Annotated in this window: 51 protein-coding genes, 1 tRNA gene and 1 pseudogene (1 of these 53 only partly in view); 20 read left to right on the forward strand and 33 right to left on the reverse strand. The window is 69.4% G+C overall.

Translation table 11 applies throughout. The annotated features are described in order from the left end of the window. The first annotated feature begins 110 nt into the window (after positions 1–110). Positions 111–764 carry an HNH endonuclease signature motif containing protein gene (locus Q9R02_RS09020; protein WP_305996345.1) on the forward strand — a complete coding sequence of 218 codons (654 nt, stop codon included), beginning with the start codon at positions 111–113 and terminating at the stop codon, positions 762–764. A gap of 35 nt (positions 765–799) precedes the next feature. On the opposite strand, the gene Q9R02_RS09025 is transcribed toward Q9R02_RS09020, so the two are convergent. Next, on the reverse strand, positions 800–1,426 hold the full coding sequence (locus Q9R02_RS09025; RefSeq protein ID WP_305996346.1) for a tetratricopeptide repeat protein: 627 nt from the start codon (positions 1,424–1,426) through the stop codon (positions 800–802). Positions 1,427–1,498: 72 nt separating this feature from the next. Between Q9R02_RS09025 and Q9R02_RS09030 the strand changes: the two genes are divergently transcribed. From Q9R02_RS09030 to Q9R02_RS09040, 3 genes are all read left to right on the forward strand, one after another. Beyond that, the gene (locus Q9R02_RS09030) at positions 1,499–1,909 is read left to right on the forward strand and encodes a YbjQ family protein (protein ID WP_305996347.1); all 411 of its coding nucleotides are present in this window, start codon (positions 1,499–1,501) and stop codon (positions 1,907–1,909) included. Further along, entirely contained in the window at positions 1,906–2,592 is a 687-nt protein-coding gene (locus Q9R02_RS09035) for a Maf family protein (RefSeq protein WP_305996348.1), read from the forward strand. The genes Q9R02_RS09030 and Q9R02_RS09035 overlap by 4 nt, the downstream gene beginning before the upstream one ends. 139 nt (positions 2,593–2,731) lie before the next feature. Then, positions 2,732–4,507, forward strand: coding sequence for an acetyl/propionyl/methylcrotonyl-CoA carboxylase subunit alpha (locus Q9R02_RS09040; RefSeq protein WP_305996349.1), 1,776 nt, complete (start codon positions 2,732–2,734; stop codon positions 4,505–4,507). 76 nt (positions 4,508–4,583) lie between these two features. Here Q9R02_RS09040 and Q9R02_RS09045 read toward each other — a convergent pair whose 3' ends face one another. The 4 genes from Q9R02_RS09045 to Q9R02_RS09060 form a co-directional block, all read right to left on the reverse strand. Continuing rightward, positions 4,584–5,462, reverse strand: a complete 879-nt coding sequence (locus Q9R02_RS09045) for a cytochrome c oxidase assembly protein (RefSeq protein WP_305996350.1) — start codon at positions 5,460–5,462, stop codon at positions 4,584–4,586. Positions 5,463–5,568: 106 nt separating this feature from the next. Beyond that, on the reverse strand, positions 5,569–6,978 hold the full coding sequence (locus Q9R02_RS09050) for an MFS transporter (protein WP_305996351.1): 1,410 nt from the start codon (positions 6,976–6,978) through the stop codon (positions 5,569–5,571). 83 nt (positions 6,979–7,061) lie between these two features. After that, positions 7,062–7,820, reverse strand: coding sequence for an alpha/beta fold hydrolase (locus tag Q9R02_RS09055; protein WP_305996352.1), 759 nt, complete (start codon positions 7,818–7,820; stop codon positions 7,062–7,064). A gap of 54 nt (positions 7,821–7,874) precedes the next feature. Further along, a complete protein-coding gene (locus Q9R02_RS09060) occupies positions 7,875–9,287 on the reverse strand; it encodes an NAD(P)H-quinone dehydrogenase (RefSeq protein ID WP_305996353.1) in 1,413 nt (470 codons plus the stop codon). 174 nt (positions 9,288–9,461) lie between these two features. On the opposite strand from Q9R02_RS09060, the gene Q9R02_RS09065 reads away from it, so the two are divergent. From Q9R02_RS09065 to Q9R02_RS09080, 4 genes are all read left to right on the forward strand, one after another. Continuing rightward, entirely contained in the window at positions 9,462–10,256 is a 795-nt protein-coding gene (locus Q9R02_RS09065; protein WP_305996523.1) for a purine-nucleoside phosphorylase, read from the forward strand. A gap of 2 nt (positions 10,257–10,258) precedes the next feature. Continuing rightward, positions 10,259–12,031 carry a phospho-sugar mutase gene (locus Q9R02_RS09070; RefSeq protein WP_305996354.1) on the forward strand — a complete coding sequence of 591 codons (1,773 nt, stop codon included), beginning with the start codon at positions 10,259–10,261 and terminating at the stop codon, positions 12,029–12,031. 17 nt (positions 12,032–12,048) lie between these two features. Further along, positions 12,049–12,723, forward strand: coding sequence for a deoxyribose-phosphate aldolase (deoC, locus tag Q9R02_RS09075; RefSeq protein ID WP_305996355.1), 675 nt, complete (start codon positions 12,049–12,051; stop codon positions 12,721–12,723). 64 nt (positions 12,724–12,787) lie between these two features. Then, positions 12,788–13,030, forward strand: a complete 243-nt coding sequence (locus Q9R02_RS09080; protein WP_305996356.1) for a hypothetical protein — start codon at positions 12,788–12,790, stop codon at positions 13,028–13,030. A gap of 92 nt (positions 13,031–13,122) precedes the next feature. Here the strand turns inward: Q9R02_RS09080 and mfd are convergent, their stop codons facing one another. Together mfd and Q9R02_RS09090 are read right to left on the reverse strand one after the other, a co-directional pair. Next, positions 13,123–16,770 carry a transcription-repair coupling factor gene (gene mfd, locus Q9R02_RS09085; protein ID WP_305996357.1) on the reverse strand — a complete coding sequence of 1,216 codons (3,648 nt, stop codon included), beginning with the start codon at positions 16,768–16,770 and terminating at the stop codon, positions 13,123–13,125. A gap of 140 nt (positions 16,771–16,910) precedes the next feature. Next, on the reverse strand, positions 16,911–17,570 hold the full coding sequence (locus tag Q9R02_RS09090) for a transglycosylase family protein (RefSeq protein WP_305996524.1): 660 nt from the start codon (positions 17,568–17,570) through the stop codon (positions 16,911–16,913). A 366-nt stretch (positions 17,571–17,936) separates the two neighbouring features. On the opposite strand from Q9R02_RS09090, the gene Q9R02_RS09095 reads away from it, so the two are divergent. Beyond that, complete coding sequence (locus Q9R02_RS09095; protein WP_305996358.1) at positions 17,937–18,434, forward strand: DUF2505 domain-containing protein; 498 nt, start codon at positions 17,937–17,939, stop codon at positions 18,432–18,434. Between the two features lie 43 nt (positions 18,435–18,477). Here the strand turns inward: Q9R02_RS09095 and Q9R02_RS09100 are convergent, their stop codons facing one another. Both Q9R02_RS09100 and Q9R02_RS09105 read right to left on the reverse strand, forming a co-directional pair. Further along, complete coding sequence (locus tag Q9R02_RS09100) at positions 18,478–19,437, reverse strand: NADP-dependent oxidoreductase (RefSeq protein ID WP_305996359.1); 960 nt, start codon at positions 19,435–19,437, stop codon at positions 18,478–18,480. A gap of 38 nt (positions 19,438–19,475) precedes the next feature. After that, positions 19,476–21,164: an ABC-F family ATP-binding cassette domain-containing protein gene (locus Q9R02_RS09105; protein ID WP_305996360.1), complete on the reverse strand. Its 1,689-nt coding sequence runs from the start codon at positions 21,162–21,164 to the stop codon at positions 19,476–19,478. Between the two features lie 282 nt (positions 21,165–21,446). Here Q9R02_RS09105 and nhaA point away from each other — a divergent pair, with 282 nt between their 5' ends. Beyond that, positions 21,447–22,676 (forward strand): Na+/H+ antiporter NhaA, encoded by a 1,230-nt coding sequence (nhaA, locus tag Q9R02_RS09110; RefSeq protein ID WP_305996361.1) that lies wholly within the window; start codon positions 21,447–21,449, stop codon positions 22,674–22,676. A 14-nt stretch (positions 22,677–22,690) separates the two neighbouring features. Here nhaA and sufU read toward each other — a convergent pair whose 3' ends face one another. From sufU to Q9R02_RS09145, 7 genes and pseudogenes are all read right to left on the reverse strand, one after another. Beyond that, positions 22,691–23,176, reverse strand: coding sequence for a Fe-S cluster assembly sulfur transfer protein SufU (gene sufU / locus Q9R02_RS09115; RefSeq protein WP_305996362.1), 486 nt, complete (start codon positions 23,174–23,176; stop codon positions 22,691–22,693). Further along, entirely contained in the window at positions 23,176–24,471 is a 1,296-nt protein-coding gene (locus Q9R02_RS09120) for a SufS family cysteine desulfurase (protein ID WP_305996363.1), read from the reverse strand. The genes sufU and Q9R02_RS09120 overlap by 1 nt, the downstream gene beginning before the upstream one ends. Positions 24,472–24,541: 70 nt before the next feature. Further along, positions 24,542–27,133 (reverse strand): helix-turn-helix transcriptional regulator, encoded by a 2,592-nt coding sequence (locus tag Q9R02_RS09125; RefSeq protein WP_305996364.1) that lies wholly within the window; start codon positions 27,131–27,133, stop codon positions 24,542–24,544. A 2-nt stretch (positions 27,134–27,135) separates the two neighbouring features. After that, positions 27,136–29,817, reverse strand: a complete 2,682-nt coding sequence (locus Q9R02_RS09130) for a helix-turn-helix transcriptional regulator (protein WP_305996365.1) — start codon at positions 29,815–29,817, stop codon at positions 27,136–27,138. Between the two features lie 123 nt (positions 29,818–29,940). Further along, on the reverse strand, positions 29,941–30,525 hold the full coding sequence (pth, locus tag Q9R02_RS09135; protein WP_305996366.1) for an aminoacyl-tRNA hydrolase: 585 nt from the start codon (positions 30,523–30,525) through the stop codon (positions 29,941–29,943). 98 nt (positions 30,526–30,623) lie between these two features. Beyond that, a pseudogene (locus Q9R02_RS09140) lies at positions 30,624–30,899 on the reverse strand (50S ribosomal protein L25); the annotation flags it as partial. A gap of 91 nt (positions 30,900–30,990) precedes the next feature. Beyond that, positions 30,991–32,112: a substrate-binding domain-containing protein gene (locus Q9R02_RS09145; RefSeq protein ID WP_305996368.1), complete on the reverse strand. Its 1,122-nt coding sequence runs from the start codon at positions 32,110–32,112 to the stop codon at positions 30,991–30,993. 164 nt (positions 32,113–32,276) lie between these two features. Between Q9R02_RS09145 and Q9R02_RS09150 the strand changes: the two genes are divergently transcribed. The 3 genes from Q9R02_RS09150 (at position 32,277) to Q9R02_RS09160 (ending at position 35,500) form a co-directional block, all read left to right on the forward strand. Further along, a complete protein-coding gene (locus Q9R02_RS09150) occupies positions 32,277–33,581 on the forward strand; it encodes an ABC transporter substrate-binding protein (protein WP_305996369.1) in 1,305 nt (434 codons plus the stop codon). An 81-nt stretch (positions 33,582–33,662) separates the two neighbouring features. Then, positions 33,663–34,589 (forward strand): carbohydrate ABC transporter permease, encoded by a 927-nt coding sequence (locus Q9R02_RS09155; RefSeq protein WP_305996370.1) that lies wholly within the window; start codon positions 33,663–33,665, stop codon positions 34,587–34,589. Next, on the forward strand, positions 34,586–35,500 hold the full coding sequence (locus Q9R02_RS09160; RefSeq protein WP_305996371.1) for a carbohydrate ABC transporter permease: 915 nt from the start codon (positions 34,586–34,588) through the stop codon (positions 35,498–35,500). Before Q9R02_RS09155 ends, Q9R02_RS09160 begins: the two co-directional genes overlap by 4 nt. A gap of 96 nt (positions 35,501–35,596) precedes the next feature. Here the strand turns inward: Q9R02_RS09160 and Q9R02_RS09165 are convergent, their stop codons facing one another. The 3 genes from Q9R02_RS09165 to Q9R02_RS09175 all read right to left on the reverse strand — a co-directional run bounded on the left by Q9R02_RS09165 (position 35,597) and on the right by Q9R02_RS09175 (position 38,188). Beyond that, positions 35,597–36,577 carry a ribose-phosphate diphosphokinase gene (locus Q9R02_RS09165; RefSeq protein WP_305996372.1) on the reverse strand — a complete coding sequence of 327 codons (981 nt, stop codon included), beginning with the start codon at positions 36,575–36,577 and terminating at the stop codon, positions 35,597–35,599. 2 nt (positions 36,578–36,579) lie between these two features. Continuing rightward, positions 36,580–38,061: a bifunctional UDP-N-acetylglucosamine diphosphorylase/glucosamine-1-phosphate N-acetyltransferase GlmU gene (gene glmU / locus Q9R02_RS09170; RefSeq protein ID WP_305996373.1), complete on the reverse strand. Its 1,482-nt coding sequence runs from the start codon at positions 38,059–38,061 to the stop codon at positions 36,580–36,582. Positions 38,062–38,116: 55 nt separating this feature from the next. Continuing rightward, a tRNA-Gln gene (locus Q9R02_RS09175) sits at positions 38,117–38,188 on the reverse strand. Positions 38,189–38,368: 180 nt separating this feature from the next. Between Q9R02_RS09175 and Q9R02_RS09180 the strand changes: the two genes are divergently transcribed. After that, complete coding sequence (locus Q9R02_RS09180; RefSeq protein WP_305996525.1) at positions 38,369–38,998, forward strand: TetR/AcrR family transcriptional regulator; 630 nt, start codon at positions 38,369–38,371, stop codon at positions 38,996–38,998. Between the two features lie 7 nt (positions 38,999–39,005). On the opposite strand, the gene Q9R02_RS09185 is transcribed toward Q9R02_RS09180, so the two are convergent. Then, positions 39,006–39,422, reverse strand: a complete 417-nt coding sequence (locus Q9R02_RS09185; protein ID WP_305996374.1) for a PaaI family thioesterase — start codon at positions 39,420–39,422, stop codon at positions 39,006–39,008. 102 nt (positions 39,423–39,524) lie between these two features. Between Q9R02_RS09185 and Q9R02_RS09190 the strand changes: the two genes are divergently transcribed. Beyond that, entirely contained in the window at positions 39,525–40,124 is a 600-nt protein-coding gene (locus tag Q9R02_RS09190) for a TetR/AcrR family transcriptional regulator (protein WP_305996375.1), read from the forward strand. Between the two features lie 32 nt (positions 40,125–40,156). Here the strand turns inward: Q9R02_RS09190 and Q9R02_RS09195 are convergent, their stop codons facing one another. Genes Q9R02_RS09195 through paaA form a run of 10 tightly spaced genes read right to left on the reverse strand, consistent with a single transcriptional unit; the run spans position 40,157 to position 48,020 of the window. Further along, a complete protein-coding gene (locus Q9R02_RS09195; protein WP_305996376.1) occupies positions 40,157–40,987 on the reverse strand; it encodes an enoyl-CoA hydratase/isomerase family protein in 831 nt (276 codons plus the stop codon). Continuing rightward, the gene (paaI, locus tag Q9R02_RS09200) at positions 40,984–41,439 is read right to left on the reverse strand and encodes a hydroxyphenylacetyl-CoA thioesterase PaaI (RefSeq protein WP_305996377.1); all 456 of its coding nucleotides are present in this window, start codon (positions 41,437–41,439) and stop codon (positions 40,984–40,986) included. The genes Q9R02_RS09195 and paaI overlap by 4 nt, the downstream gene beginning before the upstream one ends. Beyond that, the gene (locus Q9R02_RS09205) at positions 41,433–42,260 is read right to left on the reverse strand and encodes a 3-hydroxyacyl-CoA dehydrogenase family protein (protein WP_305996378.1); all 828 of its coding nucleotides are present in this window, start codon (positions 42,258–42,260) and stop codon (positions 41,433–41,435) included. The genes paaI and Q9R02_RS09205 overlap by 7 nt, the downstream gene beginning before the upstream one ends. Next, positions 42,257–43,015 (reverse strand): enoyl-CoA hydratase/isomerase family protein, encoded by a 759-nt coding sequence (locus tag Q9R02_RS09210; protein WP_305996379.1) that lies wholly within the window; start codon positions 43,013–43,015, stop codon positions 42,257–42,259. The genes Q9R02_RS09205 and Q9R02_RS09210 overlap by 4 nt, the downstream gene beginning before the upstream one ends. Continuing rightward, a complete protein-coding gene (locus Q9R02_RS09215; RefSeq protein ID WP_305996380.1) occupies positions 43,012–44,178 on the reverse strand; it encodes a thiolase family protein in 1,167 nt (388 codons plus the stop codon). Before Q9R02_RS09215 ends, Q9R02_RS09210 begins: the two co-directional genes overlap by 4 nt. Positions 44,179–44,218: 40 nt before the next feature. After that, entirely contained in the window at positions 44,219–45,304 is a 1,086-nt protein-coding gene (gene paaE, locus Q9R02_RS09220; RefSeq protein ID WP_305996381.1) for a 1,2-phenylacetyl-CoA epoxidase subunit PaaE, read from the reverse strand. Between the two features lies 1 nt (position 45,305). After that, a complete protein-coding gene (gene paaD, locus Q9R02_RS09225; RefSeq protein WP_305996382.1) occupies positions 45,306–45,818 on the reverse strand; it encodes a 1,2-phenylacetyl-CoA epoxidase subunit PaaD in 513 nt (170 codons plus the stop codon). Between the two features lie 5 nt (positions 45,819–45,823). Continuing rightward, on the reverse strand, positions 45,824–46,759 hold the full coding sequence (paaC, locus tag Q9R02_RS09230) for a 1,2-phenylacetyl-CoA epoxidase subunit PaaC (RefSeq protein WP_305996383.1): 936 nt from the start codon (positions 46,757–46,759) through the stop codon (positions 45,824–45,826). Positions 46,760–46,776: 17 nt separating this feature from the next. Next, entirely contained in the window at positions 46,777–47,073 is a 297-nt protein-coding gene (gene paaB, locus Q9R02_RS09235; protein ID WP_305996384.1) for a 1,2-phenylacetyl-CoA epoxidase subunit PaaB, read from the reverse strand. Then, positions 47,070–48,020 carry a 1,2-phenylacetyl-CoA epoxidase subunit PaaA gene (gene paaA, locus Q9R02_RS09240; RefSeq protein WP_305996385.1) on the reverse strand — a complete coding sequence of 317 codons (951 nt, stop codon included), beginning with the start codon at positions 48,018–48,020 and terminating at the stop codon, positions 47,070–47,072. The genes paaB and paaA overlap by 4 nt, the downstream gene beginning before the upstream one ends. A 115-nt stretch (positions 48,021–48,135) precedes the next feature. On the opposite strand from paaA, the gene paaZ reads away from it, so the two are divergent. From paaZ to Q9R02_RS09255, 3 genes are all read left to right on the forward strand, one after another. After that, a complete protein-coding gene (gene paaZ / locus Q9R02_RS09245) occupies positions 48,136–50,187 on the forward strand; it encodes a phenylacetic acid degradation bifunctional protein PaaZ (protein ID WP_305996386.1) in 2,052 nt (683 codons plus the stop codon). Positions 50,188–50,189: 2 nt separating this feature from the next. After that, positions 50,190–50,780, forward strand: a complete 591-nt coding sequence (locus Q9R02_RS09250; RefSeq protein ID WP_305996387.1) for a TetR/AcrR family transcriptional regulator — start codon at positions 50,190–50,192, stop codon at positions 50,778–50,780. Positions 50,781–50,841: 61 nt separating this feature from the next. After that, positions 50,842–51,252 (forward strand): DUF6228 family protein, encoded by a 411-nt coding sequence (locus Q9R02_RS09255; RefSeq protein ID WP_305996388.1) that lies wholly within the window; start codon positions 50,842–50,844, stop codon positions 51,250–51,252. Between the two features lie 495 nt (positions 51,253–51,747). Here Q9R02_RS09255 and Q9R02_RS09260 read toward each other — a convergent pair whose 3' ends face one another. Both Q9R02_RS09260 and paaK read right to left on the reverse strand, forming a co-directional pair. After that, a complete protein-coding gene (locus Q9R02_RS09260) occupies positions 51,748–52,383 on the reverse strand; it encodes a hypothetical protein (RefSeq protein WP_305996389.1) in 636 nt (211 codons plus the stop codon). A gap of 111 nt (positions 52,384–52,494) precedes the next feature. Further along, a complete protein-coding gene (gene paaK / locus Q9R02_RS09265; protein ID WP_305996390.1) occupies positions 52,495–53,802 on the reverse strand; it encodes a phenylacetate--CoA ligase PaaK in 1,308 nt (435 codons plus the stop codon). A 161-nt stretch (positions 53,803–53,963) separates the two neighbouring features. Between paaK and Q9R02_RS09270 the strand changes: the two genes are divergently transcribed. Next, positions 53,964–54,227 carry a hypothetical protein gene (locus Q9R02_RS09270; protein ID WP_305996391.1) on the forward strand — a complete coding sequence of 88 codons (264 nt, stop codon included), beginning with the start codon at positions 53,964–53,966 and terminating at the stop codon, positions 54,225–54,227. After that, a complete protein-coding gene (locus Q9R02_RS09275; RefSeq protein ID WP_305996392.1) occupies positions 54,224–54,604 on the forward strand; it encodes a type II toxin-antitoxin system VapC family toxin in 381 nt (126 codons plus the stop codon). The genes Q9R02_RS09270 and Q9R02_RS09275 overlap by 4 nt, the downstream gene beginning before the upstream one ends. A gap of 10 nt (positions 54,605–54,614) precedes the next feature. On the opposite strand, the gene Q9R02_RS09280 is transcribed toward Q9R02_RS09275, so the two are convergent. Next, positions 54,615–55,554 carry the final stretch of a heavy metal translocating P-type ATPase gene (locus Q9R02_RS09280; RefSeq protein ID WP_305996393.1) on the reverse strand. Its footprint extends 1,289 nt past the window's final position, so 940 of the gene's 2,229 nt are visible here — the last part of the coding sequence; the start codon falls outside the window, past its right edge — the gene reads right to left on this strand; it ends in the stop codon at positions 54,615–54,617.

Raw genomic sequence — 55,554 nt, forward strand, 5'->3', positions numbered from 1 at the left:
CAGATCACCACGAACTGGAAACAAGCCCTCGCCCAACTCGCCCTGGCCTACCCCGACCGAATCCAGCCCTACCTCTAGAAACCCGGCAACGCCCCGCTTACACAAACAACTTGACAGGCTCGCACCCGATCGACCCGGACACCGCGAGGATTCTGGCCGGTGGTGTGTCTGCGTGGAACCGGGTCCTGACCGACCCCATCACGGGGGCGGTGTTGGCCGTGGACCGGTACCGTCCCAGCGAAGACCTCAAACGGCTCCTGCACGCCCGGGACTCCCGCTGCCGCTTCCCCGGCTGCAACCTCCCCGCCAACGAGCTCGACCTGGACCACACCCGGGACGCCGCCCACGGCGGCCCCACCACCCTGGGCAACCTCGCCGGACTCTGCCGCCGCCACCACGTCCTGAAACACCAGAGCCGCTGGACCGTCCGGCAAGTAGGACTGCCCAACAGGGACGCGGAGAACGACGGCCCCCGTGCCACGATCGCCCAGAGAATGGGCCTCAAAATCGGCGCAGGCGCAGGCGCAGGCCCAGGCAATGGCACGGGCACAGGCAATGGCTTCAGACCGCCGCACGGCCCCGGGATCCTCGAGTGGACCAGCCTCACCGGCCGCAAACACCACGACCACCCACCGACCCCGGCCACGCACACCAGACAGCCCCGGATGCCCGCAGGCCCGGAGCGGAACCACCCAGACCCAAGTCACGGTGGAGCGGCTCCCCGTGGATCAGCTCCTGGAAATTCAGACCCGCCGCCCTTCTGAGTCGCCCCTCAGGGCGCGAGCCGTCGCCTGCGTCCTCACTCCCTGCTCCGTGCCAGGCCGTGCCGAGTGTCGGCTTTGCCGACATCACCCCTGCCCGGCATCACCCTTGGCCGGGCTGCCGAAGAGACACGCAGGCTTCGATGATCCCTCGGCTCTACTGTTCGGCCCCGTCTGTCAGCGCTGCCGCGTGATTCCGACCGATAATTTCGCATCGAGCGGTTGCATCTCGGCCGCGTCGGCTCGATCGCCTCAATGGAGACCCTGAGCGCCTCGTCCTTCCGTCCCGCGCTGTGCAGCGTGAGTGCCAGGAACACCGCGTGGGCCGCGCCGACGGATTCATGAGCGGGCGCATCCCGCAGCATCCGCAGCGCCTCATCCACCCGTCCAAGATTCCTCAGGGTGGAGGCGTGCTGGATCGCCAGCTGTGCCGCTCGGGCCCGGTCGATCCCGGCCAGCCCAAGATCAGCAGCGGCGGCGTACTGCACGTCAGCGTCGGCCTCCCGTCCACCCGAGTCGAAAACACCGCCCAGCTCGAACGCTCCCAGCGCCGGATGCGGCGCCTGATCCGCGAGCGCACGCATCCGTTCGATCCGGTCCTCCGGTTCCAGCACAGCATCGGACCACAGTTCGGAAACAGCCGCTTCCCACTCGCCAGGGCTCATGCGAGCATCCTAGAACCCCTCTCCTCCGCCGTGAGACTGCCCACCGGGTCCCCTGGGGATTAGGCTTCAACCATGCTGATCGTCACTACGAATGATGTCCCCGGTCACCGCATCGACGCCGTCTTCGGCGAGGTCATGGGCCTGACCGTCCGCTCCCGCGACATCGGGTCCCAATTGGTCGCCGGCTTCCGCTCCCTCGGCGGCGGCGAACTTCCCGAGATGACCAAGGCCCTCTACGAGAGCCGCCAGGAGGTCATGAGCCGCATGGTCAACGAGGCCCAGCAGCGCGGCGCCAACGCGATCGTCGCGATGCGCTTCGACACCTCGGAGATGGGCGGCAACTGGACCGAGGTCTGCGCCTACGGCACGGCCGTCTACATCATCCCCCTCAAGGAGGGCGAATCCGGCGCCACAGGCCAGTCCGTCTACCTGACACAGCAGGGCCAGCAGCCGAACAACGAACCCGGCAACACCCAGCTGTGAGCCCCACGAACGCCGCGCCGCGCCTCATCCTCGCCTCCAAGTCCCCCGCCCGCGCCAAGCTCCTCACGGAGGCGGGCATACGATTCGAGGTCCTGGTCTCCGACGTCGACGAGGACGCCGTCACCGCCGCGGCCGGCTCGCCGACGCCCGCGGAGACCGCGTTCCTCCTCGCCAAGGCCAAGTCCGAGGCCGTCGCCGCCCTCCCGGCCGCCCGCGGCGCCTTCATCCTGGGCTGCGACTCCGTCTTCGAGTTCGACGGCGAGGCACACGGCAAGCCCTACGAGCCCGACGCCGCGGTGGAGCGTATCGCCCGCATGAGCGGGCGCGAAGGCGTCCTCCACACGGGCCACTGGCTGATCGGCCCGGCACCGATCCGTCCCGGCACCGCTCCCGACGGCGGCTCAGGCATACTCGGCTCAGGCATCCTCAACTGCGCCGGCCTCGGCGAAGTGAACAGCGCCACCGTCCGTTTCGGCACCATGGAGCGCCAGGAGATCGAAGCCTACGTCGCCACGGGTGAGCCCCTGCACTGTGCCGGATCGTTCACCATCGACGGGATCGGCGGCGCGTTCATCGAGTCGGTCACCGGTGACCCACACACCGTGGTGGGCCTGTCCATCTCCACGCTGCGCACCATGCTCGCAGACTTCGGTCTCAGCATCACCGAATTCTGGGACCACTGAGCCCCGATCGCGCCATCCTTTGTAGGACTCCTACAAAGGATGGCGCATTCACGCGCGGAATTCGCCAGCAATCTCGGCGGAACCCGCCAAGGCGTACTAAGGTCAGTCTGAGTTGCCAATTCCTTAGGAGTTCCCTGCCATGACCCAGCTGAGCAAGGTGCTGATCGCCAACCGCGGCGAGATCGCTGTCCGCGTCATCCGCGCCGCCCGCGACGAGGGCATCCAGTCCGTCGCCGTGTACGCCGACCCCGACCGCGACGCCCTGCACGTCAAGCTCGCCGACGAGGCCTACGCCCTGGGCGGCAACACCGCCGCGGAGTCGTACCTGGTCATCGACAAGCTCCTCGACGTCGCCCGCCAGTCCGGCGCCGACGCCGTCCACCCCGGCTACGGCTTCCTGGCCGAGAACGCCGAATTCGCCCAGCGCGTCATCGATGCCGGCCTGACCTGGATCGGCCCCTCCCCCGAGGCCATCGACGCCCTCGGTGACAAGGCCAAGGCCAAGCACATCGCCCTCGCCGCCGGCGCCCCCCTGGCCCCGGGCCTCAAGGACCCGGTCAAGGACGCGGACGAGATCATCGCCTTCGCCCAGGAGGCCGGCCTTCCCGTGGCCATCAAGGCCGTCTTCGGCGGTGGCGGCCGCGGCCTGAAGGTCGCCCGCACGCTCGAGGAGATCCCGGAGCTCTACGAGTCCGCCGTCCGTGAGGCCGTCACCGCCTTCGGCCGCGGCGAGTGCCTCGTGGAGAAGTTCCTGGACTCCCCCCGCCACGTCGAGACCCAGTGCCTGGCCGACGCCCACGGCAACGTCGTCGTCGTCTCCACCCGTGACTGCTCCCTGCAGCGCCGCAACCAGAAGCTCGTGGAGGAGGCCCCGGCCCCGTTCCTCACGGAGGAGCAGAACCGCCGCCTCTACGAGTCCTCCAAGGCGATCCTGAAGGAGGCCCGCTACCAGGGCGCCGGCACCTGCGAGTTCCTGGTGGGCCAGGACGGCACCATCAGCTTCCTCGAGGTCAACACCCGCCTCCAGGTGGAGCACTGCGTCTCCGAAGAGGTCACCGGCCTGGACCTGGTCCGCGAGCAGTTCCGCCTGGCCCGCGGTGAGGAACTCGGCTACGACGACCCCGAGGTCCGCGGCCACTCCTTCGAGTTCCGCATCAACGGCGAGGACGCCGGCCGCAACTTCATGCCGGCCCCCGGCACCGTGGAGACCGTCACCTTCCCCACCGGCCCGGGCGTCCGCGTCGACTCCGGCATCCAGGCCGGCGAGGTCATCAGCGGCAACTTCGACTCCATGCTGGCCAAGCTGATCGTCACCGGCTCCAGCCGCGAGCAGGCCCTGCAGCGCTCCCGCCGCGCCCTCGCCGAGCTGGACATCACCGGCATGCCGACCGTGACCCCGTTCCACCGCGCCGTGGTCTCCGACCCGGCCTTCGCCCCGGCGGAGGGCCCCTTCCAGGTCCACACCCGCTGGATCGAGACGGCGTTCGTCAACGACATCGCACCGTTCGACGGCGTCCCCGGCGCCGCGGACGACGCCGAGCCGCGCCAGAGCGTGGTGGTGGAAGTCGGCGGCAAGCGCCTCGAGGTCTCCCTGCCGGCGTCGTTCGCCTCCGTCGCCGCGGCACCGGCGAAGAACGGCAAGGCCCGCAAGCCGAAGAAGAGCACCACCCGCGGCGGCGCCGCCGGTGGCGCCGCGAGCGGCGACGACCTGACCTCGCCCATGCAGGGCACCATCGTCAAGGTCGCCGTGGCCGACGGCGACGTGGTGGCCGAGGGCGATCTGGTGGTTGTCCTGGAGGCCATGAAGATGGAGCAGCCGCTCACCGCCCACAAGGCCGGCACCATCACCGGTCTGACCGCCCAGCCGGGCGAGACCGTGACGGCCGGCGCCGTGCTGGCCACCATCGCGGACTGAACACAGACTGAACTGAATACAGACACACGGAAGAGGCCCGGGCATCGCCCGGGCCTCTTCCGCATTCAAGAGCCACTCAGCCCCTGTGCAGGTGCCGGCGGTTCAGCTCCTCGAGCTCCTCGTCGCTCAGTTCGTCGATGCGGCGGGCGTCCGCCCGGTCCGCCCGCTGGAAGCGGACCATCATGAGGATGATGAGTGGCAGGTCCACCACCTCGGCCACGAACCAGAGCAGATCGCCGGCCAGTTGCTGGTCGCGCAGCGCCCCGGGGAACCACGGCAGCGCCCCCTGGACCGCGCCGGTCACGCCGTCCAGCACCGTCGGGGACAGGCGCAGCATGATGCCCGGGATGGCATCCGCGAGCAGTTCGATGAAGACGTAGATGAACGCCACCACCATGACGGCGCTGCTGGCGGGACGCTCCTCGCCCTCCAAGGCCGGCAGAACCAGCAGCAGCCCGAGCAACGGAGCCAGCAGGGTCAGGAGGACGGACGCGACGGCGCTGCTGCGCATGGTGTAGAGCCCGGGTCCCAGGAGCGAGGCGAACAGGGCCAAGCCCAGCAGCGGCGCCACCACGGGATGGGAGAGGAAGCGCACTGGTCTGCCGCCCATGAAGGCGTCCACGCGGCGTCGTCCGTTCTCCCCCAGCGTGAGACGTGCGAGCGACAGCGGTCGCCCGGCGCCCAGCAGCAGCGGGACCACGAACACGTATCCGGTGAGCTGCAGGATGAAGGCCCAGCGCAGCTGCGGCGCGTACACGCCCGGGAAGCCGCACGCCAGGTACAGGAACAGCAGGAGCCCGGTCACGAAGGCGACGGTCCGGAACGGGTTCCACGCCGTCCGGCCGCGGCTGAGCACTGTCAGCCCCCGCACATAGAGCACCAGCACGACGGCGGCGAGCAGCAGCGCGGGGATGTTCAGTTTCCAGGACAGGAGGATTTCACTGAGCGGTGGCATTCCGGACGGGCCCTTCTTCGGCGGCCCTCCCCAGGGCCGGGTGCATGTCCGAGTGACAGTCCAGTTTAAGCCACAGCCTGGTTCAAGCCCACGACCTCAGGCCGGATCAGGCCACGTTGTCCTCAAAGTCGTCGCCAGCGGTCTCCCGCGTCAGGAACAGCGCCACGAGCGTCAGCACGGCGGCCAGGCCCAGGTACAGGCCCACGAGCCAGGTGCTGCCGTGAGCGGCCTGCCACAGGGCGATCGCCACGAAGGAGGCGGGTGCCGCGCCGATGACACTGGAGAGGTTGTAGGCCACGGCGGAGCCCGTGTACCGGACATTGGACGGGAAGAGCTCCGGCAGATAGGCGGCCATGGGTCCGAACGTCAGACCCATGAGGGAGAGACCCACCACCAGGCCGATGCCCGCAGCACCCGCGCCTAGCCCCGGGGCGAACATGAGGCTCCACACCAGGCCGAAGACCAGGATGCCTCCGGTGACCCAGAGGAGGAACTTCCGCCGGCCGAACTTCTCTGCCAGGGGCCCGGAAACCACGGTGAAGATCCCGAAGAACACCGCGCCGAGGATCAGCAGCCACTGGAAGAGGCCCTTGTCGATGCCCATGCCCGGTACGAAGGCCGCCTCATTGAAAGCCTTGCCCGCCTTGGCGGCGGCCGCGGCGGCCTTCGCTGCCGTGTCCGGCGCGGTGCCGTAGCTCAGGGTGAACGTGGTCATCAAGTAGAAGAGCACATAGGTGGCGAGCATGATGAACGTGCCGGCCAGCACTGGACGCCAGTGGTACTTGAAGGTCGCGGCCAGCGGAACCTTCGCGACCTTGTCCTCCGCCACCACCTTCTGGAAGGACTGGGATTCCTCCAGCTTCAGGCGCACGTACAGACCCACGGCTACGATGACGGCGGAGAGGATGAACGGCACGCGCCAGCCCCAGTCGATGAACTGCTGCGGCGTGAGCCAGCTCTGCAGTGCCACGAAGATCAAATTGGACAGGATCAGACCGATCGGGGCGCCCAGCTGCGGGAACGTGCCCCAGATGGCACGCTTGCCTGCCGGGGCGTTCTCCGTGGCCAGCAGCGCCGCGCCGGACCACTCGCCACCCAGCGCGATGCCCTGAGCGAAGCGCAGCAGCACGAGCGCGAGCGGCGCCAGGACCACCCAGCCACCGGCGGCCGGAGGCAGGAAGCCGATGAGGAATGTCGCGATGCCCATGGTGAGCAGGGACGCCACCAGGGTGCCCTTGCGGCCGATGCGGTCGCCGAAGTGGCCGAAGATCACAGAGCCGATGGGACGGGCGAAGAAAGCGACGCCGAAGATGGCGAAAGCGCTCAGCAGGGCGTTGATGTCCGTGGCGTTCGGGAAGAACAGCTTGGGGAACACGAGCGTGGACGCGGCCGCGTAGGCGTAGAAGTCGTAGAACTCGATGGTGGTGCCGATGAGGCTGGCGAAGATGACCCGGCCCCGGGTGTTGGCAGACGGAGCGGATCCGGGCGCCACGGGGGAGGCTGCGGAGGATGACATGACTGCGGCTTCCTTGTCGATGCGAGTGCGGACCGCCCGCCCCCCGCTTGCGGCCGCATGGTATGAATCGCTGTCCAGCCTAGTCAGACCAGTCCACCTGCCGGACATTCGGTCTCAATATTTGAGACTGGGCTACCGCCGGACACGGCCTCGTCGATGGCTTCCGCGAGGCGGCCCGGCATGGAGAACTGGGGCCAGTGGCCGGAGCCCAGGCGGACCACCTCGAAGGAGTCGATCCTCTCGGCTTCGTCCTTGAACGAACCCCACTGCTCGAGTTCGGTCCGGAGCTGCTCGGCATCCATGGCGCCGGAGAGGACTGTCACCGGGATCTGATAGCGTCGCTCGTCGCTCAGGCTGATCGGCTCATGAGGCACCCGCTCCGGCACGCTGAGAGCCGCCGCGGCCACGCGCTCCTTGTCGGACCCCGGGATGTCGGAGGTCTCCGCCTCGGGGAAGAAGTCCCAGCCGGGGAACGGGATGACCCCGTCCACCACCTGGAACTCGGAGATCCATGCGCCGGGCGGCGGCGGGACGGTGTCCACGAAAATGACGCGGGACACTTGACCGGGACGCGCGTCGGCCGCACCCCACACCACATTGCCGCCACCGCTGTGGCCCACCAGGGCGACCGGTCCACCGGTGCCGTCCACGGCGTCGTCGATCGCCTCAACCGTGGCGGCGACCCAGTCGGCGATGCCGATCGAGGAGGACTCGGCCGCGGGCGCACCCGTGCCCGGCATGGTCAGGGCGCGGGCGTGATGCCCCGCAGCCTGCAAGCCGGGAAGTACGGCGTCCCAGGAGGACGCGTCGAGCCAGAGTCCGGGTACCAGAATGAGCTCCATGGCCCCAGCGTACGCCGGGGCTCTGACAGGAAAAGCAACCGGAATGTCAGCGGGTCACATGTGCACGTGCAGGCGCCGTGCAGCCTCACCGATCGATCCGGTGAGGGACGGGAACACCGTGAAGGTCGCGGCGATGTCGTCCACGTGCAGCTTCTTGGTCACCGCCAGCGCGATGGGGAAGATCAGCTCGGACGCGTTCGGGCCCACCACGACGCCGCCGATCACCGTGCCCGATCCCTTACGGGAGATGATCTTGACGAAGCCGTCCTTGGAGTTGCGCATCTTGGCACGCGGGTTGGACTTCAGCGGCAGCATGACCACATCGCCCTGGTAGCGCCCGGTGGCCAGATCCTTCTCCGAGACGCCCACAGAGGCGATCTCCGGGGAGGTGAAGATGTTGGAGGCGACCTCATTGAGCTTGAGCGGCTTCACGCCGTCGCCCATGATGTGCGCGACGGCGATGCGCCCTTGCATGGCCGCCACGGAGGCCAGCGCGAAGACGCCGGTGCAGTCACCGGCGGCGTAGATGTTCGGGGCGGTGGTGCGGGAGACGCCGTCGACCTTGATGTGGCCGGCGTCGTTGAGCGCCACGCCGGCGTTCTCCAGGCCGATGCCCTGGGTGTTGGGGATGGAACCCACGCACATGAGGCAGTGGCTGCCGGTGACCTTGCTGCCGTCGCCGAGCGTGACGACCACGCCTTCCTCGGTCCGCTCCACCTTCTCGGCCCGCGAGCGCGAGAGCACGCGTACGCCACGGCGTTCGAAGACCTCCTCCAGCACATCCGCGGCGTCGCTGTCCTCGCCCGGGAGCACCTGGTCGCGGCTGGAGATCAGGGTGACCTTGGAGCCCAGGCCGTTGTAGGCGGAGGCGAACTCGGCGCCCGTGACGCCGGAGCCCACCACGATGAGTTCCTCCGGCAGCGTGGTCAGGCTGTAGAGCTGGGTCCAGTTGAGGATGCGCTCCCCGTCCGGCTTGGCGCTCGGCAGTTCACGCGGGTGGGCGCCGACAGCCAGGATGATGGCGTCCGCGTCCACGGTGCGGACGGAACCGGACTTGGTGGTGACCTTGACGGTGCGGCCGTCCTGCAGGACGCCCTCGCCGATCATGATCTTGACGCCGCCCTCTTCGAGGCTGTGGCGGATGTCGTCGGACTGCTCCTGGGCCAGCTCCATGACACGGGCGTCGATGTGCTCCAGGTCCGCCACCATGGTGGGGGCGTCATTGTCCGCATCGAAGCGGATGCCCAGGGAATGCGCCTCGGACACGCGGCCCATCAGATCGCCCACGGCGATGAGGGTCTTGGAAGGCACCACATCCGTCAGGACGGCGGAACCGCCCAGGCCCTTCCGCTCGATGACGGTCACCTTGGCGCCCAGGGAAGCGGCCACCGCGGCGGCTTCGTAGCCGCCGGGGCCACCGCCCAGGACGACGATACGGGGCGCGGTGAAATCAGGATGCGTGCTCACAATCTCCCATTCTGTCGCACCCGCCACGGCGGGGCCAGCCACGGAACGGTCTCGGCCCGTCCAGGACCCCTGAAAGTGACCGACTTCACCTCCTCCACAGGCGGCGGCCCCTGCTGGGCAAGTCGCGTACCAGCGAGTACGGTTTTCTGCGTGACTACCTTGGACCTGAACACGATGGACCCCTTCGAAGCCGCGAAGCTCGCCGCCGAGCACATCGCCCGCGAGACCGGGGTGGAACAGCACGACGTCGCCCTGGTGCTGGGCTCCGGCTGGGGCGGCGCCGCCGACCTCATCGGCGAGACCACCCACACCCTCGACGCGGACAGCGTCCCTGGCTTCCACGCCCCTGCCGTCGTCGGCCACACCGGCACCATCCGCTCGGTGCTCACCACGGACGGCAAGCGCGCCCTGGTCCTCGGCGCACGCACCCACTTCTACGAGCGCAAGGGCGTCCGCGCCGTCGCGCACGGCGTCCGCACCGCCGGCGCCGCGGGCTGCAAGACCCTGGTCCTCACCAACGGCTGCGGTGGCCTGAACGAGAACTGGAAGCCCGGCACGCCGGTCCTGATCAGCGACCACATCAACCTCACGGCCGCCTCCCCGCTGGAAGGCGCCACCTTCGTGGACCTGACGGACCTCTACTCCTCCCGCATCCGGAACCTGGCCCGCGAAGTGGACCCCACCCTGGACGAGGGCGTCTACGCCCAGTTCACCGGCCCGCACTACGAGACCCCGGCCGAGGTCCAGATGGCCAAGATCATCGGCGCCAGCCTGGTCGGCATGTCCACCGCCCTGGAGGCCATCGCCGGCCGCCAGGCGGGCATGGAGGTCTTCGGCATCTCCCTGGTCACCAACCTCGCCGCCGGCATCAGCCCGGAACCGCTCAGCCACGCCGAAGTCCTCGAGGCCGGCCAGGCCGCCGGGCCGCGCATCTCCGCCCTGCTGGCCCAGATCATCGGCAAGCTCTGAGCATGACGGGAAGCAACGCGGTGTACGACGACGTCGCGCGGCTGGCGCGCGACTGGGCCGCCACCGATCCGGATGAGGTCACCCGCGAGCAGCTGCACGGGCTGCTCGCCGACGGCTCGGCCGAGGCCGGGGCGGAACTGGCGGACATGTTCTCCGGCACCCTGCAGTTCGGCACGGCCGGGCTCCGCGCCGCCCTCGGCCCCGGACCGATGCGCATGAACCGCGTGGTGGTCCGCCGCGCCGCCGCCGGCTTCGCCGCCTTCCTGAATGAGGCGCTGCTCCGGGACAAGGCGCCGGGCGAGGGCACCCGGCCGCGCGTCGTCGTCGGCTTCGACGCCCGGCACAATTCGGATGTCTTCGCCTTGGACTCGGCGGCGGTCTTCACCGCCGCCGGGCTTGAGGTCCTCCTCATGCCGTCCGCCCTGCCCACTCCCCTCTTGGCGTACGCCGTCCGCGCCCTCGACGCCGACGGCGGCGTCATGGTCACGGCCAGTCACAACCCTCCGCAGGACAACGGGTACAAGGTCTACCTGGGCGGCCGCGCCGTCCCGGAGAACGCCCGCGGCTCGCAGATCGTGGAGCCATACGATGCGCGGATCGCGGCGGCCATCGCCGCCGTCGGGCCGGCGGAAGACATCCCCCTGGCCGGCTCCGGCTGGCAGGTGCTCCCGGAGAGCATCGAGGACGACTACCGGCGCGCCGTGGTCGGCCTCGCCCAGACCGGGCGGTTCCCGGCCCGGGAGCTGAAGATCGTGCTCACCCCGATGCACGGTGTGGGCGGGAGGACCACCGAGGCGGTCCTCCGCGAGGCCGGCTTCGGCGATGTCTCCCAGGTGGAGGCTCAGGCGCAGCCCGACCCCGACTTCCCCACCGTCAGCTTCCCCAACCCGGAGGAGCCCGGCGCTCTGGACCTGGCGCTCCTCCTGGCCGGGGACACGGGCGCGGACCTGGTCCTGGCCAATGACCCGGACGCCGACCGCGCCGCCGTCGCGGCCTTCGACCCGGACGCTGCGGCCGGGGCGGGTGCTTGGCGCATGCTCCGCGGCGACGAGGTGGGTGCGCTGCTCGGCGCACACATGGTGCGGAGGCTGGCTGGCACCGAAAACAGCGGTGACGCGAGCGGCCTGTTCGCCAACTCGATCGTCTCCTCCCGGCTGCTGTCCCGCATCGCCGAGGCCTCCGGGCACGAGCACCGGGAGACGCTCACGGGCTTCAAGTGGATCTCCCGGGTCCCCGGCCTGGTCTACGGCTACGAGGAGGCCCTGGGCTACTGCGTGGCACCGGATCTGGCCCGTGACAAGGACGGCATCTCCGCCGCCCTCCTGATCGCCGAGCTCGCCGCGGACGCGAAGGCCCAGGGCCGCACGCTCTTCGACCTCCTGGACGATCTGGCCCTGGAGCACGGCTTGTACGCCAGCGATCAGCTGAGCGTCCGGGTGGCCGACCTGGGCCTGCTGGGCACCATGATGGCCGGGCTGCGGTCCGCGCCGCCGCAGGAGCTGGGGGGCTCCGCCGTCGTCTCCGCCGTGGACCTCTCCCAGGGCAGCCAGGAGCTGCCGGGCACCGACGGGCTGAAGTACCTCAGCGAGGATGGCACCCGCGTCATCGTGCGCCCCAGCGGCACCGAGCCGAAGCTGAAGTGCTATCTGGAGGTGGTGGTGCCGGTGTCCGGCGCCGACGCGCTTCCGGAGGCCAAGCGGGAGGCACGACGCCGGCTGGACGCCGTGCTGGACGGCCTGCGGTCCGCACTGAACATCACCACACCCGAGAACTGACGAGGAGCCTGACACCCATGGGCACGAACATCGCTTCCTACATCGACCACACCCTGCTCAAGCCGGACGCGAGCCGCGAGGACGTGCTGCGGATCTGTGCCGAGGCCGTGGAGTACGGCTTCAAGTCCGTGTGCGTGAACCCGGTGTGGGTCAAAACCGCCGTCCAGGCGCTCAAGGGCTCCCCGGTGCTGTGCTGCGCCGTGGTCGGATTCCCGCTGGGCGCGACCCCCACGGACGTCAAGGTCTTCGAGGCCCAGGGCGCCGTGGATGACGGTGCCGCCGAGATCGACATGGTCATCAACATCGCCTCCGCCCGGGCCGGTGACTCCGAGGCGCTGGTGAACGACATCGCCGCCGTCGCCAACGCCGTCCACGAGGGCGAGGCGATCCTGAAGGTCATCATCGAGACCGGGCTGCTGGAGGACGAGCAGAAGGTTCTGGCCTGCCAGGCCTCCGTGGAGGCGGGCGCCGACTTCGTGAAGACCTCCACCGGATTCAACGGCGGCGGCGCCACCGTAGCCGATGTGACGCTCATGCGGGCCACCGTCGGCCCCGATCTGGGTGTCAAGGCCTCCGGCGGCGTACGCTCGCTGGAAGACGCACAGGCTATGATTGCAGCTGGTGCCACCCGTATCGGGGCGAGCTCCGGCATTGCGATCGTCAAGGGCGAGCAGGGTCTGAGCGACTACTGAGAAGCCCCGCGCGCGGATCATGAAGGACGCCGTCAGGCGTGAGATGAAGAAAGTTGGGAAGACCATGTCCCGTCCGGTCGTCAAGGAGAACAACACCGCACAGTCGCTGGTGCTGTTCATCATCTGCTTCGCGCTGTTCGCCGGCGCAGTCTACTCCCTGTCCTTCCTGAGCCTGGACAACGCCTGGCCGGCCGCCGTCACCCTGGCCCTCTTCGGCCTGGCGTTCGCCATCCCGCAGCACGTCCTGGGCCGCTCCGACACCATCGCCGAGCTGGAGCGCGTCAAGAAGCAGCAGGAACAGAACTGATCAGCTCCCAGAACTGAACACGAAGGCCCCGGAGGATTCCTCCGGGGCCTTCGTGTTGGGGTCCTTCGTGTTGAGGGCCTTCGTGTTCGGCGCTATTCGGTGAAGAGCGCGTTCAGCACGTTCCGCGCCCATTCCAGGACCTGGGCGTCCGCCAGGTCCCGGCCGCCCACGCGGGCCGTCTTGGGCTTCGGGATGAGGATGGCGTTGTTCAGGGCCGGCTTCACCTGGGAGCCCGGGTACATGCGGTTCAGGCGCATGACCTTGGACTCCGGCAGTGCGGCGGGCGCGAACTTGATGAAGTTGCCCTGCGTGGCGACGTCGGTGAGCCCGACGGCGCGTGCGGCCACCCGGAAGCGCGCCACGTCCAGGAGGTTGACCACGGGAGCCGGCGGCTCGCCGTAGCGGTCCACCAGCTCGGCGCGCACCTCCTCGATGGCCTCCTCCGTGTGGGCGGCGGCGAGCTTGCGGTAGGCCTCCAGCCGGAGCCGTTCGCCCGGGACGTAATCGTGCGGGAGGTGGGCGTTGATGGGCAGTTCGATCTTCATCTCCGCCGTCGCCTCCTCCTTGTCCCCGCGGAACTCGGCCACGGCCTCGCCCACCAGACGGATGTAGAGGTCGAAGCCGACGCCCTGGATGTGGCCGGACTGCTCGCCGCCCAGGAGGTTGCCCGCGCCGCGGATCTCCAGGTCCTTCATGGCCAGCTGCATACCGGCACCGAGTTCGTTGTGCGCGGCCACGGCCTTCAGGCGCTCCAGCGCCACCTCGCCCAGCGGCTTCTCTGACGGGTACAGGAAGTATGCGTAGGCGCGTTCCCGGCCACGGCCCACCCGGCCGCGCAGCTGGTGCAGCTGTGAGAGGCCGTAGCCGTTGGCGCCGTCGACGATCAGCGTGTTGGCGTTGGAGATGTCCAGGCCGGTCTCGATGATCGTGGTGCAGACCAGGACGTCGAAGCGCTTCTCCCAGAAGTCCACGATGATCTGCTCCAGGCGGGATTCGCTCATCTGGCCGTGCGCCACTTCGACGCGGGCCTCGGGCACCAGCTCACGGATGCTCGCCGCGATACGGTCGATCGAGGAGACCCGGTTGTGCACGAAGAACACCTGGCCCTCACGCATGAGTTCGCGGCGGACCGCGGCGGAGACCTGCTTGTCCGTGTACGGGCCCACGTACGTCAGCACCGGATGCCGTTCCTCCGGCGGTGTGGCCAGGGTGGACGTCTCCCGGATGCCCGTCAGGGACATCTCCAGGGTGCGCGGGATCGGCGTGGCGGACATGGCCAGGACGTCCACATTGGTGCGCATCTTCTTCAGCGCTTCCTTGTGCTCCACCCCGAAGCGCTGCTCCTCGTCGATGATCACCAGGCCGAGGTCCTTGAACTGGACCTCCTTGGACAGGATGCGGTGCGTGCCGATCACCAGATCGACGCTGCCGTTCTTCACGCCTTCCAGCGTGTCCTTGGACTCCTTGGCCGTCTGGAAGCGCGAAAGCACCCGGACCCGCACCGGGAAACCGGAGAAGCGTTCGCTGAACGTCTCGAAGTGCTGCTGGGCCAGCAGCGTGGTGGGCACCAGCACCGCCACCTGCTTGCCGTCCTGGATGGCCTTGAACGCGGCACGGACGGCGATCTCGGTCTTGCCGTAGCCGACGTCGCCGGAGACCAGGCGGTCCATGGGGATCTCCTTCTCCATGTCCGCCTTGACCTCATTGATGGTGGTCAGCTGGTCCGGCGTCTCGATGTACGGGAACGCCTGCTCCAGTTCCCGCTGCCAGGGCGTGTCCGGGCCGAAGGCGTGGCCGCGGGAGGCCATGCGGGCCGAGTACAGCCGGATGAGCTCCCCGGCGATCTCCTTGACCGCACGGCGCGCCTTGGACTTGGTGGACGCCCAGTCGGAACCGCCCATCTTGCTCAGCGTGGGGGTGTCGCCGCCGACGTAGCGGGTCACCTGATCCAGCTGATCTGTGGGGACGAAGAGCCGGTCCCCCGGGGCGCCGCGCTTGGACGGCGCGTACTCCAGGACCAGGTACTCGCGCACGCCCTCTGCGCCGGCGGTCTTGCGCTGCACCAGCTCCACGAACTTCCCGATGCCGTGCTGCTCGTGCACCACGAAGTCCCCGGCATGCAGGGAGAGGGGGTCCACGGCGTTTCGGCGCCGGGACGGCATCTTCCGCATGTCCTTGGTGCCGCCGCGTGCGCTGGAGCGGCCGAGCAGATCTGCCTCGGTGAGCAGCCCGAACTTCAGCTCCTCCAGCACGAAGCCGTGCCCGGCCTCGGCCGTGGTGATCTCGATCAGTCCGGGGGCGGGCGGCTCGGCCAGGCTGTCCACGCGGGCGCACGGCACGTCGGCGTCGTGGAAGAGCTCCGCCAGGCGCTGCGCCGGGCCGGGTCCGTCCGTGACCACCACCAGACGCCAGGCGTCCTTGATCCGGGAGCCGATGAACTCGAGCATCTCCCTCACGTCGCCGCGGTAACCGCGCGGTTCGCGGGCGCGCAGAGCCAGCACGTCGACGTCGTGCCCCAGCTCCTCATCCACTCCCAGCGTGGAGACGTCCCACCAGGAAACGCCGTTGCCCTGCGCATCGGTGCGGGTGTCCGCGAGCGTGCGGAAGCTCGCCTCGTGCAGGAGCGCCTCCGGGTCCAGGCCCAGGTCCAGCGGTGCGGCGCCGCCATCCGAGGCCGTGGACCAGGCGGCCGCCAGGAACTCCTCATTCGTGGCGATCAGGTCGTGGGCGCGCAGGCGGACCTTCTCCGGCTCGATCATGAGCGCGATGGACGCTTCCGGCAGCACGGAGACGAACGGCACCATCGAATCCACCAGGACCGGCGCCAGGGACTCCATGCCCTCCACGGCCACCCCGCCGGCGATCTTCTCCAGCATGTCCGCCGCGCCCGGCATGCTCTTGCCGAGCTTCGCCGCGCGGGACATCACGGACGGGGTGATGAGCAGCTCGCGGCACGGCGGCGCCCACAGCACCACCGGGTGGGCGCCGCCGTCCGGCAGGTGCAGCGAGCGCTGATCGGCGACGGCGAAATAGCGCATCTGTTCCACTTCGTCGCCGAAGAACTCGATGCGGATGGGGTGGTCCTCGGTGGGCGGGAACACGTCCAGGATGCCGCCGCGCACGGCGAACTCGCCGCGGTGCGTCACCATGTCCACGCGGGAGTACGCCGCACCGGCCAGGCGGCGGACCAGTTCCTCGAACGGCTCCTGTGTCCCCACGCGGACCAGGACGGGTTCCAGATCGCCCAGGCCTGCCACGATCGGCTGCACGACGGCGCGCACGGGCGCGACGACGACGCGCAGCGGCGTGGGAAACGCCTCCGGATGGGCCAGGCGGCGCAGCACGGTCAGGCGACGGCCCACGGTGTCCGAGCGCGGCGAGAGCCGCTCATGCGGGAGCGTCTCCCAGCTGGGGAACTCGGCGACCTCCTCGGCCGGGAGGTAGGCACGCAGCGCGGCGGCGAGGTCCTCGGCCTCGCGCCCGGTGGCCGTCACGGCGAGCACGACGGCCTGGCCTTCCCCATCCTTCAGGCCGTCCACGAGTTCGGCGACGATGACCGGATTCAGACCGCTGGGCGCACCGAGATGGTAGTCGTCGCTCCGGCGGGTGCCCTGGGCCGCGGAGACCCTGAGGTTCCCGAAGGCGGGATCCTCCCCGAGGACGGTGCGGACCCCGGCAAGCTGGGCCTGATGGGTGGCGGGAGTGGTGGCGGAACCGGCGGACGAGGTGCGAGGACTCATGCTGGCGTGCTGCTTTCCTGGCGGGTGGGTGAGTGGTGTCGCCGTGGGCCCCGGGGCTGCGTGTCCCGGGCAACACGAACACCCGGGACTTCGAGAAGTACCGGGTGTTCTCAGTGTAGTGCTCGGGTGTGACAGGGAACTTACTGCGCGGGCAGCTGGAGCACCTGGCCGGGGAAGATCAGGTTGGGGTCGGACACGGTGCTCGCGTTGGCGTCCGCCAGCAGCTGCCAGCCCTTGGTGATCCCCAGCGCGTGGGCGATCTTGTCCAGGGTGTCGCCGGCCCGGACCGTGTAGGTCTTGCCGGACAACGGGACCTGGGCCACGTGCCGCGGTGCGGCCGGGACCTGAGGCTGGGCAGGCGCCTCCTGGGCAGGAGCCTGCTGAACGGGCGCCTGCTGGACCTGCGTGTTCTGCGGCTGGACGGCCTGCGGGGCCGGGGCGCCACCACCGCCGGAAAGACCCAGCTGCGCCGAGCAGGACGGCCACGCGCCCCAGCCCTGGCTCGCCTGGACCTTTTCGGCGACGGCGATCTGCTGCGCCTTCGAGGCCTGGGCGGCTGAACCGGTGCCGCCGTAGGCCTGCCAGGTGCTCTGGTCGAACTGCAGGCCGCCGTAGTAGCCGTTCCCGGTGTTGATGGACCAGTTGCCCCCGGATTCGCACTGGGCCAGGGCGTCCCAGGTGGAGCCGTCCGCGGCATTGGCCGCGGGGGCGAGAAGCGCTGCGCCGCCCAGCAGGGCGCCGGACGCGGCAAGGACGGCAAGAGACCGGCGGACGGCCGGAGAGAAGGTGTTGTTCTTCATGAGTGTCAGATGCACGGGACTCCACCGGCGCTCATTCCGTCCCCGGAAGTCCTCACGCGCCACCGGCCCCTGACAGTTGAGGTCAGGACGGAAATCGCTGCGCAGACGGTGGCGGTCGGTGGACGGCAGGACCCGGCATATGAAGCCCGTGGCGCAGAAGGCCGAAGGGCGTTGTCGCCGCACAGGCATGGACACTGGCGGAGGCGGTTCGTTACCAAACCTTTATCGAGCGTAAGGCACGGCGGCCCGGAGGCCAAGAAAAGCCATCTGTGAATCCCCTGGGACCGGGGTTCGGCGCGAAGCCGCCTACCATGGTGGAGGTGCCCGCCCCCCCGGCGGGCCGAACCCGATTCCTACGGAGGATCCATGGCCCTGAATGCTTCCACCACTGTGCCCTTCAGCCTGCCCGAAGTGGCCGCCGTCCTGGTGAACGAGGACTTCGTCCGCCACGTCAGCGAGCTCGTGGGGGGCAGCCTGGAGGAATTCACGGTGGACGGCGACACCTCCGCCGCGTTCACCGCCACCGTGGTCCGCACGGTCCCCACCACCCGGCTCCCGGACATCGCCCGCAAGGTGGTGGGCGAGACCTTGACCGTCACGCAGCGTGAGGCCTGGACCGCACCGGAGACCGACGGCAGCCGCCAGGCGGACATCCAGGTGTCCATCGCCGGAGCCCCGGTCAGCGCCAAGGCCGTGCAGAAGCTGGTGTCCGTGGACGGCCAGACCCGCATCGACGTGGAGGGCGAGGTCACCTCCTCCATCCCGTTCCTGGGCGGCAAGATCGCCGGCGCGGCCGAGCCCATGGTGGGCAAGGCCCTCAACCTGCAGGCGCAGCAGGTCCAGTCCTGGCTCGAGAGCCACTGACCCCTGTGCCTCCCCTCTGACGCCGTGCGGCGTCAGCAGCCGTTCAGAGTTCGACGACGAGCTTGCCCTTCGTCCGGCCGCTCTCCAGGCGGGCGAAGGCCTCGCCGATGCGGCCGAAGGGGTACACGGTCTCGATGACCGGTTTCAGCGCGCCGGTCTCGACGTATCCGCTCAGGACGTCGAGATCGGCGCCGCTCGGGTGCATGAGGAATCCTCTGTACCGGACCCCGTGGCGCCGGGCCAGACGGCGGATCCTGAGGCTGAGGAACCAGGCGCCGAAACCGAAGAAAGCGCCCAGGCCCACGTCCTCCTGCACCATGTGCGGCTCCGGCACCCCCACCAGCGACACCGCCAGTGAGCCCGGGCGGAGCACCGTGAACGAGTCCCGGAGGTCCCGGCCGCCCACGGTGTCCAGCACGCCGTCGTAGTCCCTCGGCAGCCCGGCGATCCGCCGGCTCCGGTAGTCGATCACCGTGCCCACACCGAGGCCGCGCACCAGGCCGGCACCCTCCGGGGAGGCGGTCGTGACGACCTCCGCCCCCAGCGCCACCGCCAGCTGGATCGCCAGGGTGCCGACGCCGCCGGCCCCGCCCGTGATGAGGATCCGGTCACCCGGACGCACCGAGAGATGGTCGCGCAGCACCTGGAGCGCGGCGAGGCCGGCCAGCGGCAGGGCAGCCGCTTCCGCGAACCCCAGCGACGCCGGCATCCGCGCCACGAACTCCTCCTGCACGGCCGCCAGCTCGGCGAACGCGCCCAGGCGCCGGTGATCCACCCGGGTGTAGACCCGGTCGCCAGGGGCGAAGTGTGTGACGCCGGTGCCCACCGCCCGAACCACCCCGGCGAGTTCATTCCCGGCCACGATGGGCAGCCGGTACCGCAGGAACCCGCGGAAGAGCCCGTCCCGTGTCTTGAGGTCCACCGGGTTCAGGCCCGCGGCGTGCACCTCGATCAGCACCTCACCCTCCCCGGGCACGGGCTCCGGGACGTCCCGCAGGCTCATCGCTTTTCCGTAATGGCTCAGCACACAGGCCTTCATGATCACTCCCCCAGCCGGAGTTCTGTGGTTCCCTTGCCCACCCACCGGCTGCGCAGCCAGCGGTCGTGCGTGGCGATGACGACGGCGCCGGCGAACGCCTCCAGCGCCTCCTCCAGCTGGTCGACCAGGGCCAGCGAGAGGTGGTTGCTGGGCTCGTCCAGCAGCAGCACATCGGGCGGGTCCGCGACGAGCGCCGCGAGCGCCACCCGGCGCTGCAGCCCCAGGCTCAGCTCCCCCACGGCACGGTCCACGTCCTGGGACGCGAGCAGGCCGAGCTCCGCCAGCGGAAGCTCCTCCGCCCGGTCCGGCCCGACGGCGCGGGCGTACCACTCGGCCGCGGTCCGCCGCGGCTCGGGGAACACGGTGTCCTGTGCCAGCCGCGCCGCCCGGGTCCCGGGCGCCCAGCGCACGTCCCCGTGGTGGGCCACGGCACCCGTCAGAGCTCCCAGCAGGGTGGACTTGCCGCTGCCGTTGGGACCGGTGAGGAGCAGTCTGCCTCCGGGCGGCAGAGCCAGGTCCACGGCGTCCAGCCGCCCCGGGACGTGCAGCCCGGTGACACGCAGGACCGGGTCCGTTCCCGGCACGGATCCGTCCCGGGACGCTGCTGGTGAGACGGGTGGCAGGGTGAAGCCGGCGAACCGCAGCGGACGCGGAGGGCGGCGCACCCGGTCCCGTTCGAGAGTCTCGAACCGCACCCTGGCGTTGCGTGCCCTGCGGGCCGTGACGCGGGCGTCCTTGTCCGTGTAGAACTTCAAGGACGCACGGGCCTCGGTTCTCGGCTCGTTGCGCCGGTTCACATTCCGCGAGCCCACTTCGATCTCATGCCGGAGGTCCGCGAGTTCCTCCTGCTCGGCTTCGTAGCGGTCCCGCCACAGGCGCATGAGGTGCTCCCGGGTCCGGCGGGCGTCGCTGTACCCGCCGCCGAAGGACCGTACGCCGAATCCGCTTCCGGCGTCGGCGCCCTCCTGGGCGTCCGCCAGCACCGCCGCGGGCACCGGAAGCGGGTCCAGGTCCACGATCCTGGTGGCCACGCGGTCCAGGAACGTCCTGTCGTGACTGGCGAAGAGGACCGGCCCCTTCCAGTCCCGCAGCACCGACTCCAGGTAGGCGACGGCCGCGTCGTCCAGGTGATTGCTCGGCTCATCCAGGAGCAGCGCGTCCGGCTCCTCGAGGATCAGTGCGGCGAGGGCCAGGCGGGCGCGCTGACCGCCGGACAGGCCGCCCACCCTGGCGTGTTCGTCCAGCCCGGAGAGACCCAGCCCGGCCAGGGCGGCCCCGCGCCGCGCGCCGGCGCTCCAGGCACCCAGCCGCTCGGCGTCGTCGATCGCCTGGGCGTAGCGCTCCGGGTCGCCGGACTCCAGCCCGGCGAGCGCCTCCAGGGCGGGTGCCTGGGCTCGGTCAAGGACCTCGGCGGCGGTGGTGTCCGGTGTGGCGTCCAGTTCCTGCGCGTAATAGCCCAGCCGTGCCGGACGGAACACCAGGCCGGTGTCCGCGTCCTGAACACCGGCAAGGATGCGCAGCAGGGTGGACTTTCCGGAGCCGTTCTCGCCGATCAGGCCGGCCCGCTGGCCCGGTGGCACGGCGAATCCGATGTCGCTGAGGACCCGGCGGCCCGCATAGCTCTGGGAGACTCCGTCCACGGCGAGGTGGTCATGGGTGAAGGTGTGGCGTGTGGCTGTCTGTGACTGCATGGAAGACCTTTCATCCGGGAGCGGTGGCTCGACCGGTGACGCGATGTCCAGTGGGATGGTCCAGTTCGATGGAATCCGGTGGAATCAGCACAGCGCCGTCCGAGGGAACGGTCCAGAGGAGAGCGCCGGGCTGCGTCAGTTCTTCACCTCTCCAGCGTAACAGCAGGCCCGCACGGTAGAATAGACACCGGTGTGCCGGGAAGTCTGGTCGGCCCATCGCCTCGCCCCTTCCGGGAGCGCTCGACGGCGGTGGCATTCCGTTCCAGCGACCCCGAGGACCACATGACACCCACCACCTCCCTCCGCGCACGCCCCGAGCGCCTCCGCGTCACGCGTCTGCTCCGCAGCGAGACCGCCGGCGGCTTCCTGCTCCTGGCCGCCACCGTGCTGGCGCTGCTCTGGGCCAACTCCCCCTGGGCCCCGGCCTACACCGCGCTCCGCGAGCTGCGGATCGGCCCCGCCGCCTGGCACCTGGACCTGAGTCTGGGCGCCTGGGCTGCGGACGGCCTGTTGGCGGTCTTCTTCTTCCTGGCAGGCCTGGAGCTCAAGCGGGAACTCCTGCACGGCGAACTCCGCGACCCGCGCAAGGCCCTGGTCCCCGTGGCCGCGGCCGTCGGCGGGGTGGCCGTTCCCGCCCTGCTGTACGTTCTGGTGAACGCAGGGAACCCGGAGACGCTGGCCGGCTGGGCCATCCCGACCGCCACGGACATCGCCTTCGCCCTGGCCGTGCTGGGCGTGGTTGGCTCGCATCTGCCGGCGGCCCTGCGGACCTTCCTGCTGACCCTCGCCGTGGTGGACGACCTGATCGCGATCGTCATCATCGCCCTGTTCTACGGCGGGGCCCTCCAGCTCGGCTACCTCCTGGGAGCCCTGATCCCGCTGGCGGCCTTCTCCGTCCTGGGCCGCATCCGGGGCGGCCGGTACGCCCGCTGGTGGCTCCTGCTCCCCCTTGCGGCACTGACCTGGGTCCTGGTGCACTCCTCCGGCATCCACGCCACGGTGGCCGGCGTCCTCCTGGCCCTCACCGTCCCCATGGGCAAGGACCTCGGCCTCGCCGACCGGCTGGAACACGGGCTGCGCCCGTTCAGTGCCGGCGTGGCGGTGCCCCTCTTCGCCTTCTTCGCGGCGGGCGTGGGCCTGGGAGGGCTCGACGGCGTGGCCTCGGCCGCCGCCGACCCGGTGGCCCTGGGCATCGTGCTCGCCTTGGTGGTGGGCAAGTCCGTGGGTGTGCTCGGCACCACCTTCGCCCTGACCCGGCTTCCCGGCGTGGCTCTGGACCGTGTCGTGCGCTGGGCCGACATGGCCGGGGTGGCACTCCTGACCGGGGTCGGCTTCACGGTCTCACTCCTGGTGGCGGAATTGTCCTTCGGCGGCGGCCACGGCGAGGATTCCCCGCACGGCGACCACGCCAAGGTGGCCATCCTGGCGGCATCCGTGCTCGCGGCGCTGCTGGGCGCCGTCGTGCTCCGGATGCGCAACCGGCACCACCGCCGGCGCGCTGAGGCGCTCTGAGGCGCTCTGAGGCGTCAGGCCGCGGTGGAGACCGCCTGGCGCAGCGCGTCCTCCGCCGCCACCCAGGCGAGCATGGCGCACTTGACGCGGGCCGGGAACTTCGCCACGCCGGACAGCGCCGCGGCGTCGCCCAGCTCCTCCGGGTCGCCCTCAAGGGTTCCCCGCGAGCGCAGCACGGCGCGGAACTCCTCGATGAGGCGGGCGAGTTCGTCCACCGTGAGATCCTCGGCGAGGTCGGTGAGCATGGAGGCGGACGCCATCGAGATGGAGCAGCCGTTGCCGAGCCACTCGAGGGACGCCACCCGGCTGTCCCCGGCACCGCCGTCCACGGCCAGGCGCAGGGTGATCTCGTCGCCGCACACCGGGTTCAACTGGTGACACTGCCCGGTGCCCTCCGGCCAGGCGGTCTCGCAGGCGGCGACCTCGCTCAGGGTGCCGCCGTGGCGGGCCTTGGAGTGCTCCAGGATGGTCTGCTGGTACAGGGATTCGAGACCGCTCATCACTTCACTCCGAAGAATCCACGGACCCCGGCGACGCCCTGAAGGAAAGCGTCCACCTCGTCCTCGGTGGTGTACAGATAAGCGCTGGCGCGTGTGGTGGCCGTGAGGCCGAAGCGCCGGTGCAGCGGCTGGGCGCAGTGGTGGCCCACCCGGACCGCGATGCCCTGGGCGTCCAGGTACTGCCCGACGTCGTGCGCGTGCACGCCGTCGACGTCGAAGGCCACCAGCGCGGCGCGCTCGACGCCGGGTGCCGGGCCGAGCAGACGGATGCCCGGGAGCTCACGCAGGCCCTCGAGCATGCGCTGGGCGAGGACACCCTCCCTCGCGTGGATGCGCTCCATGCCGGTCTCCATCAGGTACCGCGCCGCGGCGGCCATGGCGATGGCCTGGGACACCGGCTGGGTGCCTGCCTCGAAACGCTGCGGGGCCGGGAGGTAGCCGGAACGCTCCATGGTGACCGTGGTGATCATGGAGCCGCCCGTGGTGACCGGCGGCAGTGCGTCCAGCAGCTCCTGGCGGCCGTACAGCGCGCCGATGCCGGTGGGACCGAGCATCTTGTGCCCCGAGAAGACGGCGAAGTCCACGTCCAGGGCCTTGACATCCAGGGGCAGGTGCGGCGCGGACTGGCAGGCGTCCAGGACCACGAGGGCCCCGACGGCGCGTGCCAGGCCCACCAGGTGGGCCACCGGGTTGATGGTGCCCAGGACGTTGGAGACATGGGTGAAGGCCAGGACGCGGGTCTTCGGCCCGATCACGCGGGCGGCCTCGTCCAGGTCCAGGGTGCCGGCGTCCGTGACCGGAATGTACCGGAGGGCGGCGCCCGTCCGGCGGCACAGCTCCTGCCACGGCACCAGATTGGCGTGGTGCTCCATCTCCGTGACCACGATCTCATCGCAGGGGCCGACGGCGAAGCGCCGGGACTCCGCGGGAACGTCGCCGATGCTCGCATTGGAGAACGCGTAGGCCAGGAGGTTCAGGCCCGCCGTGGCGTTGGCGGTCCAGACGATCTCCTCTTCCCGCGCACCCACAAACTGCGCCACGGTGGCGCGGGCGTCCTCGAAGGCCACCGTGGCATGGGCCGCCAGGGTGTGGGCGCCGCGGTGCACGGCGGAGTTCCGCTGCTCGTAGAACTCCTGCTCGGCTTCCAGAACACTCTGCGGGTTCTGGCTCGTGGCCCCGGAGTCCAGATAGACCAGCGTCTTCCCGTTGACAAGGTGGGCCAGCAGGGGGAAGTCGTTCCGGATGCGGAGCACCTCGGTGCGGTCCAATGCCGACGGGTCCCGGCTCTCAGCCATTCACGGCCTCCTGAAGCGATTAGGTAAGATGAACGTCACTTATTCTCTCACTTCTTGCCGGGACGTGCGCTCACGCCTCCTGCCGGGGCGGTTCCTCCGTGGGTGGCAGCACCGCCGCCAGCTGTTCCCGGCCGCTGATGCCGAGCTTCCGGTAGGAGCGGAACAGGTGGCCGCCCACCGTCCGGCGGGACAGGTGCAGCTGCGCCGCGATCTGTTCGTCCGTGTGGCCGTCCCGCGCCATGCTGCACACCTCCAGCTCACGGCGCGTCAGCCGTGGTGGCGCCGGCAAGCCGACCTGGCCGGCGTCGACCACGCCTTGCTGGGACAGCACGACGTCCAGGCCATCCAGCAGCTCGCGGGCGTGGTGGGCCTCCACCCCCTGCCTCGCGCCACCGGCTTGGGCCAGTGCGGCCACCAGAACACCGCGGGCCATCAGGAGATAGCCCTGCTCCTGCAGGCCGCGGGCCACGTCCAGGGAGACGCCCAACTCGTTTCCGAGCATGGCCCGCGTGTACGCCGAGACCGCTGAGGCCCACTCCCCGTCCATCTCCGCCGCGGTCTCCGCCGCGCGTTCCAGGACGTCCATCCGGCCCAGCGCGTGGAGCAGCATCAGGCCGTCCAGTTCCAGGCCCCGGTGCCGCACCGCGCGGAGCCGCTCCACGGCCGCTTCCAGCGACTTCTCCCCCGACCCCGTGCGGTGCAGCAGCTCCCGGACGGCGTCGATGACCAGGGCCTCGTGACCGCTGAGCAGGTAGATCCCGGCCGACGGGCGGTATCCGCTCAGGAGACGTTCCGCCTCCAGACGCTGATTCCCGATCGTCGCGGCCATCGCGGCCATCGCCGTGGTGTAACCCATGAGCCGCTGGGGGTCGCTGCGGGAGAGGCTGTCGATCGACGCCGTGAGGTGCCGCATGCTGTCCCGGTACAGGCCCCGGCGGAGATCCATCACGCCCAGAACCAGCTGCGCTCCGCCTCCGAAGGAGGCGACCGCCGGCGAGGCGTCCACGGCGACCGTCTGCAGGATCTCCTCCACGGCGGTCCAGTGCCCGCCGACCGCTCCGGCCATCATCTGCCGGGCCACCAGGAACTCCGGCAGGAAGAACACGTCCTGCCGCTCGTCATGGCGGATCTGCCAGGCGTCCATGGCCAGCTTCATGGCCAGGCCCGTCTGACCGAGCGTCGCCTGGCGTTCCGACTCCAGCCCGGTCGCCACACACCAGTCCATCCGGGCGTCTGACGAGGAGCGCTCGTCCACAGGCTGGGCGAGCAATGGGGCAAGCATCTCGCCGAGCTCGTCCATCCGGCCCCGGCGTGCCAAAACGAAGGCGCGGATGACCTGCGCCCGCCGCCGGATGTCCTCCGGGCCGGCCCCGGTGCCATCCGAGGAGGGGCCGATGCGGAGGGCCTCCTCCTCGATCCGGTCGGCGTCCTGGAGGATGGCTTCCCCCGGGTCGCCTGCGGCGAGGCGGCAGGCCATGTGTAGGAGAGTCCCGAAGAGCAGCTCGCCGAGGGTGGCCGCCGGCGGAAGAGCATCGTTGAAGACCCTGAGTGCCTCCCGGTATTCGGCCCGGTTGAAGTGGACGCGGGCCTCGGCGATGCGCGCTCGACGGGCCCAGGGCCCCGAGCCGACCTCCCCGGCGAAACGGACGGCGAGCGCGTTCTGGTACAACTTGCACGCCTGGACCGCTGCCCGCACTAGCTGGCCGTCCGGCACGTCCAGCCCGGCGTCGGCAGCCCACGCCACCTGGCGGAGGAACGACTCCGTACTCAGGTCCTCATCCTCCAGATGACGGCCCAGGGCCACGTGCCAGGCCGCGCTCGTCTCGGCGCTGACCTGGGTGCGCAGGACACGCGCCATGGCCGGATACACCAGGCGGACGTTCTCCCCCTCCTGCATCAGCAGACGGATCTCCAGAAGCGCACGGATGGTCTCCGTGCCCACCACCGCGGTGACCAGGCTCTGATTGACGGGCTCCGCCAGTGCCACGAGCTCCAAGGGATGCCGCAAGCATTCGTGGAGCCGGCTCATGGTGCCGCCCACCGCCTCCCCGAGCGCCCCGCCGTCGCCGTCCGACTCCGGTTCTCCGACGCTGACCCAGTGCCCGTCCCGCAACTCCAGCCGGCCGGCGTCGCGCTCCGTCAGCGCCACCAGGGACAGCCAGTACGGGCTGCCCCCCGCCTCGCGCCAGTAGCGCCATGCGTCGGCGGTCAGGACCGGGGCTCCCAGCAGGTCCTCCAGGAAGGCCTGCCCGCGCTCCACACTGAGCGGCTCCAGGTACACCTCCTCGGCCTGTCCGGCGGACCAGAGCCGCTCCAGCGCCGGGTGCAACGGGCCCCAGGCCGGACACGCGACCACCAAGTGCAGGAGGGAGGAGGCCGTCAGGGCGGCCAGATCATCCAGGGTGCCCTCCTCCAGGCTGTCCAGCCCGTCCACCAGCACCAGGGCGCGGCCGTGCAGGAGGGCATCGGCGTCATCCCAGTCGATGCTCCCGCCACGGACCACGGGGAGGAGCCCACCCAGCACCGCCTCCAGCCGGTCAAGGAGCGCCGTGACCCCCATGCCCAGCTCGGCGCGCAAGAGCACGGCAGGTGCGCCCTCCTTCAACAGCAGCTTCTGGACCAGTTCCAGTTCCAGTCCCCGGCAGAATGGACGTCCTGGCATCGTCAGCTCCTCAGAACGAACGCATTGGACGGCCTGATCCCTTCATGGGAGAACATGAGCTGCTCCCGGGAGCGGATTCCCAGCTTGATGAAGGCCTGGTACAGGTGACCCTCGACGGTGCGCACGGAGAGCCCGATCCGGTCCGCGATCATCTTGTTGCTCAGGCCCCGCTCGGCCAGGCGCGTGACCTGCAGTTCACGCTGTGTGAGCGTCCCGAAGTCGCCGGTGGCGTTCAGGAGGCCCGAATCGATGGGCTTCCTCAGGCGCGCGGCCCGCACCCCCGCCTCTTCGGCCATCCGGCCCAGGCCCCGTTCCAGCGCCAGCTGGGCCATGGTGGACACGCAACGCAGTTCCACCACCCGCAGGCCCAGCTCCGCAGCGCCGTCCGCGGCTTCACACGCCAGGACCGGGTCACGCTCCAGGATCGCCCGCGCCCAGAGCCTGTTGATGCGGGCCATGGGCCCCTGCCGCTGGGCGGAGACCTCCGCCAGCAGCTCGATGTCGGAGCCGCTGGCATAGTGCAGCGCCCCGAAGAGACTGATCGACGCCGTGGTGGGGCGGCCGCGTTCCACGTCCAGACGGGCGCCCTCCACCAGCTGAACGGAGGCTTTGGCATCCCCCAGCCAGCGCCGGGCCATGAGGGAGCAGAAGGTGGACAGGGCCGTGTTGGTCCAGGGCTCCGGCGCCGTGCAGGCGTCCGCCAGGGCGAGCTGTTCGATCGCTTCGGCCTCGTGATTGCACTGCGCGTAGGCGAAGGCGAGAGCGGCGTGCGCCACCCGAAGGTAGCCGAGATACGCCTGCCCCCCGAGCTGTGCCACGGAACTCAGGAGGATCTCGATCGCCTCCTCTCCCTGCCCGGCGTACACGTGGGCCAGACCGAGTCCCAGCTCCATGACGCCGCCGTGAAGACGCGTCGCGTCCGGGCGGGTCTCCATGATGTGCTCCAGGAAGCCCAGGCAGAGCTTGTTCCGTCCGGACCAGATGAGCCCCAGGAGGAGGCCTTCCGAGTAGTACTCGTAGAGCCGCAGGGACAGCCGTGTCTCGGCGATCTCGCCGCCGATGCGCTCGGCGAGGGCGATCGCCTCCTCTTCACGGCCCACAACCACCCAGGCGGTCACGAGGAGACTGGACGCGCTGAGCCGGTAGACCGGATCGTCCTGCGTGGCGGCGGCTTTCTCCAGCCCGTCCACCATGGCCGGGAACTCACCCAGGTGGAGGCCCAGTTCCCAGCGTCCCAGCCGGGCCTGCCGCCGGGCGTGCTCGAGTTCACGCTCCCCGGTGGACCCGGCGTGGGCGGCCTTCCTGATGCGCTCGTCCAGTTCGCCCAGGATCCGCCGAATCCTTTCATACCCGCCGGGGAGCCAGATCAGGGCCCCACAATGCACCAGGGCCAGTTCGGCACGCAGCCCCAGGCCGGCCGATTCCAGGATCGCCTCTGGGACGGCCTCGATCTCCGCCGCGGCCCGGCTGTACTCGCCCATGACGCGGAGTGCGTGGACCCGTTCCAGGACGGCGTGCGCCCCGAGCTCGTGATCCAGCGGGATGCCGTTCAGACATCTCCGGGCCAGGACCGGTTCCAGCGCGGCGTTGGCGGCCCGCGCGGCCTGCAGGGCGGCTTCGGCGCTGAAGAGCACACCACCTTCCGTCGCCAGACGGGCCACGGAAACCAAGGAGTCCGGATCCAGATCTCCCAGGCCCTCCCCGGCGACGCTCGCGATGTCCTGCAGGAGCGCTGTCCTGTGGGCGTCCGAGGAGAAGAGCCTCAGCGCCTCCGCAAGGTGCGGCGCCCGGGGCATGAGGAGCCGGTGGGCGTCGCCGGACCAGCGCACCAGCCCCGCAGCTTCCAGTTCCTCGAGCGCCTGTGCCCCGACCACGCGTTCCGCGAGCGGGCGGGGCGCCTGGCCCAGCACCGCGAGCTTCTGAAGGGCCACCCGTAGATGCGGCGACACCCGGGACAGTTCCCCCTGGACCACCCTGCTCAGCGGGCCGCCCTCACGGACCTCCGTGGTGCCGTTGAGGACCCAGCAGCTCTGGGTCCTCACCAGGCTTCCCAGGGTCCGCAGCTCTTCGAAGTAAGCGTGGGCCACCGTGAGGTTACCCTCCGACATGCCCATGAGCAGTTGCGTGACGGTCTCCGACATGATGGCGCCCGTGGCCTCCCGGACCATGTCGCGGAGATCGGGACGGCGCAGGGGCCTGAGCTCGTGAAGCGCCAGAAGCCCGGCCTCGGCCAGCCGGATGCAGTCCGGGTCCTCCTCCGACGCCGCGTGCCGGGTGAACAGTGCCCGCGCGGAGCCCGCTTCCAGGAGCTCCATGACATCGGCCCGGGCCTGGCCGCGGAGGGTGGAGATGTCATCGACGATCAGGAGTGGAGTACGGCCACCTCCCCGGACCTGCTCCAGGGTGCGGGACCACCAACGGGCCACGGCGGAACGTGAGGGCATGGGATTGGGCACGCGGACGGCGTCCTGCCCCGTGGCGAGGATGGTGAGGAGTTCACTCTTGCCGGAACCACGCGCCCCGGTAAGGAGAACAGCAGGGTGTAGTTCCAGGAGACGGCGCACGGTTCCGACGTCCCGGTTCCGGCCGGCGGCCGTCCAGTGGAAGCGCTCCGCCGCGCCCAGTGGCTGACGTGGTTCCCTGTCCAGCGCCTGAGCGCTGTGCCGAGGAGGCCAAACCCCCAAACCCTTACCTCCTGGTCATGCAGGTCCGCTTCCCCCGGCGGACATCCACATTATCTGGGATCGAGGCTACTCCCAGGAAACGCCGAAATCGATCATGACCTTGCGTGAACGCCGTGTCAGGACTCAGCCTCCGGCCGAGTGGAAGCGCTGCTGGGCGGCCAGCAGGCCGGCGTCGATCAGCTGCTCGACGGCGTCCGCCGCGTCGCCGAGGAGGAACGGCAGCTCCTTGCGCTCCGTCGTCGAGAAATCCTTGAGGACGTAATCGGCGGTGTCCATGCGGCCCGACGGCCGGCCGACACCGACCCGTACCCGCAGGTAGTCCTTGGTGGCCAGCGCCTTGGTGATGTCGCGGAGGCCGTTATGCCCGCCCTCGCCGCCGCCGAGCTTGAGCTTGACCGTGTTGAAGGGGATGTCGATCTCGTCATGGACGGCCACCACGTGGTCCGGCTCCACGGCGAAGAAGCGGGTCAGGGCCGAGGTGGAACCGCCGGAGAGGTTCATATAGCTCATGGGCTTGGCCAGCAGGATCTTGGGGCCGCCGATCCGGAACCGCCCCTCGGCCAGCTGCGCGCGGGTCTTGTGGACAGTGAAGCGGGTCCCCATGCGCTGCGCCAGTTCGTCCAGCACCATCTGCCCCACATTGTGCCGGTTGCCCGCATACTGCGTTCCCGGGTTGCCCAGTCCGACCACCAGCCATGTTTCGCTCACCGGGATATTTTACTCATCCGGCGCAGGGTGCCCGGACGCACGAAGGGCCGGGTCCATGAGGACCCGGCCCTTCGATCGCAGCAGAGTGATCAGGCGACGACGAGGTCGGTGTGCTCGATCTCCTGGCGCACGGCGTTGCGCTGGATGTCCTTGACGACGACCTTGATCTCCTTGCCGTCCACATCCAGGGTCAGCGCGGCGTTCTTGATGCCACGCACGGCGAGGGTGAACTCGCGGGCCGGGAGGGTGACGTGCAGGGTCTCGGTGCCGTTGCCGTAGATCACGGCGGGGATGCGGCCGGCAACGCGGGCGCGGCGGGCGTAGCCCTTGCCGAATTCGGTGCGCAGTTCTGCGGCGAGCTTGGTCTCAGACATAAGGAGGGCTCCTCTCAATTGATGGGGCGGCGGGACAAGTCCGGCCACCCGGCGGCCGTGAGGCCGGCCTGGGAGCCCAGGACCCAGTCGATCACGGAACCGCATCCGCGGTTCCCTCGCCAAGGTGACGGTCCAGTTTAGCAGGCGCGGCGGTGGACTGGCGGACGTGCAGGCGCGGGATGAGTTCGCGGTGCTCCGCCGCGCTGCCCGGGCCTCCGCGGCCGCGCACACTGATGGCTTCGCCGATCCGGCCCACCAGTCGTTGCACGGCCTGCTGTCCCACAGCCTCCCTCCAAGGCGCGACGGCGGTGATCGGCACCGCGGCGACGGCCGCGAAGACGTCGTCGTAGCTGATCAGGGAGACGCGGGCCGGAACGTCGACGCCGGCGTCGTCCAGCCAGGCGAGACAGCGCAGAGCGAGCACGTCATTGTGGACCAGGAACGCCGTGGCGCCTGCCTCCACGAGTTCCAGGATCCTGTCCCGGACCGTCTCTTCGTGGTCGGCGGAGAAGCGCACGGTCCCCAGGGATTCGATGCCGAGGGACGCCACGGCGGAGCGGTACCCGGCCAGGACGTGGGTGGAGTTGGGCCCGGTGATGGCCACGCAGGCGATCCTGGTGTGGCCCAGTTCCGCGAGGTGGTGCACGGCCAGCGTGGCGCCGACTGCGTGGGAGGAGCTGATGGAGTCCAGGACGCCCGCGGCACCGCCGGAGGCGACGGGCCGTTCGATGAGGACCACGGGGACGGACAGGGAGACGAGCCACTGCTGCTGCTCGGCATCCAGCTGGCCACTGTCGAACTCCGGGGTGGGGGCGATGACCAGGCCGTCAACGCCCTTGGCGAGGAGCCGGTCCACCTGCTGGAGCTCGGTGGCCTTGTCGTAGCCGGAGATCCCCAGGACCAGGCTGCAGCCGGCCGCCGCGGCCGCCGCCTTGGCACCTTCGATGACGCGCTCGTAGTAGTAGTCCCCCGCCGGGATGACCATGCCGAGGACGTACTTCTCCACGGCCCCGGCCCGTCCCGCAGTCTGGACCGGCCGCACGGTCCCGTGCGTGCGGTGCAGCAGGCCGCGGGCGGCGAGGGTCTCGACGTCGCGCCGCAGGGTCACCGAGGAGACGCCCAGCCGCTCGGAGAGCTCGCGGACGTTCTGCTCGCCTTCCCGTTTCAGGACGTCAAGGATCCCGCGCCGTCGCTCTTCGACACTGCGGCTCATGCCACCCACCTCCCGGCTCGGATCGGATCTCGTGGCCCGAGGCTATCACCGGAAAACTTTCGTGTGTTTCGAATCGAGCTCTTTTTGATCGAACCGAGCACTGCCGCACCTAGGCTGAGACGGACTCGCCCCGGTGAGATGCATCACAACCCTAGGAGTAACCCATGCGAAAGATTCGCAAAACCCACGTCGTGGTCGCCGTGGCAGGAGCCCTGTCCGCCGCGCTCCTCGCGGGATGTTCCAGCGGAACCGCCCCGGCGGCCCAGAGCACCCGGAGCGGACCCGTGGAGATCACCTTCTCCTCCTGGCTCAAGGGGTCCAAGCAGGTGGTCGAAGCGTTCAACGCCTCCCACCCGGACATCAAGGTCACCTTCAAGGAGGTCGCGTCCAGCAAGGACAACTACCCGGCCCTGACCAACCAGGTGAAGGCGGGCAACGCCCCGGACGTGGTGACCGTGGAGTACCCGCACGTGTCCGAGATGGCCACCCAGGGCGTCCTGCAGGACATCTCCAAGCCTGCCGGCGACTTCGTCAAGAGCAAGTTCGACCCCGCCGCCCAGTCACTGGTGACGTTCGGCGGAGCCACTTGGGGAGTCCCCCTGGACGCCGGCGTCCTGGAGTTCTTCTACCGGGAGGACCTGTTCACCAAGTACGGCATCGAGGTCCCCAAGACCTGGGCCGAGTATGAGGCCGCCGCCGCCAAGGTGGCCACCGCGGACCCCGCGGTCCGTCTGGGCTCCACCGTGGTGGGCGACTCGGCGCTCATGGCCGCGCTGTCCTGGCAGAACGGTGCCAAGTGGGGCGGTGTGGACGGCGACTCCTGGAAGATCGACGTCAACAGCCAGGCCAGTATGGACGCCATGAAGGTCCACCAGGACCTCTTCGACAAGAAGCTCGTCTGGGCCGATGACGACCCGGTCCTCCAGAAGAAGCAGGCGGCCGGTCAGATGCTCTCCGTCATCAGCGGCGCCTGGTACGGAGCGGCCCTGCGCAGCAGCTTCCCCGACCAGGCCGGCAAGTGGCGGGTGGCCCCGCTGCCCGCACCGACGTCCGCCCCGGCCACCGCGTTCTACGGCGGCTCCACCTTCGGGATCTCCAAGAACAGCACCAAGGCGGACGCCGGCGTGAAGTTCATCGAATGGATGACCACTGATCCGGCGGCCATCTCGGCCCGTATCGGGGGCACTTCCAGCACCTTCCCGATCAACACGGAGGCCAACGCCGCGGCCGCCAAGACGTTCGACAAGGCGTTCTTCGGCGGACAGGACATCTACGCGAACGCCGCCGCCGGGCTGAAGACCGTCCCGTCCGGCTGGACCTGGACGCCGGGCACCCCGACCACCTTCTCCAAGCTCGCGGACGGCGGAGCCCAGGTGAAGGCCGGCAAGGCCACCCTCAGCCAGATCCTCGATCAGGCCCAGGACGCCACTGTGGCAGACCTGAAGAACCGCGGGATCTCCATCAAGTGACATCGCGGAGGGCCCGTGGGGCCGGCCACGCAGCGCGTCGCCGGCCCCGCGGGCCCTCCGCCTGAGCCGAAAGGGGCCATCATGGCGCTCACCCAAGCATCCGGCACGCGGACCGAGCCGCGCCGGCCGAGCCGGAAGGGCACGCTGACCGCGCTCCTCTTCCTGGCGCCGTTCTTCGTCCTCTTCTTCGCCTTCACTGTCTTCCCGGTGCTGTACTCCTGCTACCTGTCCCTCTTCAAGGACAAGGCCGCAGGCCTGGGCCTGGGCGCGGTGCAGAAGGTCTTCGTGGGCGGGGAGAACTACCTGCGGGCGCTCACCGACCCCGCGTACACCTCCAGTTTCGGAAACATCGCCGTCTACTGCCTCATCTACATCCCGGTGATGATCGTCCTCTCGCTCTCCATCGCCCTGCTGCTGGACTCCGCGGCGGCGAAGGCACGCGGCTTCTTCCGGCTCGCCTTCTACCTGCCGAACATCGTTCCGGGGCTCATCGCGGCAGTCATCTGGCTGTACCTGTACACCCCGGAGATCAGCCCCATCGTGGACGCGGTGAAGGCCTCCGGCGGCACCTGGGACCTCAGCAGCACCCTGGCCGCCTACTTCTCCATCTCCAACATCACCGTGTGGATGCACACCGGCTACAACGTCATCCTCTTCTACGCCGCCCTCCAGGCGGTGCCCAAGGAAGTCCTGGAGGCGGCCACCGTGGACGGCGCCGGGCCGTTCCGCACGGCCGTCGCCATCAAGGCCCGCATGATCGCCGGAGCCGTCAGCGTGGCCACGCTCTTCACGGTGGTCGGCGCCATGCAGCTGTTCGCGGAACCGCTGCTCCTGAAGACCAAGGCCACGGCGATCACCAGCACCTGGACGCCCAACATGTTCATCTACGACGCGGCGTTCGACAAGCACGATTTCGGATACGCGGCCGCCTCGGCCCTGACCTTCGCCGTCCTCATCGGCGTCATGTCGTGGGCGGTCACCAAGCTCGGCTCCAAGGCGGACCAATGACCACCCTCACCTCCCCCACGCAGCCGGCCCAGCGGACCGCGCCGGCCCCGGCAGGCCGCCGTCGTCCCCTGCAGAGGGTCACCTGGAGCTCACGCCTGGTGGTCAACCTGGTGCTGGTGCTCTTCAGCCTGTACACGCTCCTGCCCCTGAGCTGGCTGGTCATCGCAGCCACCAAGGACTCCCAGAACCTCTTCGGCTCCCCCGGCTTCACCTTCGGGCAGCTGAACCTGCTGGAGAACCTCACGGAACTGTTCACCTGGGAGCACGGCACCTACCTGCACTGGCTCGGGAACACCGCACTGTACGCGGGGCTCGGCTCGGTGACCAGTGTGGCCGTGTCCTTCCTGGCCGGGCACGCGTTCGACAAGTTCGACTTCCCCGGCAAGGAACGCTGGTTCTCCTTCGTCCTGCTGGGTGTGCTCCTGCCCGGCGCCGTGACCACCATGCCGCTCTACCTGATGGCGTCCAGCATCGGACTGGTCAACACTTTCTGGGGCGTCTTCCTGCCCGGCCTGGCCAGCCCGTTCGGCGTGTACCTGGCCCGCATGTTCTGCAAGAGCTACGTGCCGAAAGAACTCGTGGAGGCGGCCCGGATCGACGGCGCCGGTGAACTGCGGATCTTCTTCGCCGTGGCGGCCCCCCTCATGAAGCCCGGCATCGTGACCCTGCTCCTGATGACCTTCAGCGCCATCTGGAACAACTTCTTCCTGCCGCTGGTGATGCTCAGCGATTCCAGCCTGTTTCCCGTGGCCCTGGGCATCTACTCCTGGAACTCCCGGGTCAGCGCGGACCCGGAGTTCGCCCACTTGGTGGTCACCGGCTCGCTCGTGGCCATCATCCCCGTGATCGGGCTGTTCCTGGGCCTGCAGCGCTTCTGGAAGGGCGGCCTGGGGGCCGGCGCCCTGAAGTAGCCGTCCTGAAGCAGCCGCCCAGGAAGCACGTCCCGGAAACGGCAGTGGCCGCCACCCCGAACGGGTGGCGGCCACTGCCATGCCCGGAGGCGAGGATCAGGCCTTGCCGTCGAAGAGGCTGGTTACCGAGCCGTCGTCGAACACTTCGCGGATGGCGCGCGCGATCAGCGGCGCGATGGAGAGCACCGTCAGGTTCGGGAAGCGCTTCTCCGCCGGAATCGGCAGGGTGTTGGTGACCACGACCTCGCGAGCACCGGACTCGGCCAGGCGTTCTGCGGCCGGGCCGGAGAACACGGCGTGGGTGCAGGCGATGATGACGTCCTTGGCACCGGCGTTCTTCAGCACCTGGACGGCACCGGAGATGGTTCCGCCGGTGTCGATCATGTCGTCGATCAGCACGCAGGTGCGGCCCTCGACCTGGCCCACGACGGTCTTGGAGACGGCCTGGTTGGGGACGGTGAGGTCGCGGCTCTTGTGCACGAACGCCAGCGGGGCGCCGCCCAGGCGCTCGGCCCACTGCTCGGCGACGCGGACGCGGCCGGTGTCCGGGGAGACCACGGTGATGTTGTCCGCGGAGACCTTGGTACGGATGTAGTCGGCCAGGAGCGGGATGGCCATGAGGTGGTCCACGGGGCCGTCGAAGAAGCCCTGGATCTGGCTGGTGTGCAGGTCCACGCTCATGACGCGGTTGGCACCGGCGGTCTTGTAGAGGTCCGCCACCAGACGGGCGGAGATGGGCTCGCGGCCGCGGCCCTTCTTGTCCTGGCGGGCGTACGGGTAGAACGGGGACACCACGGTGATGCGCTTGGCGGAGGCGCGCTTCATGGCATCGATCATGATCAGCTGCTCCATGAGCCAGTTGTTCATGGGCGCCGGGTGGGACTGGATGACGAAGACATCGGTACCGCGCACGCTCTCGCCGGGACGGACATAGAGCTCGCCGTTGGCGAATTCGTAAGCGTCCAGCGGAAGCAGGGAGGTGCCCAGCTCACGTGCGATCTCCTGTGCAAGCTCCGGGTGGGCCCGTCCGCTCGCAAGGACCAGTTTCTTCTCGCCGTTCGCGGTGATTGCGGACATTGTCATTCGCCTTCTGTCGTGGGTTCGCTCTGGGAGGAAGTCTGCGGGGTCGCCGAAGCCTGCGCAAGCTGCGCGGAAATGCTACCGGGACGGTTGGTGATCACCCAGTCCTGGGCGTTGCGCTGGGGGGATGCGTTGATCGCCAGAGCGCCGGCCGGGACGTCCTTGCGGATCACGGCACCGGCACCGGAATAGGCGCCGTCACCCACGGTGACCGGGGCGACGAACACGGTGTTGGAGCCGGTCCGGACGCCGGAGCCGATCACGGTGCGGTGCTTCTTCTCGCCGTCGTAGTTGGCGGTGATGTTGCCGCAGCCGATGTTGGTGTTCTCGCCGATCTCAGCGTCCCCGGCATAGCCGAGGTGGGAGAGCTTGGAGCCCGCGCCGATGATCACATTCTTGGTCTCGTAGAAGGCGCCGATCTTGCCCTTCTCCCCCAGGACGGTGCCCGGGCGGAGGTAGGTGAACGGCCCCACGGAGGCGCCGGCCTTGATCTCGGAGGACGAACCGTGCGTGCGGATCACCTTGGCACCCTCGCCGATCACCATGTCGGTGAGCGTGCAGTCGGGGCCGACGACGGCGTCGCGCGCCACGCGGGTGGTGCCGTGCAGCTGGGTGCCGGGCAGGATGGTGACGTCCTCATCCAGGGTCACGGTGCCGTCGATCCAGGTGGTCGCGGGGTCGACGACGGTCACACCGGCGCGCATCCAGGACTGAACGATGCGGCGGTTCAGCTCGGCGCCGAGGGCGGCCAGCTGAACGCGGTCATTGGCGCCCTCCACCTGCCAGCGGTCCTCGGTGACGACGGCGGCCACGCGGCCGCCGCGCTCCCGGGCGATCGCCAGAACGTCGGTGAGGTACTTCTCAGCCTGCGCGTTGTCCGTGGTGACGTCCTTGAGCGCGTCCCGCAGAACGGCGGCGTCGAAGGCGTAGATGCCGGAGTTGATCTCCCGGATTGCCCGCTCGGCGTCGCTGGCGTCCTTGTGCTCACGGATGCCGAGCACGGAGCCGTCCTCGGCGCGCAGGATGCGGCCGTAGCCGGTGGCGTCCGCCAGGACGGTGGTGAGGACGGTGACGGCGTTGGCCTGCTCATGGTGGGCGGCGAGCAGCTGCTCCAGGCTTGCCGTGGTGAGGAGGGGGACGTCACCGTAGGTGACGATCACGGTGCCGTCCACCACGCCGTCGGCGTCCAGGGCGTCCAGGCCCTGCTCCACGGCGCGGCCGGTGCCGGGGACCTCGTCCTGGTCCACGATCAAGGCGTCCGTGGCGATCTCGGCCAGGTGGGCGGCCACCAGGTCACGCTGGTGGCGGACCAGGACGGCCAGGCGCTCCGGGCCGATGCCGCGCGCGGCGTCCAGGGCGTGGCCCACCAGGGACTTACCGCCGATGCGGTGCAGGATCTTGGGGGTACGGGACTTCATCCGGGTGCCGGCGCCGGCTGCCAGGACGATGACTGCAGCGGCCTTGTTTTCGGCATTGCTCACGGATGGAACTCCTCATCTGCGGTGCTGACCCACGGATGAACCGCGGTGCTGTGCGTTCCGCCCATAGGATTCGAACCTATACTCCGAGGCTCCAAAGGCCTGGGTGCTGCCATTACACCAGAGCGGACCGTGCCGGAAGCTGCTGCTCGCCCCTGCCGGGCACAGACAACCATTCTGCCACGCGCCCGGCGCAGGTGCGACCCGGCCAGGACGTGCGCGAACCCCGTCAGCGGGGCCGGTGAGGCATGATGGCACGGTGACTGTGGACGAAACGACCGGGACGTTCCGGAGCACCCCGCGGACCCGTATGCCCGCTCCCCGGCGCCGGGCTCAGCTGATCGAGGTGGCCCGTTCGCTCTTCGCGGAGAAGGGCCTGGACGCCACCAGCATCGAGGAGATCGCCGCGGTGGCCGGGGTGTCCAAGCCCGTGGTCTACGAGCACTTCGGCGCGAAGGAGCGGCTCTACACCGCCGTGGTGGAGATCGAATCCGCAGCCCTGCTGAAGGCCATCACCGGCTCCCTTGCGGAGGCCGCCCCGGCCCGCGTCCTGCTGGAGCGCGCCGCGCTGGCACTGCTGAGCTATATCGAGCAGCACGCCCAAGGGTTCCGGATCCTGGTGCGCGACGCCCCGCCGTCGGACCCTTCCGGACGCTACTCCACCATCCTCGGCGAGGTGACCCGGCGTGTGACCCACCTCCTGGCCTCCGAGTTCGGCCAGCGCGGCTACGCCGAGCGCGACGCGGCCCTCTACGCCCAGATGCTCGTGGGAATGGTGGCGACCACGGGCCAGTGGTGGCTGGACGCCCGCACGCAGGACACGGTGGCGGGAACGGCCACGGCGCCGGCGAAGGACGAGGTGGCCGCGCACATCGTCAACCTGGCGTGGAACGGGCTGACGGGCTTGTCTCAGGAGCCAGGTCTGCGGGTGCGGGGCTAGCCGCCTCTCAGTGCTCCTTGGGGTCCATGAGCATGTTGGTGATCCGGGCCGTGGCCAGCAGCTTGCCGGACTGGTCGGTGATCAGGACCTGGTACGTGGCGATCCGGGAACCGGCGTGCAGCGGCGTGGCCGTCGCTGTGATCTCACCATCCTTGGCACCCCGGTGGTGGGTGATGTTGAGGTCGACGCCGACGCACACCTTGCCGCGCACGCTCGCGTGGATCATCGCCGCCCACGAGCCGGTCGCCTCCGCGAGCGCAGCACTGGCGCCGCCGTGCAGCCGGCCCAGCGACTGGGTGTTCCCCTGCACCGGCATGGTGGTCACCACCCGCTCCGCGGACTGCTCCAGCACCCGGATGCCCATCTTCTGATCCAGCTCACCCAGATGGATCACCCACGGTTCATGACTGCTGTGTGCGTTCATGCGGTTCCGCCTTCCTCACTCCCGCCATCGGCGGCTGTTACATTTCAAGGGCAAACTGATCGGTCGGTCACCACGGCCGCCGGAGACCCTCAGGGAGACCCTATGACAGCGCAGGCCGCACCCCGCCGGGGACGCCCCGGCTACGACCGTGCCGAGGTGCTGCGGATCGCCGTCGAGCTGTTCAACCAGCAGGGCTACGACGCCACCTCCGTGGCCGACCTCGCCCAGCGGCTGGGACTGTCCAAGTCCGCCCTGTACCACCACTTCGATTCCAAGGAGCAGCTCCTGAGCCTGGCCTTGGACGACGCCCTGAACGGCCTCGAGGCCGCCCTGGAATCGGCTCTGGCGCAGGAGGGCACCGTCGCCGACACCCTCACCGGCCTGATCCGCGGAGCCATCCTGGTGCTCACGGAGCAGCAGCCCCAGGTGACTCTCCTGCTCCGGCTCCGCGGCAACAGCCCCGTGGAGATCGCCGCTCTGGAACGGCGCCGGAATTTCGATCACCGCGTCATCGACCTGGTCCGGCAGGCACAGGCCGAGGGTGTGCTCCGGAGTGACATCGGTGCCGGAATCGCCACCCGTCTGGTGTTCGGCATGGTCAACTCCATCGCAGAGTGGTATCGGCCGGCCGGGAGCGTCGCCGCCGAGGAACTCAGCGGCGACGTGATCGCCATCGCCCTGGAGGGCCTGCAGCCCCGCTGAGCCTGCGTGGCCTGAGCGCCCCGTCGGACGGTTCAGGCGCCCGTGAAGACCGGCTTCTCCCGGTTCAGGAACGCGGACACCGCGTTCCTATGGTCCTCGGTCTGCCCGGCGCGGGTCTGCGCCCGGGCCTCGGCCTCGAACACCGCCTCCAGATCCACGCCGTTCAGCAGTAACGCCTTCGTCTCCGCGAACGCCCGCGTGGGGCCGGCCGCCAGCTGCACGGCCAGTTCCCGGGCACGGGCCAGGACCGACCCCGGCTCCACGGTCTCGCCGGAGATGCCCCAGGAGATCCCCTCCTCCGCGGTGAAGATCCGAGGGAAGAGCATGAGCTCGCGGGCCCGCGCCTGGCCCACCGCGCCCGGCAAGGTGTAGGACAGGCCCGAGTCGAACGTCAGGCCGATTCCGCTGAACGCGGCCCCGAGCTTCACCCCGGAGGCGAACACCCGGAAGTCGGCGGCGAGGGCGAACCCCAGGCCGGCGCCCACAGCCATGCCTTCGACCGCCGCGATGACGGGCTTCGGCATGGTCATCATGGACCGGACCACCGGGGTGTAGTGCTCGGTGACCGTGGAGAAGACGCCGTCCGGATCCTCGGCCAGCTTCGCCGCGTGCTCGCCCAGGTCCTGACCGACGCAGAACGCCGGCCCGTTGGCCGCAAGGACGACGGCGCGCACGCCGCCGTCGTCGGCCACCTCGGCCAGCGCGTCACGCAGCGCCGACTTGAGCGCCAGCGTGAGCGCGTTGCGGCGCTCCGGGACGTTCAGGGTCACGACGGCGACGCCGGCCTCGCGCTCGATCAGCACGGCCGCGGGATTCTGGGGCTCAGGGCTCTGGGGTTCAGTGCTCAGGGACTCGGTGCTCATGGGGTCTCCTCCAGAATGGGGCGGCCGAGCGAACGGCTCCGGCCACGGAACACGGCGATCACGGTGTCGCCGCGGCGCACGGTGACGTCGTAGATCCCGGAGCGGCCGCGGAGAACCACTTCGCGGCCCTCGGCGCGCAGCACGTCACCCAGGCGGGCGGACTCGAGGAAGCTGATCTCGAAGCCGGACGCCACGGTCACGACGTTGTGGGTGTTGCAGGAGAAGGCGAAGGTGCTGTCCGCCAGGGTGGAGATGAACCCGCCGTGGCAGATGCCATGGCCGTTGACCATGTCGGAACGGACCGTCATGGTCAGGACGGCCTGGCCGGGCTCCACGCTCTCCAGGGCCATGCCGAGGCCCTGGCTGGCCTCATCGGTGCTCCACATGGTGTCCGCACACGCCTTGGCCAGCGTCCGCGGATCCAGCTGTTGGGAATCCGTGCCGGTCACCATGCGTAGAACCCCTTGCCGCTCTTGCGGCCCAGTTCCCCGGCTGCCACCTTGTCCTTGAGCAGCTGCGGCGGCGCGAAGCGGGGGCCGAGTTCACGTTCCAGGTGCTGGGCGATGTTCAGGCGTACGTCCAGGCCCACGATGTCCGTGGTCTTCAGCGGGCCCACGGGGTGGCGGTAGCCGAGGGTCATGGCGGTGTCGATGTCCTCGGCGCTGGCCACGCCCTCCTCCAGCATGCGCATGGCCTCCAGGGCGATGGCGACGCCCAGGCGGCTGCTCGCGAAGCCGGGGGCGTCCTGGACGGTGATGGCGGTCTTGCCGAGTCCGGCCACCCAGCCTCGCGCCTCCTCCACCAGCTCCGGCGCGGTGCGGGCGCCGACCACCACCTCCACCAGATCGCTCACGGGGACCGGGTTGAAGAAGTGGAGGCCGATGAGGCGGGCCGGGTCCTGCAAGGCGCCGGCCAGCTCGTCGATGGAGAGGGAGCTGGTGTTGCTGCCGATCTTCGCCGCCGGCGCCATCTCTTCGATGCGGGCCAGGACCTGGTGCTTGAGTTCCGGAAGCTCCGGGACGGCCTCCACCACGAGCGGACAGGCGGCGAGCGCCGTCGCGTCGGTGACCACGGTGATGCTGCCGGGAACCGCCACGCCCTTCTCCGCGGCTTTGGCGAGGGACGCGGCGATGCGCTCCCGGGCGGCGCCGGCGGACGCGTCGTCGTTCTCCACCACGGTCACCGCGGCGCCCGCGACGGCGAAGGCGTGGGCGATGCCGCCGCCCATGCGGCCGCCGCCGTACACGCCGACGTTGTCAGGCACAGTACTCATCGCTTCTCCTTGCGTCGTTCCAGGAAGGCGGTCATCCGGTCCTGCTTCTCCTGCGTTTCGAAGAGGACCGCCTGGGCCACATTGTCGATCAGGGGGTGTGCCTCGCGCGGCGCGTGGAAGGCGGACTTGGTGAGGCGGACGGCCAGCGGGGCCTGCGCCGCGATGCGGTCGGCGAGGCGGTGGCCGGCGGCCTCCAGCTCCTCCGGCTCCACGAGCTCGTTCAGGAGGTGGGCGTCCCTGGCCTCCCGGCCGCTCAGCACGCGCCCGGCCAGGAGGATCTCCTTGGCCAGCGGCTCCCCCACGAGTTCCCGCAGGCGCCAGGCGCCGCCCGCGGCAGCCAGGATGCCCAGGCCCGGTTCCGGGTTGCCGATCTTCACGGAGGCCGTGCCGATCCGGAAATCGCACGCGTAGGCCAGTTCCGCTCCCCCGCCCAGGGCGTAACCGTCCAGGAGGGCGATCACCGGCATGGGCAGGCGGTGGATCCTCGCGAAGATGCCGGAGTTGATGCCGGCCAGGGCGTCCGTGAGGCGGCGTTCCCGCAGCTGGGCGATATCGGCCCCGGCCGCGAAGGTGCCGCCGCTGCCGATGATCAGGGTCACCCGCGGCTCGCGTTCCAGGAGGGCGCACGCCTCGTGGAGGGCGTCCACCGTGGACTGGTCGATGGCGTTGCGAACCTCGGGCCGGTTCAGACGGAGCAGGACGCGGTCGTCCTGCTCCTCGATGAGCAGCGGCGGAGTCGGCAGCGGCGCGCTCATACGCGCTCCAGCAGCAGTGCGGAGCCCTGTCCGACGCCGACGCACATGGTCGCCAGACCCCGCCGGCCGCCGTCGGTCTCCAGACGGTTCAGGAGGGTGAGCGCGATGCGCGCACCGGAGCAGCCCAGCGGGTGGCCCAAGGCGATGGCACCGCCCCAGGCGTTGACCTTCTCCTCCGCCAGGCCCAGCTCACGCAGGCAGGCGAGGGACTGGGATGCGAAGGCCTCGTTGAGTTCGACGGCGTCCAGCTCGGCGGCCGTCCAGCCGGCCCGGTCCAGCGCCTTGCGGCTGGCGGGGACGGGGCCGATGCCCATGATCTCCGGTGCCACGCCGGCGTTGGCGCCGCCCACCACGCGGGCACGCGGCGTGAGGCCGTGGGCGGTGACGAACCGCTCGCTGACCAGGACCAGCGCCGCGGCGCCGTCGTTCAGGGAGCTGGAGTTGCCGGCGGTGATCACGCCGCCGGGACCGTGAATGGGGCGCAGGGCCGCGAGCTTCTCCGCCGTGGTGTCGGCGCGGGGGCCCTCGTCCTGGGCGACGTCGCCCACGGGCACGATCTCCCGGGCGAAGTGCCCGGCTGCCTGAGCGGCCAGGGCACGCTGGTGGGAGCGGAGCGAGAAGGCGTCCAGCTCCTCCCGGCCCAGGCCCCAGCGCTCGGCCACCCGCTCGGCCGTCTGCGGCATGGAGAGCGTGGTGTCGGCTTCGAAGCGCGGGTTGGTGAAGCGCCAGCCGATTGAGGTGTCCCAGCTCTGGCCCGGCTTGGCCCACGGGCGGGACGGCTTCTCCGTCACCCAGGGTGCGCGGGTCATGGACTCGACGCCGCCGGCCACGACGACGTCTGCGTCGCCCGCCGCGATCATCTGCCGGGCCGTGGTGATGGCCGTCATCCCGGAGGCGCAGAGGCGGTTCACCGTGAAGCCGGGGATGGAGTCCGGGAGGCCGGCCAGCAGCGTGGCCATGCGGGCCACGTTGCGGTTGTCCTCACCGGCCTGATTGGCCGCGCCGAAGATGACCTCGTCGATGACCTCCGGGTCCACGCCGCTGCGGTCCACGGCGGTCCGGACCACCAGGGCGGCCAGGTCGTCCGGGCGTTCCTTGGCCAGGACCCCGCCGTAGCGGCCGATGGGCGTCCGGACACCGTCCAGAATGAAGACCTCGTTCATCATGCTCCTGTCGTGTTCCAGGGGTTCAAGGGGGCGCCACTCAGGCGTCGAAGTCCACCGTGACTGCCTCGCCCACCGGGTACGTCTGGCAGGTGAGGACGAAGCCATCCGCCACCTCGGCCGGTTCCAGGGCGTAGTTGCGGACCATGTCCACCTCGCCGGCGCAGACCTTGGCGCGGCACGTGCCGCAGACGCCGCCCTTGCAGGCGAAGGGGAGGTCGGTCCGGCTCAGCTGGGCGGAGTCAAGGATGGTCATGTCCCGCTGCATGGCGGTGGTGGTGCTGCGGCCGTCCAAAGTGACGGTGACCTCGCTGGTCTCGCCCTCGGCCACCCGCTCCACGTGCCGCAACTCGGGCGGCGGCTCGTCCACATAGAAGAGTTCGAAGTGCACGCGCTCCTTGGGGACTCCCAGCTCGTCCAGGACGGCCCGGGCGTCCGTCAGCATGGCGAACGGCCCGCAGAGCCACACGTGGTCCATGTCCTGCACCGGGATCAGCTCGGTGAGGATGCGGCGCAGCCGGTTCGCGTCCAGGCGGCCGGAGAACAGTTCCACGTCGCGGGGTTCGCGGGACAGGATGTGGATGAGGTCCAGCTGGCGGTGGTACTCGTCCTTGAGGTCCGCCAGTTCCTCGGCGAACATCACCGTGTTGGTGTGGCGGTTGCCGTAGAGGAGGCTCACGGAGGCGTCCGGGTGGCTGAGCACCGTGGCGGCGATGGAGAGCATCGGGGTGATGCCGGATCCGGCGGCGATGCAGAGATTGCGGCCGGCCTGGTCCGGGCGGGCACGGAAGCTGCCGCTCGGGGGCTGGACCTCGATCACGTCGCCGGGGCGCACCTGGCGCACCAGCCAGCCGGAGAACAGCCCGTCCGGGATCTCGCGGACGCCGATGCGGGGCGCGGCGCCGGCCGGCGAGCAGATCGAGTACGTGCGGCGGTGCTCCACGCCGTCGATCACGCGGCGCAGCGTCAGCGACTGGCCGGCGTCGAAGTCGAACAGCTCGGCGAGGTCCGCCGGGACGTCGAAGGTGACCGCGGCGGAATCGTCCGTGAGGGATTCGACGGCGGAGACCGTCAGGGCGTGGAAGGCCGTACGCCGGCCGGTGTCCAGGTCTGCGGTGACGGTCATGTCAGATCTCCTTCACGTGGTCGAAGGGTTCCAGGCAAGCGCGGCAGCGGTACATGGCCTTGCAGGCGGTGGAGCCGAATTCGGAGTTGAGCTCGACGTCGGCGCTGCCGCACTGCGGGCAGCGGACGGCACGCCGGGTGGGCAGGAGGCTGATGGTCACGGGCCCGGAGCGCCGGGGCGCGGGACCGGGCGGGGAGATGCCCGCCTCGGCGAGCGCGGCGCGGCCTTCCGGGGTGATCCAGTCGGTGGTCCAGGCGGGTTCCAGCGCCACACGCACCCGGGCGTCTGCGAAGCCGGCGTCTTGCAGTTCGCGCATCAGATCGTCCCGCATGGCGGCCATGGCCGGGCACCCCGAGTAGGTCGGCGTGATCGCGGCGACCACCGCGCCGTCGTCGTCCACTGTGACGTCCCGCAGGACACCCAGGTCGATCAGCGTCAGCATGGGCAGCTCCGGGTCCACAACGCGCCCGGCCGCGGCCCAGGCCCTCTCGAGCGTCTCGGCACGGCTGGTCATGGCGATCACCAGAGGCCGTCCGGGTGGGCGCGGGCCACCACCTGCATCTCGGCGAGCATGAGACTGAGGGCTTCCGTGTGGCGGCCGTCGCGGCCGGTCTTGCCCTGGACCCCGGCGAGCGGCCGGGCTTCGGGACGGGTGACCCCGCTGGCGTCGAAGACGTGGTCCAGGACGGACAGCACCTCCTCCTGTACGGAGGCCGGGTCCACGCCGGCACCGGAGGCGGCGACGGCGCGCTCCACAGGGTGGGTGGCGAAGAGTTCGGCGGTCAGCGGCCAGAGCCCGTCCAGCGCGGAGAGCAGACGACGGCGGGATTCCTCGGTGCCCTGCGCGAGGGTCAGGAACCAGCGGCCCACGAAGTCGCGGTGGTAGCTGAGCTCCTTGACGCCCTTGGCGGCGACGGCGGCCAGGACCGCGTCGCGGCTGTGCGCGAGGCGTTCGAAGAGGGCCAGCCGCCAGGTGGAGAAGATCAGGATCCGGGTGATGATCTCGGCGAAGTCGCCGTTGGGGACCTCGGCGAGGCGGACGTTGCGGAAGTGCAGATCGTCGCGGAAGAACGCGAGCCTGTCCTCGTCCGGGACCGGGGAGCCCTCCGGGAGTTGCGGGACCGCGGCGGGGTCGGCCGCGGCGGCACGGGCCAGCAGGAGGCGGGCCTGGCCGAGGAGGTCCAGGGCGATGTTGGCCAGCGCGATGTCCTCCTCCAGATCGGGGGCGTTGCTGCACCATTCGGAGATGCGCTGGGAGAACACCAGCGCATCGTCGCCCAGCATCAGGCAGTAGGCGGCGAGCTCCGCGGCGTCGACGCCTTCGGGCACGGTGGTGTCCACGCCCGCAAGCGGGTCTTCGAAATCCGTTCCGAAGGCCCAGTGGGCGTCGTTGACCAGCAGGCCGGCATAGGCGTTGTCGTGCTCGCCCTCGGTGTGCGTGTGTACTTCAGCCATCGTGTTCTCCTCCTCCCTCACATGTGGGGGACGTTGTCCGGGATCTCGTAGAAGGTGGGGTGGCGGTAGGCCTTGTCGCCGCTGGGGGCGAAGAGCGGGTCCTTCTCCCCCGGGCTGGAAGCGATGATCTCGGTGGACGGGACCACCCAGATGCTCACGCCCTCATTGCGCCGGGTGTAGACGTCCCGGGCGTGGCGGAGGGCCATCTGGCCGTCCGCGGCGTGCACGGAGCCGACGTGGACGTGGTTCAGGCCGCGCTTGCCGCGGATGAACACCTCATACAGCGGCCATTCGCTGCGGATCTGCCCGCTCATGCGTGGTTCTCCTTGCTTTCCTTGGCGGCGAAGGCGAGGGCGGCTTCGCGTACCCAGGCCCCTTCGTCCCAGGCCCGCTTGCGGTGGGCCAGCCGTTGGGCGTTGCAGGGGCCGTTGCCCTTGACCACGTCCCAGAACTCGTCCCAGTCCGGGGTGCCGAAATCGTAGTGGCCGCGTTCGGCGTTCCACTTCAGCTCGGGGTCCGGGAAGGTCACGCCGAGGGCTTCGGCCTGCGGGACGGACATGTCCACGAACTTCTGGCGGAGCTCGTCGTTGGTGTGGGTCTTGATGCCCCAGGCCATGGACTGCTCGGTGTTGGGCGAGGCGTCATCCGGCGGGCCGAACATCATCAAGGCCGGCCACCAGAAGCGGTTCACAGACTCCTGGACCATGTCCCGCTGCTCCTGGGTGCCGCGCATCATGGTCATGAGGAGTTCGAAGCCCTGCCGCTGGTGGAAGGACTCCTCCTTGCAGATCCGGATCATGGCCCGGCCGTAGGGGCCGAAGGAGGTACGGCAGAGGGGCACCTGGTTGCAGATGGCCGCGCCGTCCACCAGCCACCCGATGGTTCCCACGTCGGTGTAGGAGAGGGTGGGGTAGTTGAAGATCGAGGAGTACTTCTGCTTGCCCGCGATCAGGAGCTCGGTGAGCTCGTTGCGGGAGGTTCCCAGGGTCTCCGCGGCGGAGTAGAGGTAGAGCCCGTGGCCGGCCTCGTCCTGGACCTTGGCCAGGAGGATGGCCTTGCGGCGCAGGGACGGGGCCCGGCCGATCCAGTTGCCTTCCGGCTGCATGCCGATGATCTCCGAGTGGGCGTGCTGGGCCACCTGGCGGATCAGGGTCTTCCGGTAGGCCTCCGGCATCCAATCCCGGGGTTCGATCCGGTCCTTGTGGCCCACGATGGCTTCGAATTCGGCTTCGAGCTGGGGCTCGGCGACGGCGGATGACATGGCACCTCCTGAGGGTCTGAGCTATTTACTGACCGAACATTCTGTACTACTGTGGCACAGGACACACGGCTTGCGCAATGGCCTGCCGACAGGAGAAAAGCGAAAGGACTTCCCCATGAGCCCACTGCTGGAAAGCTACGCCGCAGGACGCTGGTTCCAGGCGGAGGACGCCGGCCAGCCGCTGCTGGACGCCGTGACGGGCCAGGAGGTCGCCCGGGTGTCCACCACGGGGCTGGACTACGCGGCCATGGTGGCCCACGGCCGTGAGGTGGGCGGCCCGGCCGTCCGGAAGCTGACGTTCCACGAGCGGGCGCTGCTCCTGAAGGAGGTGGCCCTGCACCTGGGACAGTTCAAGGACGAGTTCTACGCGCTCTCCTTCCGCACCGGCGCCACCAAGCGCGACTCCTTCGTGGACATCGATGGTGGCATCGGCACGATGTTCTCCTATGCGAGCAAGGGACGCCGGGAACTGCCCAACGACACGGTGGTACTCGACGGCGGGACGGAGCCACTGAGCCGCAACGGCACCTTCGTGGGCCAGCACCTCTACACTTCCCGCACCGGCGTCGCCGTGCAGATCAACGCCTTCAACTTCCCCGTCTGGGGCATGCTGGAGAAGCTGGCCCCGGCGTTCCTGGCCGGGCTGCCGAGCATCGTCAAGCCGGCCAGCCAGACCTCTTATCTCACCGAGGCCGTGGTCCGCCGGATCATCGAGTCCGGGATTCTGCCGGAAGGTTCGCTGCAGCTGATCAGCGGCAGTGCGGGCGATCTCCTGGACCAGCTGGGCGAGCAGGATTCCGTGGACTTCACGGGCTCCGCGTCCACGGCGGACATCCTGCGCAAGCACCCGGCCGTGCTGGAGCGCGGGGTGCGCCTGGGAGTCGAGGCGGACTCGCTGAACTGCTCCATCCTGGGCCTGGACGTCACGCCGGAGGACCCGGAGTTCGAGCTGTTCATCAAGGGCGTGGTGGCGGAGATGACCGTCAAGGCCGGCCAGAAGTGCACGGCCATCCGCCGCGCCATCGTGCCCCAGGCACTGACGTCCGCGGTCATCGAGGCGCTCAGCGCCCGCCTGGCGAAGACCGTGGTGGGCGATCCCGCGGACGAGTCGGTGCGCATGGGCGCGCTCGCCAGCCTGGGACAGCGCGAGGAGGTCCGGAAGGCGATCACCGAGCTGCGGCGCGGCGCCGACGTCGTCTTCGGCGACCCCGATCACGTCGAGACGGTGGGCGCGGACGCGCAGGCGGGCGCCTTCCTCTCCCCCGTGCTGCTCAAGGCGCACGACGGCGCGAGCGAGCCACACGACGTCGAGCCCTTCGGCCCGGTCAGCACCGTGTTCTCCTACCGGACCACCGAAGAGGCGATCGCGCTGGCGGCGCGCGGCAAGGGCAGCCTCGCGGCGTCGCTGGTGACGCACGACCCGCGGATCGCGCGGGAGGTCACGCTGGGGCTGGCGCCGTGGCACGGGCGCGTACTGGTGCTGGACCGCGACGACGCCGGCGAGTCGACCGGGCACGGCAGCCCCCTGCCGGTGCTGGTGCACGGCGGGCCGGGTCGCGCGGGCGGCGGCGAGGAGCTGGGCGGCATCCGCGGCGTGCTCCACCACATGCAGCGGACCGCGATCCAGGGGTCCCCGGACATGATCACGGCCATCACGGGCCGCTGGACCACGGGTTCCCGGCGTGAGGTGGGCGAAGTCCACCCGTTCCGGAAGAGCCTGGCGGAGCTGAAGATCGGCGACGGGATCAGCTCGAAGCCGCGCACAGTGACGCTGGCGGACATCGACCACTTCGCCGAGTTCACCGGGGACACGTTCTACGCCCACACGGACCCGGAGGCGGCGGCCGCCAACCCGCTGTTCGGCGGGATCGTGGCGCATGGCTACCTGGTGGTCTCGCTGGCCGCCGGCCTGTTCGTGGAGCCGAACCCGGGACCGGTGCTGGCGAACTTCGGCGTGGACAATCTGCGCTTCCTGACCCCGGTGAAGGCCGGTGACTCGATCGCCGTGGAGCTGACGGTCAAGCAGATCACACCGCGCAATTCGGCCGACTACGGCGAGGTCCGCTGGGACGCCGTAGTGAAGAATCAGGACGGCGAGAACGTGGCGACGTACGACGTGCTCACGCTCGTGGCGAAGGAACAGGCTCTCAGCGCGGGCCAGGGCTGACCATGTCCGTCAGTGCCGGCGTCCGCGAACCGTACACCCTGCAGCGCCTCCTGGATGTGGCGGTGCAGGTGTTCACCGAGCGCGGCTACGACGGCACGAGTTTCCAGCACCTGTCCCAGGCGTCGGGGCTGTCCAAGTCCTCGATCTATCACCACATCGAGGGCAAGGAACAGCTTCTGCGCCTGGGACTGGAGCAGGCGCTGGACCCGCTCATGGCCACCATCACGGAGGCCGAGGCGTTGGGAGGCCCGGCGATCGGGCGGCTGGAGCACTTGGTCCGGAGGAACATCGAGATCCTGACCGAGCGGCTGCCGTACGTGACGCTGCTGCTCAACGTGCACGGCAACACGGAGACGGAGCGGTGGGCGCTGGAGCAGCGCCGCGCGTACAACAAGGCGGTGGCCGCCGTGGTGCAGGAGGCCGTGGATGAGGGCAGCCTCCGGGCCGATGTGGACGCGAAGACGACGGCGCGGCTGGTGTTCGGCATGATCAACTCGGTCCGCGAGTGGTACCGGCCGGGGCGGGGTACCTCTCCTGAGAAACTCGCGGATCAGGTCCTGGGGCTGCTCCTGGACGGGATCCGGGCGGGGTAGTTTGTGTGGGGAGTCCGCGCAGCAGGACTGCATCCGACCCCGCATCAGAAGGGTGCCAGTAATGGGAGAAGTCTCCATCGGGCGACGAGGATCGTTGATCCTCAAGGCAGGGAATGACGACAGGGCCCGATCGGGAGCCGTTGAATACCTCATGGTCACCCTCGTGGCCGAAGGGCTCACAAGCACCAGCCGCATCTATGACGTGAATGGATTCGGCACACTGGTCGGTTACTTCGACGACCTGTCCCGCCATTGGCGAGGCTGGGATGGCTCGAAGATGTACGAGTCCTTGGAAGGCGATTTGCGAATATCGGCACGTCACGATGGCCGTGTCCGGCTCGAGGTCACCCTCAATCAAATCCTCGGCGAAACCGAATGGCGCTGTCAGAGCACGATCATTCTTGACCCGGGCGAAGAACTCTCATTCGCGGCCGCCGCACTTCAGGAACTCCTGAATCCCGCCATTTCCTGAGTCTCATCCACGGGTGTCACTGCGGACTTCTCGGGCCCATCCGTCCGGTCTCATAAGCGCGGACACCTTCGGCTTCGAGCACGGCCAATCGGTCGGCAACTCCTTGCGATTCGTTCGGTCCGCACGACAATGCCGTCAAAGACGAAGTGAGAACATCAACAAGGCACCCTCTCGCCGCGAATTCCTCCGCTAGAGGGAACCAAGCCGATTCGTCGTCTGAATTGAGCAGGAAGAACCTGCAGGTGTCGTTGCCGGCATCATGCACATGACCCGTGGGACATTTGCCCCTTCCGCCGATTCAATGACGGAGATTCTGTCGCCCAGGTTGAGGCCATACACGGAGGCCGGAACGCCCAGGACCGTGGCACTTCCGTCCTCCTCGATTCGTCCGCTCAGCCCTTCCCAGGACGCAACACCACGATCGTCGTCGGGAACGCTAAACCATACCGTCCCCGTCGCGGTCCGAGCCTACGGGACCAGCACACGGTTGGCTGCTCAGAGTGGGCCGGCTCCACGTACACCGGCCCGCAAGGATTCCAAGCGACAGACCGTGTCATCGAAGACGTCACCCCGTACGATTTCCCATTCTTCGGAGCAGAGAAAAAACTCGAGGTGGTCAGACAGTTCCCCGCCCTGGGGCGCCAGATCGATGGCGAGCATTCGAGTGCCCTGTGGGATTCCCGTGGTGGGGTCAACAGCCCTCGCACCCAGGGACCGGATGCCAACCCAAGCCAATTTTCCGATGAGGACATCTGACCTGTATTTCTGCTGATACAGTTCCAGTCCTTCAGGACGAGCCACCAAAAGGAAGGGAATGAAGCCTCTCGTCTTGACTGGCTTGAAGGGCCAGGATCGCAAGGGCGGCGCCATGAACCACGTCCAGCCCGCACAAACTACGAACGCGCCTGAATATGAGTCACGAGTCCGCACCGCCCTTCTGGCCTTGCCGCGACGGACTCCTGCCGCCAGTCCCCAGATGAGCAACGGGAACATCAACAGAACCGCGAATCCGGACATGTTCGCAGCGGTCGGGCCGAATCTGATGACGTCGCCGATCAGCCGATAGAGCGTGAAGGACAAGCAGACCAGGACAACCGCCCCGAACAGAATGACTTTTCCCCATCGGTTCACCGTTTCCCCCTCTGCTGCAGGTCCTGGAATTCCTTCTACCGCACTCCGGCCCAAGAGAAAAGTGTAGGGCGCCCCTCCACCTGGAGGGGCGCCCTTCGCGTGACCGCAGCCTTACCGCTGTGGCCGGTTGTCCAGGATCCTGCGCATCTTGCCGTTGGAGCGCTCGACGCCGCCCGGCTGCACGACGTCGACGGCCACCGTCACGCCGATCTTGCTCTTGACCAGCCGCTTCAGCGTCATCGCAGCGGCGTGTGCGGACTCGGCACTGACGCCGTCGCGCTGTTCGACGCGGACGGTCATGTCGTCCAGGATGCCCTGGCGGCCCAGTACGCACTGGAAGTGCGGCGACAGCTCAGGGGTGTGGAGGATGAGTTCCTCGATCTGGGTCGGGAACAGGTTGACGCCACGGAGGATGATCATGTCGTCCGTGCGGCCGGTGATCTTCTCGATGCGGCGCATGGTGCGCGCCGTGCCAGGCAGCAGACGCGTCAGGTCACGGGTGCGGTAACGGACGATCGGCATGGCCTGCTTGGTCAGCGAGGTGAAGACGAGCTCGCCCTCCTCCCCCTCGGCCACGGGCTCCATCGTGATGGGGTCCACGATCTCCGGGTAGAAGTGGTCCTCCCAGACCGTCAGGCCGTCCTTGGTCTCCACGCATTCGCTCGCGACACCGGGGCCGATCACCTCGGACAGGCCGTAGATGTCCACGGCATGCATGTCCAGGCGCTGCTCCATCTCATGGCGCATGTCATTGGTCCACGGTTCGGCTCCGAAGATGCCCACTTTCAGGGACGTGGAGCGCGGGTCGATCCCCTGCCGCTCCATCTCCTCGATGACGGCCAGCATGTAGGACGGGGTCACCATGATGATGTCCGGCTTGAAGTCCTGGATCAGCTGGACCTGGCGCTCCGTCATCCCGCCGGACACCGGCACCACCGTGCAACCCAGCTTTTCGGCGCCGGCGTGCGCTCCCAGTCCGCCAGTGAACAAGCCGTAGCCGTAGGCGTTGTGGAGCATGTCGCCGGGCCGGCCGCCCGCGGCCCGGATGCTGCGCGCCACCACGGTGGCCCACATGTCCAGATCGTCCTTGGTGTAGCCGACCACCGTCGGACGGCCGGTAGTGCCGGAGGAGGCGTGCACACGGGACACTTGATCGCGCGGGACGGCCAGCATGCCGAACGGGTAGTTCTCCCGCAGATCGGCCTTGCTGGTGAAGGGGAACTTGGAGAGGTCGGAGAGGTCCTTGAGGTCGTCGGGATGGACCCCGGCCTCGTCGAATGCCTTGCGGTAGTGCGGGACGTTGTCATAGGCATGCTTCAACGACCACTGAAGCCGCTGCAACTGCAACGAGCGGAGTTCATCGACGGAAGCGGTCTCAATCGCTTCAAGCTCGCCGGGGCGCGGACTCAGGTCCTGCATCTCTCACATCCTTGTGCCACTGCATTCCGCACTCATGCCGGAAAACATTACTTACCGAACATTCAGTACTATAGCGTGTCGCGAATCACATGCCTAGGGGCGTCTCAGAACGGGGCAGAGAGCAGGTGTACCACCGATATCGCTAGAGGTACACTTGGACCATGCCCACTTCACGCCCCCGCACCCAGGTGACCCACACGGATACCGTGCAGCATGCACTGGAAGTGGCCGCCCAACGCTGGCCCGGCCAGAAGCCGAGCGTGCTCCTGACTCATCTCATCGAAGAAGGGGCCCGTGTGATCGAATCCGAGGAAAACGAAGGGGCGGCCGAGCGGCGCTCGAAGGTGGAGGCCCTGATCAGGAACCATGGAGTTCAGTACGGACCCGGCTACCTCGATGACGTCAGGGACGGATGGGACGAATGATCGTCCTGGACGCGAGCTTCGTGATCGCTGTCCTCAACCCTGGCGACCCGCACCATCATCAAGCCGTCAGCCTGATGAGTTCCACTCGCGAAGAACTCTTCATACACACTCTGACGCTGGCCGAGATCCTGGTCGGCGCCGCGCGGGTGGGGCGGGAAGGCGAGCTGCGACGGGACCTCACCGGACTCGGCATCCGAACGGCTCAGCTGGGCCCCGACGAACCTGAACTCCTGGCCCGGGTCCGTGTCCAGCACGGCCTCAAGATGCCCGACTCCTGCGTCCTGGCGACGTCGATCCACCTCAGCGCCCCATTGGTTACGTTTGATCAGAAGCTTGCCACCGAAGCCGAGCGCCTGGGTCTACTCTTCCGGAACTGACCGCGACGACTCAGTTCACCGCGCCCCGGAACCTCCGCAGCCGCAGGCTATTGCCCACCACGAAGACGCTGGAGAACGCCATGGCGACGCCCGCGATCATCGGGTTCAGCAGGCCAAGTGCGGCGAGCGGGATGGCCGCCACGTTGTAGGCGAACGCCCAGAAAAGGTTCGCCTTGATGGTCCGCAGCGTGGCACGAGAAAGCCGGATCGCGTCGACGGCGCCGAGCAGGTCGCCGCGCACCAGGGTGAGGTCGGACGCCTCGATGGCCGCGTCCGTCCCGGTCCCCATCGCCAGGCCCAGATCGGCGGTGGCCAGCGCCGCGGCGTCGTTCACTCCGTCGCCCACCATCGCGACCACGCGGCCCTCGGCCTGCAGCGCACGGACGGCGTCCAACTTGTCCTGCGGCAGCACCTCGGCCACCACCCGCTCGATGCCCACCTCAGCGGCGATCCGGCGCGCGACGTCGCGATTGTCACCGGTCAGCAGCACAGGTTCCAGTCCCAGTGCGCGCAGCCGCCGGACGGCGTCGGCACTGCTGGGCTTCAGGCGGTCGGCCACGGTCAGGACGCCGCGCACCTCGCCCTCCCAGCCGACGACGACGGCGGTGCGGCCCTGCGCTTCCGCCTCGGCCTTGTCGCGGCGAAGATCCTCCGGGAACCTCAGCCCTTCGGCCTCCAGGAGTGTCACGCGGCCCACCAAGACCTCCACGCCGTCCACCACGCCCCGCACGCCCAGGCCCTGTTCGTTGCGGAATCCGCTCACCGAGGGCAGGGCCCCGAGCTCGGCCTCGGCCCCGCGGGCGATCGCCCGGGCGATGGGGTGCTCGCTCGCGTGCTCCAGGGCGCCGGCCCGGCGGAGGACCGCGGCGCGGTCCGTCGGCTGAGCGCCGGAGGCGAGCAGCACGCCGTCGAGCTCCATCTTCCCGGTGGTGACGGTGCCGGTCTTGTCC

The sequence above is a fragment of the Arthrobacter horti genome, from assembly GCF_030731045.1.
Classification (GTDB): Bacteria; Actinomycetota; Actinomycetes; order Actinomycetales; family Micrococcaceae; genus Arthrobacter_E; species Arthrobacter_E nanjingensis.

Excerpts from the sequence above, each read along its gene's own strand:
- Q9R02_RS09040 (WP_305996349.1), top strand. The coding sequence starts at position 2,732 with ATGACCCAGCTGAGCAAGGTGCTGATCGCCAACCGCGGCGAGATCGCT.
- Q9R02_RS09190 (WP_305996375.1), top strand. The coding sequence starts at position 39,525 with ATGACAGCGCAGGCCGCACCCCGCCGGGGACGCCCCGGCTACGACCGT.
- sufU (WP_305996362.1), bottom strand. The coding sequence starts at position 23,176 with ATGAGCGGTCTCGAATCCCTGTACCAGCAGACCATCCTGGAGCACTCC.
- Q9R02_RS09065 (WP_305996523.1), top strand. The coding sequence starts at position 9,462 with ATGGACCCCTTCGAAGCCGCGAAGCTCGCCGCCGAGCACATCGCCCGC.
- Q9R02_RS09155 (WP_305996370.1), top strand. The coding sequence starts at position 33,663 with ATGGCGCTCACCCAAGCATCCGGCACGCGGACCGAGCCGCGCCGGCCG.
- Q9R02_RS09095 (WP_305996358.1), top strand. The coding sequence starts at position 17,937 with ATGGCCCTGAATGCTTCCACCACTGTGCCCTTCAGCCTGCCCGAAGTG.
- Q9R02_RS09070 (WP_305996354.1), top strand. The coding sequence starts at position 10,259 with ATGACGGGAAGCAACGCGGTGTACGACGACGTCGCGCGGCTGGCGCGC.
- Q9R02_RS09025 (WP_305996346.1), bottom strand. The coding sequence starts at position 1,426 with ATGAGCCCTGGCGAGTGGGAAGCGGCTGTTTCCGAACTGTGGTCCGAT.
- Q9R02_RS09100 (WP_305996359.1), bottom strand. The coding sequence starts at position 19,437 with ATGAGCCTGCGGGACGTCCCGGAGCCCGTGCCCGGGGAGGGTGAGGTG.
- Q9R02_RS09160 (WP_305996371.1), top strand. The coding sequence starts at position 34,586 with ATGACCACCCTCACCTCCCCCACGCAGCCGGCCCAGCGGACCGCGCCG.
- paaB (WP_305996384.1), bottom strand. The coding sequence starts at position 47,073 with ATGAGCGGGCAGATCCGCAGCGAATGGCCGCTGTATGAGGTGTTCATC.
- Q9R02_RS09045 (WP_305996350.1), bottom strand. The coding sequence starts at position 5,462 with ATGCCACCGCTCAGTGAAATCCTCCTGTCCTGGAAACTGAACATCCCC.
- paaA (WP_305996385.1), bottom strand. The coding sequence starts at position 48,020 with ATGTCATCCGCCGTCGCCGAGCCCCAGCTCGAAGCCGAATTCGAAGCC.
- nhaA (WP_305996361.1), top strand. The coding sequence starts at position 21,447 with ATGACACCCACCACCTCCCTCCGCGCACGCCCCGAGCGCCTCCGCGTC.
- Q9R02_RS09080 (WP_305996356.1), top strand. The coding sequence starts at position 12,788 with ATGTCCCGTCCGGTCGTCAAGGAGAACAACACCGCACAGTCGCTGGTG.
- Q9R02_RS09165 (WP_305996372.1), bottom strand. The coding sequence starts at position 36,577 with ATGTCCGCAATCACCGCGAACGGCGAGAAGAAACTGGTCCTTGCGAGC.
- mfd (WP_305996357.1), bottom strand. The coding sequence starts at position 16,770 with ATGAGTCCTCGCACCTCGTCCGCCGGTTCCGCCACCACTCCCGCCACC.
- Q9R02_RS09030 (WP_305996347.1), top strand. The coding sequence starts at position 1,499 with ATGCTGATCGTCACTACGAATGATGTCCCCGGTCACCGCATCGACGCC.
- paaK (WP_305996390.1), bottom strand. The coding sequence starts at position 53,802 with ATGCAGGACCTGAGTCCGCGCCCCGGCGAGCTTGAAGCGATTGAGACC.
- paaZ (WP_305996386.1), top strand. The coding sequence starts at position 48,136 with ATGAGCCCACTGCTGGAAAGCTACGCCGCAGGACGCTGGTTCCAGGCG.
- paaE (WP_305996381.1), bottom strand. The coding sequence starts at position 45,304 with ATGACCGTCACCGCAGACCTGGACACCGGCCGGCGTACGGCCTTCCAC.
- paaI (WP_305996377.1), bottom strand. The coding sequence starts at position 41,439 with ATGGTGACCGGCACGGATTCCCAACAGCTGGATCCGCGGACGCTGGCC.
- Q9R02_RS09055 (WP_305996352.1), bottom strand. The coding sequence starts at position 7,820 with ATGGAGCTCATTCTGGTACCCGGACTCTGGCTCGACGCGTCCTCCTGG.
- Q9R02_RS09125 (WP_305996364.1), bottom strand. The coding sequence starts at position 27,133 with ATGCCAGGACGTCCATTCTGCCGGGGACTGGAACTGGAACTGGTCCAG.
- Q9R02_RS09145 (WP_305996368.1), bottom strand. The coding sequence starts at position 32,112 with ATGAGCCGCAGTGTCGAAGAGCGACGGCGCGGGATCCTTGACGTCCTG.
- Q9R02_RS09255 (WP_305996388.1), top strand. The coding sequence starts at position 50,842 with ATGGGAGAAGTCTCCATCGGGCGACGAGGATCGTTGATCCTCAAGGCA.
- Q9R02_RS09150 (WP_305996369.1), top strand. The coding sequence starts at position 32,277 with ATGCGAAAGATTCGCAAAACCCACGTCGTGGTCGCCGTGGCAGGAGCC.
- Q9R02_RS09185 (WP_305996374.1), bottom strand. The coding sequence starts at position 39,422 with ATGAACGCACACAGCAGTCATGAACCGTGGGTGATCCATCTGGGTGAG.
- Q9R02_RS09250 (WP_305996387.1), top strand. The coding sequence starts at position 50,190 with ATGTCCGTCAGTGCCGGCGTCCGCGAACCGTACACCCTGCAGCGCCTC.
- paaC (WP_305996383.1), bottom strand. The coding sequence starts at position 46,759 with ATGGCTGAAGTACACACGCACACCGAGGGCGAGCACGACAACGCCTAT.
- Q9R02_RS09270 (WP_305996391.1), top strand. The coding sequence starts at position 53,964 with ATGCCCACTTCACGCCCCCGCACCCAGGTGACCCACACGGATACCGTG.
- Q9R02_RS09050 (WP_305996351.1), bottom strand. The coding sequence starts at position 6,978 with ATGTCATCCTCCGCAGCCTCCCCCGTGGCGCCCGGATCCGCTCCGTCT.
- Q9R02_RS09205 (WP_305996378.1), bottom strand. The coding sequence starts at position 42,260 with ATGAGTACTGTGCCTGACAACGTCGGCGTGTACGGCGGCGGCCGCATG.
- paaD (WP_305996382.1), bottom strand. The coding sequence starts at position 45,818 with ATGACCAGCCGTGCCGAGACGCTCGAGAGGGCCTGGGCCGCGGCCGGG.
- Q9R02_RS09120 (WP_305996363.1), bottom strand. The coding sequence starts at position 24,471 with ATGGCTGAGAGCCGGGACCCGTCGGCATTGGACCGCACCGAGGTGCTC.
- Q9R02_RS09105 (WP_305996360.1), bottom strand. The coding sequence starts at position 21,164 with ATGCAGTCACAGACAGCCACACGCCACACCTTCACCCATGACCACCTC.
- Q9R02_RS09180 (WP_305996525.1), top strand. The coding sequence starts at position 38,369 with ATGCCCGCTCCCCGGCGCCGGGCTCAGCTGATCGAGGTGGCCCGTTCG.
- deoC (WP_305996355.1), top strand. The coding sequence starts at position 12,049 with ATGGGCACGAACATCGCTTCCTACATCGACCACACCCTGCTCAAGCCG.
- Q9R02_RS09090 (WP_305996524.1), bottom strand. The coding sequence starts at position 17,570 with ATGAAGAACAACACCTTCTCTCCGGCCGTCCGCCGGTCTCTTGCCGTC.
- Q9R02_RS09210 (WP_305996379.1), bottom strand. The coding sequence starts at position 43,015 with ATGAGCGCGCCGCTGCCGACTCCGCCGCTGCTCATCGAGGAGCAGGAC.
- Q9R02_RS09195 (WP_305996376.1), bottom strand. The coding sequence starts at position 40,987 with ATGAGCACCGAGTCCCTGAGCACTGAACCCCAGAGCCCTGAGCCCCAG.
- Q9R02_RS09215 (WP_305996380.1), bottom strand. The coding sequence starts at position 44,178 with ATGAACGAGGTCTTCATTCTGGACGGTGTCCGGACGCCCATCGGCCGC.
- Q9R02_RS09275 (WP_305996392.1), top strand. The coding sequence starts at position 54,224 with ATGATCGTCCTGGACGCGAGCTTCGTGATCGCTGTCCTCAACCCTGGC.